This window comes from Leptospira ellinghausenii (assembly GCF_003114815.1).
Classification (GTDB): domain Bacteria; phylum Spirochaetota; class Leptospiria; order Leptospirales; family Leptospiraceae; genus Leptospira_A; species Leptospira_A ellinghausenii.
In genome coordinates, this window is the sequence record NZ_BFAZ01000009.1 from 1 (window position 1) to 57671 (window position 57671).

Genomic DNA, 57671 nt, shown 5'->3' on the forward strand with positions numbered 1-57671 from the left:
TTGTAAAAATTGTCCGGGATTATGAGACATTTTGCATTTTTTTTATGAAAAAAGAAGAGGAATTTAGCAGGGAAAATTAGATAGAATTTGAATCGTTTTAGATTATGTCGCATTAACTTGCAGCGATGACTGGAACCGTACGAATTGCCCAAATTATCCTAACTTCAATTATGCGCTCTATTCAAAAAAAATGAATTAAGTTCAATCTCATTTCTTGAAATTAACCAAAACCAAACAGCTGTCTGCTTTCGCAAAACGGACGCTAAATTTTCGTTACAAACTTCAAATAAAATTGACTAAAACTACTGTTATGTTGACATTCGACTTGATATGCGGCCAATAAATTATAATCGAAAATTTTTCTTTTTAATTTCTTTCATATTCACACTTGCTTTCGTATTGAGTTGTGAAAAAAAACAGACAAACAGTGGTAACCTACTTACATCTCTTTTTTATTCTCCCCCTCCGACAAATTCTTTAGATCCAATAACAGATCCTATCCAAGAAGGTGGAGAGATCCAAGCAAATATAGTTGTAGAAAAGATTAAATCTGGGGAGTACCAAATTAATCCAGGAGGTCCGCAAGAAGGAAAACTAGGAATTCAAGGATCTTATAAAAATTTGCCAAGCGCGGATGTTCTCTATCGTGCCGGTGCACCTAAGATTGGGAAGTGATACCGAATCAAATCAAGATTCAGATTAAAAAAATTATAGTAACCTCTGAAGACGGGTTAGAATTGGAAACAAATTTCAATTCCACTCTTGTTGACATTATTTCTTTTGGAATGAATGCGCCTGGTATAGCGTCAATTTCAAATATTCCAAAAGGAAAGTATAAATCGATTAAGTTCGTTCTAGATGCTCATCACGGGAATGCTTGGATCAATGAAGAATCATTTGGATTTCATTTTACAAATTCTACTCAAATTGAAATGAAAGGTAATTTCGAAGTCATTACTGGTTTCACCACAAATCTTAAACTAAACTTCGATTTATCTCAATTACAATACAACTATTCAGAAAATTCTTTTACATTACCAAATCAAATTGCCACTATCAAAAAAGCTTCGTTTGAGTTACCTTACACGCCAGGAATTCTCATTGTAAAACTTACTAAACCAATTGAAAACATCGATTCCAATAAAGTGGGACTTCAAGAAATAGATGCTATATTAGAAAAATATTCTTTATTGTCCATCTTACCTTTTGTTGCAGATGACACAAATGTAGATCCAGAAACTGCAAAATTAATTGGACTCGATCGGACATATTTCTTATTGTTTGAAGCAAGAGTAGACCTTCTCCAAGTAAACTTTGCACTTACGAACAAGCCAGGTATTGAATGGGCGACAACTAATTCTAAGTCAGAACCAGACATGGTTCCAGATGATCCTGAGGCAAATACAGGTTGTTTCTTTTGTTCAAAATTTCAAAGTGCATATTTAACAGCTATTAATGCATATAATGGATGGAACATTACAACTGGGTCTTCAGGTGTAAAAATTGCCGTAATCGACACAGAGATTGATGATACCCATCCAGACTTAATGGGGAAAATCATCCAAAACAGATCATTTTTACCTGCGACCTGCTACCATTGGGGAATTTTTCCTTATGAATGTGTCACCCATTTGGAAGTCTCTAGCCCCTTCTATAATGGCGCACAAGGTTGGGATCATGTAACACATGTTGCAGGTAATAAACCTAGTTCTAGTGATCGACTAGTCGCCTACGGCATCCTTGAAGCAGTCAATGTAGGTGCCAAAGTCATCAATATGAGTCTTGGGGGCGAAGCGTACGTATATTGTCAATGGGCTTGTCTAGTTAGAGTATTTACTTATTCTTTAACAAGAGATGCTGTCCGTTATGCAGAAGCAAAACGAGTAACCATGGTAGCATCTTCTGGAAATGATAATAGAAGGATCGCATCTTTCCCAGGAACTGCAGAATTTTCAGGATCTTACCCTGCATCATATAATGAAGTTATTTCCGTAGGAAATCTCGACTCTGCATTTTCATATACTAGGAAAAATATTTCTTCAAATTATGGGAAAGTAGATATCTCTGCTCCAGGCACAAGTATATTCTCTACATCTACAAATGGAAATTATGTATTCAAAACTGGAACTTCTATGGCTGCTCCAATGGTTTCAGGACTAGCTGCATTAATTTTATCGATCGATTCTAATTACCATTCGAAAGACATTTTAAAATCAATGTGTAATCAAGCAACTCCACTCACCCAAACCGGAAACACTTCGATTGACCGTGAATACTTTGGTTGTGGAAGAATCAACATTGGTGCAACACTGACTGCGTTAGTCCCTTCACCGCAAAGACCCAATATCGTTGCCGATTGTGGTGCAGTCGATCAAATCGCTTGTCCAGCTGGTCGTTGGTTTTTACCCTGGGACTTTCAATTTGTTGCTTCTGGAGGAACGCCACCATATAGTTGGTCATATGAAGGCGGGGGATTGCCAACCAATTCATGGTTAGATCCTAATACAGGACGTCTGGTTGGAGGAGCCACTTGGTGGTTTGGGCCTGGTTGGACGTTCATGCTAAGAGTCACTGATTCTGCAGGCCAATCTGATATTCGAAGTTTTTATTTTGCATCGGGATTATAGAGGAGAAAAAGTAAAATGAAAGTAATTAAAGATTTCAAAAATAGAGCATTATCATTCTTTCTAAACTTAATTCTTCTATTTTGTTTAGTTAGTTCCTGTAAAGAGGAATCAAATAATTCAAGTGTCATTCCACTTTCGTTAATCACAATTGCGAAAGAAGCAGAAAATTTAGAAAAACTAAACCAATGTATGGGAAGAGTTCCTGGCCAAGTTTGTATTACCGTAGTAGAACACCACCCAGTAAACATTCGACAGATCGAAGTCGTCCAAGGCGGAACTCAAATCGCTATGGTTGATGCCACCAATGTTCCGATTACAGACGCAATGTGTTATGTATACTACAATATTGAATTGGGAAATGGCACTCCTTACCGACGTGCAAAGATTTATCTCAAAAACAAGGACGGAGAAATTTGTGGGATAGGATGGGAAAAAAATGAAGGTGGGACCGTTGACCAATTATTAAATTTAATTGGTGAGGAGAAAAATCTAAATACGATTACAAAAATTGATTCAATAGGTATGACTTTAAAATTCACTCATTAAAACCAAAAGCAAAAAGAGAATCATAAAATACCTTTCAAAAGCTTACCCAATAGATTGATCGATCCGGTGAGTTTTTGAAATTTTTGTCTTAGATCCGATATTCTATTTTACTGTATCTCAATCTTTTGCCTGGATATAGGATTTTAGTTTCAATGCAATTAATATCCCATCCGCATTCAAAACCGAAACCTAGAAACAATCTTTTCCATGGAGTCAGAAACCAATTGCAAACGATTTGCTTCCTCGGATATTTCACCAAAGGTTGTTGAAATCTGAGAGTGATTTTCCCATAACTCTTGTAAGTTGGAATTGGAAGTTTCCGTGTATATAGTTTGTAATTCCATTTCACTTGTGATTTTTTCGGCATCCATTTGGAATTCCCCCACCAGTTCTTTCAATGACTTCACATTTTCTGAACTGGTTTCACTTGTGTGACCAAAAAGTTGTGCTACTTGGGAGATTTCTTCAAATTTGGATTTTACATCATTATTTGTGGAGATAATTTCTTTCATAGATTCCAAACTTTCTTTAGATGCAACCTGCGATAATTTGACAACACGTTTGATCTCTTCTATGTTCTTTGCTGTTTCATCTGCAAGACGAGATACTTCACTTGCAACCACGGCAAAACCACGTCCCATGGATCCTGCTCTTGCTGCTTCAATCGATGCATTGAGAGAGAGTAAGTTCACTCGATCGGAAATATCTTCGACTATGGAGATGGCAGATTTAATATTTTCACTCATTTGGTTCATGAGTTCCACTTTTTCATAGGCAGACTGGATAGCGTCTCCTGAAATCTTTACAGTACCGATGGAGTGATTCGTATTGATTACCAATTCTTCCGCTTTTATTGAGAGATTTGTCATCTCTTGTGTTACCCGAGTTAATTCATTTGCCAAAAAATTGGTTTTGTCTTTTTGAGATAACACACGTTCGTAAGTGGCTTTCGATAGGTTTTGAATTTGTTGCACAGAAGCAAATGTTGAATCAATTTTATTTTTTTCAGATACTACTTGCGAATCTATCTCAATGCCTTTGTTGAGAATCGTTTTTGAAGTATCAGAGAGAGTGACCGCTTCTTTTTTTGCCGTTTGAAAATAGACACGTAACGAATCCATAAACAAATTGAGTTTCACAATCGTATGACTTAAATTTGTCGCAGAAAGTTGCGGAATCGATTCCGAAAGTTCTCCTTTTGATAAGGTTTCAATCGAATGATTAAGATTACCAATGTCTTCCTTTAAAGATTTACTACCTACATAAGCAGCATACACCATAATGACCAACATCATCACAAATACAATGGGTAATTGATAAAACCAATAAGGGGATCGAAAGTTTGTTGCTAAAATTAAAAATAAATAATAACCAAAGGTTAACATCGGTAATATTGCTACTGCTAAAACTGTACACAAATTTCTCTGGAAAACTCCAAAAACACGAAGCCTAGAATCATCTAGTGGAACATCCGCAAGGATTTTGTTCCTTAATACTCCACTTAAATATACTTCTGATTGGAAATAGAATGCTAAATAAATAATAGGAACTAACATCACACAGGCGTAAGGAAGAGCAAATATTTCATTCCAAGGTAAACCCAAAACTGTGACAGCCATAAACGAAAACCCAAAAATAGATATTGTCCAACGAATTAGGATTACCCTACCTTCCCAACGCGGGTGTTCCAATAATCCTTTTTTCAATTTGGAAATCGATTCTGCATCTGTTAAGTGGGAATAACTCAGTAAGTGTTTTAATCGACGTGTGCGTAAAGTGATTCCCACAATTAACGGAACAAGTGATAATAAAGTACCGAGTAAGGCAAGTTGGATGAGTGTATTAGTGTCAAAACCAGATGCGAATAAACAAAAATTAATAAAATAAGGGAAAATTAAAAGGTATAAAGGAGCTTCAATGGCAATAGATAATTTCCTAATCAAACGATTCTCTGTCATTCTCTACCAACCTACCTTGCGATTTGACAAAGTTTTCAGAAAAGCAAAGTGAGAGCATCTATTTTCATATTTTTTTTAACAGTGAACAGAACAGGATGACCGTTCCCTGGTAAATTTAAAATACAAAAATGGTTCGAATCAAAGGTTAGATTCTAATTCCAAGACAGAAATCTCAGAGGGAGCTCCCAAACGGAACGGAGGCCCCCAATATCCGGTACCTCGGCTTACATAGATTTGTGTATCTTTGTAACGATGAAGTCCAGCCACAAATTTTTGTGCAAAGTATATGAGTATGTTGCCAGGGAAAAATTGCCCACCATGTGTATGACCAGAAATTTGTAAATGAAATCCAACTTTGTTTGCTTCATACACACTATTCGGTTGGTGAGCCAAAAGGATTTTATAGTCACAATTTTCCCCTCCAACCATGGCTCGTTTAGGATTTGTTTGGTGGGATTTAATCATAGTTCCGGCGGTTAAATCGGTAACACCTGCCATTAATAATTTGGCATTCCCTACTGGGATCGTTTGGTTCTCATTGAGCAAAACTCGAATTCCTAAAGCTTCAATCTCAGGTAACCAAGATAAAACTCCGGAATAATATTCGTGATTTCCCGTTACATAAAAGGTTCCATATTTTGACTGGATATCAGCTAAAGGTTTTAAGTGGTGTTTGAGTGTAACTGCTGGTCCATCTACTAAATCTCCAGTGATGACAACAACATCAGGAATTTGTGCGTTGATTTTTCCAACCACTCTTCGTAGGAATTTTTCTTTGATCGTAGGACCAATGTGAACATCTGAAATTTGTACAATTTTAAATTGATGTAGGTCAGGGTGTAAATTGCCAACCGGAATCTTAACATGTTTGGTAGTTAATCGAACATGTGCATTGTAAAACCCAAGAGAACTCAGCGCAGTGGCAACAACAATGGTTGAAAATGCCAAACTGAAGTTTTTTACCTCTGTCACTCCATCAATCGGAAACCCAAAATGTAGTAAGGTCGAAAACAAAAGTCTGGAATAATCAGAAACTATCCCAATATCAAGCAGTCGTAGTAGATCCATGAGTAGAACCAAAGTGAAAAGGATCGAAAAAAATCCAAAATTGGTGAAAGTGACATAGGCAAAAAATGTCTGGGTTTTTTCCCGTTTCGAAATACGACTAAAGGCATACGTTAAGGGGACAAGGAGAACCAGGGCTCCAATTCCAACAAGAATCATGGTAACAATGGGACCATTCAGTGAAAGTCCTGAGATTAATCGAAAGGTAGAATAATAATAGATAAATCCAAGTAAGGATGTTAATACTGACAAAAATACAAAGAACGCTTTCAATGAGATTACCCTATATATTGGACAGTTTTTTGATAGAGAAAGTAACCTTTATTCATACAAGAAGGATAGGATGAAAGAAAAAGATACAATTGGAACCAAGTCAGATGTGATTCTCATCGGAGCAGGAATCATGAGTGCCACTTTGGGAGTACTATTAAAAGAATTAAACCCCCACCTAACGATAACAGTTTTAGAAAGACTCGATGCTGCGGCAAGAGAAAGTTCCAACGCCTGGAACAATGCAGGTACAGGACACTCTGCTTTTTGTGAATTAAATTATACGGTTGAGAATGAAGATGGATCCATTCAGACAAAAAAAGCCCTGCAAATCGCTGAGTCCTATGAAATTTCAAAGGAATTTTGGGCCTACCTTGCAGGTATCAAACAAATCATCGATCCAGAGGATTTTATCCATTCAGTTCCCCATTTAAGTTTTGTTTGGGGAGATGAAAATGTTCGTTTTTTAGAGAAACGATTTAACGCACTCAAACAATATGAACTGTTTAATGGACTAATCTACACAGAAGACACAAAAACGATTTCAGAATGGCTCCCTCTTGTTATGAAGGGTCGTGATCCTAATGAAAAAGTGGCAGCAACTCGAATGGATTTAGGAACTGATGTCAATTTTGGGACCTTAACACGCGCTATGTTTCGTTACTTAGAAACGTTTTCTGACGTTCATGTCCACTATTTTGAAGATGTTAAAGATTTAGAGAGAAGTGAAAATGGAAATTGGCACCTAACATCTCATAATTTACAAACTCATGAAAAAGAACACCATGAAGCAAAATTTGTTTTTATTGGCGCGGGTGGCGGAAGTTTACCTCTTTTAGAAAAATCTGATATTCCTGAGGCATCTGGTTTCGGAGGATTTCCCGTCAGTGGACAATGGTTACGATGCAAAAATAAAAACATCATCAAAGAACATTTTGCAAAAGTTTATGGCAAAGCAAATGTTGGTTCCCCTCCTATGTCTGTTCCTCATTTGGATACACGTATCATTGAAGGGAAAAAAGAATTGTTATTTGGACCTTACGCTGGTTTTACGACAAAATTTCTGAAAAAAGGTTCTTATTTGGATTTAGTAAAATCTTTGGAATTTGATAATATTTTCCCTATGTTATCAGCAGGGATGCACAACCTTCCTTTGACAAAGTATCTGATTAGCCAAGCCTTACAATCTCACGAAGATCGAATTGAAGCATTAAGAGAATATTTTCCTGAAGTGAATTCGGAAGACTGGGAACTGGTTGTCGCTGGGCAAAGGGTTCAAGTCATCAAAAAAGATGAGGAAGAAGGTGGAGTATTAGAATTTGGAACAGAGGTTGTGTCAGCAAAAGACGGATCCCTTGCGGCCCTTCTCGGTGCAAGCCCTGGAGCATCAACTTCTGTTTCCATCATGTTGGAAGTTCTTTCGGACTGTTTTCCAAATGAAATGAAATCCAAAGAATGGAGAGATAAGTTAAAAACCATGATTCCAAGTTTCGGTGAATCAATGAAAGATCAGCCAGAACTCTGCTCATTGAGTCGCAAAAGAACAGAAGAATTATTGGGATTAAAAACCTTAGTTACTTAACTTTTTTCCTAAGTTCGATCACAACTTTTTCCTTCGACTCCACAGTGTACATAGCTGATCCTTGTGTGGAGTCGATGATCCTTCTGGGACTAACACCTTTTTCTCTTAGGACGCGAGAGATAGCTTGTGCTCTTTCAAATCCTAAATCATAATTTTCGAAGTTACCTGGTAAGTCTTCTTTGTAAGGTGAAGTATAAGTAATGATGAGAATATCATATTCTTTAAATTCATTCTCTAAACTTCTTGCAATCGCATCTAACCTTGCACGTCCTTCCAAATGGATGCGACTGGATGGTAAATCAAATATCTCACTTGCAAAGAATACAAAACGTTCGAGTTTCGATTCATTCGGTATACTGGCTGTTTTCAATTGTTCATCATTGGGGATGGAATCGATCACTCGTTTTGGAGATTCTTCTTTGATTACAGGTTCTGGATTTGAGCCAAAACTGAGTCCAAGTCCAAATTTGATTGTAGTTTCCTCATAGTTTCCTTTATTTCTATAACCAGCCGATGGTGCTTCATAATTCACCATATAAACATTTGCATGTTCCACTTCCGAACTAATAAAAAAACGATGATTAAAATGATAACGAATACCCAAGGAACCAAAAACTCGATTTGTACTTCCACCATACAACCGTTCAGCGCCAGATCCACCGCCAAATCTAAAATAGGGATCAAATTGTTGGTTAGGCATAAAGTGAATGAAAAAATTTAAATCCGCAGACAATGCATTAAAAACATCTCTTTTCCTTTGCGCTCCGAAACTGTATAGATCTCCTGTTACTAAACGTGCCAACTGATTGGTCGCAGTGTCAGCAAGTAGTGAATACAATAAAACAACTCGGTTATCAACCGTTTGAAAATAGGAAGATGTGATGACTTGGTTCGAAACAGAAAGGCCTAAACCAAAATAACGGAACAATCCGTATTCAAATCCAACTTCTCCACCGCGACTTGATAGTCTTGCTCTATCTTCGGTGACATTGGAATAAAATTCATATAATAGATAACGGGATGTAGTGTCAGAGAAAGGTGAATTGATCACTAAATAATTTGGAAAGTTGCGATTAAAAACTGCCTTTTGAATGCTCCCTGAATTATTTCCAACTCCTCCCATCCCCATGCCATAAAGGATGAAATTTCCTTTATCAAAACCTTGGCTCCAAAGGAAAGCACCTGGATAGATGGAAAAAATCAAAATTGTCCAAAAAACAAGTTTTTGTTTCCATTTCTGCATGGGTGATCTTGTTCCAATATCGTTTGTTAATGCAAGTCCATTTTTTATCTAAAATTGTCACAAACCGACCCCCTTCCATCGTCATGTTAGGGAGGTTTCCTATGAAAAAAAAGGTTTTGATTTTAGGTGCGGGTTATGCGGGAATACTTTGTGCCAATCGTTTGCAAAAACAAAATAAGGATATAGAAGTAATACTCATTTCCAATTCTGAGTTCTTCCAAGAAAGGATTCGATTCCACGAACTGGCATCTCGGAGAAAGGAAAAAAAAGTAAAGGTACAAGATCTCATTAGAAATAAGATTCAGTTTACTATTGGCAAAGTCACAAAAATTTCACCCAATTCAAATGAAGTGGAAGTAAAAACGAATCAAGGCCCAATTGTATACAATTACGATTATTTAGTTGTTTCCATTGGAAGCCAAAATACCAAAACCAAAATGGAAGATGAAAATTCAATCCAATCAAAAGAGTCATTGGACGTATTTTTAAAATCAAAATGCCCAGAAGATATAGGTCACTTATGTATATTAGGTGGTGGACTAACAGGTATTGAATTTGCTTCAGAATGGAAAGAAAAATATCCAAACACAAATGTTACCATTGTGGATCAAAATCATTTTGCAAAATCCTTTTCCAAAATTGGAAAGGAATATATCAAAAATAAGTTTGAATCTTTAGGAATCAGAGTGATCGAAGCGAAGTTAATCAAAAAGATTGAGAAAAATAAAATTAGGTTCCAGGACCAAACAGAGTTACATTACGACACTTTTATGAACTGCACAGGCTTTCAGGTTAATGATTTACTCACAAAATCTGGATTTAACACAAATGAATCCAACCAAGTCTTTGTTGATCCTTTTTTACGATCCAAACAATACCAGAATGTATATGTTGCTGGAGATGCGGCCAAGTTAGAACCTTCTCATCTACGGATGGGATGTGTCACTGCCTTACCAATGGGAGCTTATGTTGCCGATACCATATCCGATGTATTCCGCAATCGAAACCTTTCTCCCTTTCGATTCCATTTTTTTGGACGTTGTGTTTCTCTGGGCAGAAACGATGGCCTCATCCAATGGACAAACTTTGATGATACTCCAAAAGAAAAAATAATCAAAGGAAAGTTAGGAGCATTGATCAAAGAATGTGTAAATCGTTTTACACTGATTGTTTTACGGATGGAAAAGTATCTACCATTTCGATTTTATTTCTGGCCGAAAGGGAATGGTATTAGATATACAATTGCATTTAAGAAAACAATGGTACAATAGGGAGAAACATAAATTGGAAAATTTACTATCCTTTTTAGAATGGAAACCATATTTGTTTTCCATTGCCTACAGAATTACAGGTAGTTATGCAGACGCAGAAGATATCCTACAAGAGAGTTACCTAAAGTGGCTCTCTGTGAATCACACGAAGGTAGAAAATCCTAAATCCTACTTAGGAAGTATCGTGGCAAGACTTGCCTTTGATTTATTGAAAAAAGCATCACGCAAAAGGGAAACCTATATTGGACCTTATTTGCCAGAACCAATTCCTGAATTCACTTCCAGTATCGATGATGAAAAAATAAATTTTGCATTTTTAGTATTACTGGAAACATTAAATCCATTTGAACGTGCAGTTTTTTTATTACGTGAATCGTTCGATTTTGATTTTGAATTAATCTCAAAAATTATTGGAAAAACCCCCGGATACACAAGGAAAATTCTAAGTAGAGCCAAACAGGCTTTAAAAGAACGAAGAAAAAAATTTGATCCAGATCCCAAACACCAAGAGAAACTACTAATGGAATTCAGTTTGGCTTGCATCAAACAAGATACAAACGCACTTTCTCAATTACTCAAAGAGGATGTGATTGCCTATTCTGATGGTGGTGGGAAAGTCCATGCAGCAAGGATTCCGATTCCTGGAATCATTCGAGTGATAACATTCTTAAAACAAACAACAAAAAAGGTGATCAATTCATCAACGGTTTACTTTGGTTATGCGAACGGGAGTCCCATCACCATTGGATATGGAAAGGATGGATTTCCCAATTTTGTACAGTTCATTATGATTGAGGGAAACAAAATCAGTGAAATTCTAACAATTGCAAACCCAGACAAATTGAAAGGGTTTCAAAACAAGGATCAGTTAAGAAAATTAGGATATATACGAAAACCAAACTATTTCCACTTGGTCTACTTATGGATTAAAAATAAAATCCTGAATTTTAGTAAATAGATTGTAGGATCGCCTTACATCATATCGTCATAATATTAGAGATGGTCCTTCGATTCATTCTGAAAGTAACGATTCCATTTTTAATCTTAACTTTAGCAGGATGTTTTTCTTCCGACAAACCAAACCCTCCCACAGCCGAAAAAGGAGTATTGGATCTAAGAAATTGGAATTTTGAACTCAATGGGAATGTCCCCTTAAATGGTGATTGGAAGATAGAGTGGAAACAATTGTTAACCAAACAAAATGATCATTCCGTTCTTACAAAAATTCCTGGCAATTGGACAAATCACATGGGTGTTCCCTACAAAGCGGGATATGCCACCCTACAGTTAAAAATCTTAGTGAATCCAAATGCAAAAACTTTTTACTTACAAAACGGTGTCACAAGAAATGCATTTAAAATCTTTGTTGGTGAAGAAAAAATTTATGAATCTGGAAAGGTAGGTCTCGATAGTGAGTCAGAGATTTCGAGTATCAACATACAAACCATAGCCCTTCCTTCACGAAATGATAGTGAAATCAATTTAAACATCCAAGTGTCTTGTTTTCATTATCATGTTTGCGGAATTGCGACACCATATCTGATTGGAACACACGAAGGTATCACTAAATCATTTTTTGAAGCCACCAGTCGTGATATTTTAGTTATGGCTTCTCTTGGCACACTTGCCTTTTTTCACTTTGTATTATTTTTATTTTGGAGAGATGAAAAAACTCACCTTTATTTTTCCTTTGTCTGTTTTCTTGCATCGGTTAGGTTACTTAGCATTGGAGAAACTCGACTTATTTACAATTATCTTCCTATGGGTGTTTATGAAATCATGGTTAGACTCAATGGATTTTCATTTACTTTATTATACCTTTCCTTTGTTAGATATGTAAAAGAAGTTTACCCTGATAAAAAATATTCATTCATCTATTTGTCGAATTATTTCTGTGCAATACTTTTGTTGTTTGGAATTCCTTTCCCAATTCCCATTTATTCACAAATACAATCATATCATTTAATCTTATCCTTACTTGGATTGTTTTCATTATTGTATCCAATTGTTCACGGTGTTTTGATCAAAAAACCTGGTGCAAAATTTTTTCTATTTTCCCTCGTTTCAACAATGTTACTTTTTTCATTAGATATCTTAACAGAATTTGCAAAAAAAGGAACTGCTTATCTCGCACAATATGGATTTTTAGTATTTGGGTTATCACAGGCTTTATTCATTGCAGATCGGATGATCCAAAATTTTAAAAATCGAGAGAAACTCAAACAAGAGAAAGAGTTAGCTCTTGCAGAAGTAAAATTTAAATCTGCTTTTTTATCCACAATGAGCCATGAAATCCGAACACCAATGAATGGGATTTTGGGTATGACTCAAATGTTTGGACAAACCAACTTAACAGAAGAACAAAAGGAATATCTAAGTTTAATTCAATTTAGCGGAGAAAACCTCTTATTATTAATAAACGATATATTAGATTTAACAAAATTAGAGTCAGGTAAATTTGAATTAAGATTAGAACCAATCGTTCTAAAAAAATTATTAAATGATATGGTTCAATTATTCAAATCGAAATTGAACACTGAATCAGTGAAAATAGAATTAGTCATTGATGGTGAAATTCCTGATACCATCATCACAGACCAAAGACGTTTCGCTCAAATCCTTTCTAATCTTTTGGGAAATGCAGTTAAGTTTACTGAGAGTGGATGGATCTCACTCATCGTATCATCTGCTACAATCAATGATAAAAAAAGTCAATTGGTCTTACAAGTGAAGGACACTGGAATTGGGATCCCAAATGAAAAAATAGGAGAACTTTTCCAACCGTTTATGCAAATCCATTCTCACTTGTCTGGAAAAACAAATGGAACTGGACTAGGACTTACGATCACTAAAAAAATCGTAGAAGAATTATCAGGAAATATCTCAGTGCAATCTGAATTAGGGAAAGGATCCATTTTTCAAGTTGAAATCCCAGTCGAACTCACTCATGATACAATCAAAACAATCAAGGATACAACAAACCAAAGTATCCTAAACGTCGTTGAGTGGGAAAAACATTTGGCAGAACAATACCCTGCAAAAATCTTGATTGCTGATGATGATTCCATCAATCTGAAAGTTTCAAAAATGTTTTTGAAAAAACTTGGTTATTCAGCCCTAGTTGCAGAAAATGGAAACGAAACACTAAAAGTAGTGGAAAATGAAAAACCAGATTTGATATTTTTAGATGTTCAAATGCCAGATCTGGACGGAATCCAAGTAACCAAACAAATTAGGCAAAATTCAATTTTAGCAAAACAACCTATTATCATTGCACTAACTGCTAATGTGATGGAAGAAGAAAAAGAAAAATGCCTTGCAGCCGGAATGAATGATTTCATGACAAAACCTCTGTTAATGCAAGAATTGGTTTTCATGATCAAAAAATGGTCAAAGGAATAATTAATGAGTATGATACATTCTTTAGTGGTTGGAGGTACTTCTGATATTGGAGTTTGGGTCGTTGAGTCTTTAGCTAAACGAAGACATTCCATTTCCATTACCGGCAGAGACAAACAAAAGTTATCTGATATACAAAAGGAAATCCTTTCAAAATACAATACTTTAATTCAAATCTATGAATTAGACATCACAAACATGGAATCTTTTGATTCCTTCTATTCTGGACTAAGTGTAGAGCCAAATCATGTTTATATCCTCGTAGGTTATTATGAGGACCAAATATTCGCCAGAGAAAATTGGAGAGAATTAGAAAAAACCATTCAAATCAATTTCACTGGAGTTGTTGCACTTGTGAATACCATTTCGATAAACATGGAAAAAAGGAAATCTGGAAACATTACAGTTGTTAGCTCTGTTGCTGGGATCAGAGGAAGAAAATTAAATTACATATACGGTAGTGCAAAAGCAGGTTTAACTACTTACGTTTCTGGATTGCGAGCACTCGTTTTCCCAAATGGTGTACACATTGGTACAATTTTACTAGGGCCAGTCTACACGAAGATGTCAATGGGACACAATTTAATTCCCTGGTTAACATTAACACCAGAAAAAGCGGGTGAAAAAATTGTCTCCGCTGGATTAAATAAAAGCAATGAAGTTTATATTCGTTGGCCTTGGCGTTTCATCATGTTTATCATCCAGATCATTCCAGAATGGATTTTTAAACGTCTTCCACCATTTTAGAAACAAAGATTCCCTTTTTTCTAAAAGATCAAGGATAACTTACATAATTCCAAACATTTTGGAATCCATTGAACATGGGACAAGAATGCATAGCCAAAGTTCCCATTCCATTACAAGACGTTGTCACCAAACGTTTGCTATTACCATAGGGACTCCCAACATTCACATTTGTCAATGCACCGACCATTCCCAATGGACTTAACCAAACATCGGTTACTTGACTCATATTTCCGCTGAGATTGGCGATAGAGTCGTTTTCATGGATCAATCCATAATAAGAACCCGCAGGTGCTTGTTGCGAAAGTCCAAACCAAGAAGGGTTGGAAGCTGTTTGCAAACTATAATCGGAAACTCCACTATAGATGGAAACTCTACCAACAGTACGAATTTTTCCTTGGTAGGCAGCATGTCCACTGCCTTGAGAATGCCCTCCGACATAAACATTCGACCATAGAATGGAACCACCAGATACAAATTGGTCCCAACCTTGCCCTGGATAGTTTTGATTTAAGTAAAGTAATAAGGATAACAGTCTGCCTTCGATTGCATTGTTAGAGTCCACCGCAACATAAGGAGAGACAGATTCACCTGTTACGATTTCACGCCGAACCAATTCAAAACAACTGGCATCATTTCGAGCAGATCCTTGGTTACAAATCGTATTGACTGCCTCACCATTTGGATAACTAAGTCCAATGACATGGTATCCTCTTGTAGCACCTTGTTGTAAAATTGCATTGATTTCACAAGGAGTCGAATCAGTACCAGGATAAAAAACTGATAATCTATTTTTTTGCGTAACACCTGTTTGAGGAGGAAACACTTGGTGAGGAGCATTATAGGTTGTGATTTGAGAATTGGTTAGGGATGGGGCAATTTGATAACGAACAAGAGAACCAACGGCTCCATTGGAAGGAAAAGCGTTTTGACCTGCACAAGAACGCGCATATAAGTTTAAGGAAAGAATTTTTAACAAATTTTCATTGGGATCCGACTCTTTTTTACAAAAAAGAAACAACTGAGAAAAAGAGAATATGGTAATGAAATAAAGTAACTCACGTAAGGTTTTTTGGACTGATAGAATTTTCATATTGGTATTTCTTTTACCGATACGGATCAAATTAAAAACGATTGTTAGATTGGCAATTCAATTCTCAATCACGCAACCCAATTGAAAATTAAGATTGATGAAACCGAAATCCTCACTTCAGTTCTTTAAAGTCAAGAATCATCGTGTCGACATTGGATCCAATTCCTTCGATTCTTATTACATTCAAACCTACCCTGTCAAATAAACTGATCACTGCGGAATGATTGAATCAATTTCATATGATCTATGATTTCCTATGTTTCCAAGTGTAAGCAGTTTTTTTGGATTCTAACATTGATGTAAGCCAAGAAGATTGATTCGATGAAACCAAAAAACACAAAGAAGGTGATTTTTGAGAAGTTTCCCTTTTCCCTCATGCAAAAAGAAAACGCATAAAATTCTAAATCGACGGATCGGAATCGATTAGAAAAATTGGTATGTTGCCTCTATGACAGACCCACAAACTAGCCTGAGCAAATTCAGAAGTCTTCTTCATATTTCTTCCATTCTCAATGCAAACCTGGATTTGCACCAATTACTTCCTCTCATCATGTTATACTCCAAGGATTTATTGGAAGCAGAAGCAAGTTCCCTTTTCCTCTTGGAAAACGATGAATTTTTATACTGTGAGGTTGCACTGGGTGAAAAAGGAGAGATCATCCAAGAATATGCGCGTTTGGAACTCGGAGAAGGCATTGTGGGGATGGTGGCAAAAGAAAAAAAACCCATCGCACTGGTAGATGCCTACAAAGATCCAAGATTCAATCCTAGTATGGACAAACGTACTGGTTTTAAAACAAAATCCCTTATTTGTGTCCCACTCTTTGTGGAAGAAAGGTTGATTGGAACTCTGGAAGTGATCAATAAAACAAATGATCGTATTTTTAATGATTCTGATTTAGAATATTTAATTTCGCTATCAGAAGTTGCTGCCACTGCCATTCAAAATGCCAATGTCAAAGATAGTTTAGACAAACGTATCTTAGAACTTTCTCTTTTGTATGAATTTGAAAAACTTTCTGTTTCGGAAAAAAGCTTAAACGAACTTGGGAAATGGATGTTAAACCGAGTTTTAGAATACTTAGGTGCAAGTTCTGGAACCATTTACATAGCAAATAACACCAAACAAGAATTAGGAGTCCTAGCTGCCAAAGGAATTCCTGAAGACGCTTATGACCAAATCAAAGTTCCGTATGGGAAAGGTGTTTCAGGTTGGGTCGCAGAAAAAAAAGAAAGCTTACTCATTCATAATTTGGACATGGATCCTCGTTATAATAAACTTTCACCTTACAGGTTTGAATCCAAATCTTTGATTTCGGCACCACTCATTTACCAAAACGAACTATTGGGTGTAATTAGCATCAATAACAAACTTTCGGGTTATGCTTTTCAACATTCCGATTTAGACCTACTTACAAACATTGCGGCAAGACTCAGTAATACGATTAAAAATGCGCAACTCTTCCACCAAATCGTAGATACAGGAAAAGAACTCAGTCGTGCGAAAAACATCATGCAAAAAATCATGCCATCTGTTTTACCAGAGACAAAAGAATTGAGCTATGGTGTTTCGCACATCCCACTCGAACAAGTTGGTGGTGATTTTTATGATGTAACACAAATTGATGAGAACCATTATTCCATTTTGATTGCTGATATTTCTGGGCATGGACTTTCCGCAGCAGTTTTAGCGGCCATGTCCCATATGGTTTTAAAAAACTTTGAACCAGAAATCAAACAAAGCCCCTCTCTATTTTTAACAACACTCAACCATATGTTGTTTGGCAAATTGGCTGGAAATTTTCTCACAGCATTTTATGGAATCATCAACATCAAAGAAAATTCCATTCTCTGCGCTAATGCAGGCCATCATGCACCTTTCCTTCTCAAAACGGGAGAATCAAAAGCAAAACCATTGGATGTAAAAGGAAAAATCCTTGGGCTCATTCCCGATCTATATTATGAAGAAAAAACATTTTCTTTTGGTAAAGGGGATAGGCTTGTACTCTATACAGATGGAATTACGGAACATATGTCAAAAGACCATAACAAACGTTATGATGACGAATTATTCCAAATGGCTATCACAAAATGGAATTCAATCGTCGCTCAAGAATGTGCGAACCTACTCATCCAAGAAGCAAAGGATTATGTAGGTTCGGTTGAATTTGCAGATGACGTGACAATTCTCATTGTCGATCGAAAGTAAATCTTAAACGATCAAAATCTACAGTGATGTTAGTCTTATTGGTTGTAGACACATTCAGTTAAACTACTACATTCAGAATTTGACGTACAAGAAGCAGATGCATCACAAGTATAAGGGAATAAAGAGGTGCAACCTGCACCTATAGCTGATTTACACTTCAATCGCGCAAGGTTTCCATCCGTATCATATTTGATCACAAGCGGATAAAAAACTTGAGGATTACTTACGATCCCTCCACTTAAGGAAGTAGTATAGATCACTCTACTATTTACGGTAGATGCACCCGCAGGCGCAGTCCCAGAGATCGTTCCTTTTTCGAAATCTTTAGCATAGGATACACCCGTTAAGGAAAGAGGGGAAATACTCGATTCGACAGACATTCTTCCTGTTCCTACAAAATTGTGAGTGAATCCAGTGGGAGTGATCGTAATGTTTGCTGCAGAACTATTTGGCACTCCTAAATAAATTGTAGCACCTTTGAATCCAAGATATGCTGTGTTTCCAAAATTCTTCGTAAATTGTATAGAAGTTGGACCAGAAGTTCTTGGAGTCGCAAGTGCTGTTAACAAAACTAAAGATTCAGTGTCGATTTCTTCTTTTTCTTTTGTTTCAAAACACGAAGTCAAAAAGGAAGATAACAAAATGCAAAAAAATACCCATTGAAAAGATTTCAATTGTTCAATACCTCAAATATGAATTTGAAAACCCAATCGCCTCTCTCAAAACAAAACCATCTAATGAAAGCGTTTGAAATAGATTAGATCTCTAAATATCAATTGGTTGGTATTTCATATATATTGCATATAAACCAAAAAAAGAATCAAAAATTTGTTTCGTTAGGTGGATGGCGAAACAAAAGAGCGGAATAAAGAATGAATGCCGAATTTGTTCACCGCTAGATTCCTTCACTCTGAACCAATAAGCAACAAATTTAAAGATCGATGGATTCGTTTCCTTTGTTTCGCAAGATTTCGAGTAAATCTGGATTTTCCAAACAGTCTTTCGCCAAATCAGATTCAAATGCTTCCACTAACATCCGTAAGGAAACATTGGAAGTTTCAAAATTCGAACCCCCGTCCACTGAATCAGAAAAAATAGGAAGTACAATATAAAACGGAATCGTTAACCAAGAAACAATCCTACGACCTTGGATTGGGTATGTATAATCACGTATGATTTTTTTGTCTTCGCGGTCCATCAGAGTGAAGGTTACATTGGAATGGGTCTCCACAAACGAGGGAAAAATCCCAAGTGTGAGTAAAAACATAACCGCAGAAATCCCTGCTGTCTCAGTTCCAGTTTTGCTTGTATACGTTAGGTTTAATTTGGAAGTCCGACTGAGTTTGAAAAGTTTTGATTTTGCCAGTTCGAATTCAAGGGCTGGCGAATTGTATAAATTGGCTTTTGGAGATTCTTCCACACGGATGAGATGGAATCTGATTTTATCCCCAGTGATTTTATCTGGGTCAACTGGCGTTTGATTCGATTCATTTGCTAATGCAAAATAATGGAAATTACAAGAAATTAAAGTAAGGAAAACAAATGCGAAAAAACACCGAATCACGAATTTCATACGTCCCGTTATTCTGCCATACAACCATCCCAACTGCAAGCGGATTTCCGCACAAGGGGGAGTAGCGGAAATCCTTTCGCATAAGCGAAAGATTGCAGCGGATCACCCGGTCCCTTTCCCTTAGGAAAGGGATGTGCCCCCAATCCCTTCCTTACGATAGTTTTCTTTGTACTTAGTATAATTGTTTGCCGTGCGGGTGATGATCTCGCGGTCTTTGTCTGTGATGTCGCGGATGATTTTGGCGGGACTACCCATCACAAGGACACCGGGAGGGATTTTTTTCCCTGGAGGGACAAGGGATCCAGCGCCCACAAAGGACCACTCCCCAATCTCCACATCGTCCATGAGCATGGCTCCCATCCCCACAAAACTATGATCTTTCAAAACACATCCGTGGATGGTCGCATGGTGGCCAATGGATACATAATCCCCAATCGTGACAGGAAACAAATCTCTTGCCACATGTACGAGTGTCATGTCTTGGATGTTCACATGTTTGCCAATGGTGATGGAATTCACGTCACCTCGTAACACACATTGGAACCAAATCGAGGACTCTTCCCCAATGCTGACTTTCCCAAGTACATCAGCGGAAGGTGCCACCCAGGCAGTGGGGTGGATGGAAGGTGTATGGCCTTGGAAAGAACGGATCATACTTGCTACAGATCGGTGCCCAAACTGAAACTCAAGGTCTTTTCGTTTTTTCCGCTTGCGTTTTTACCTTTAAGTAAGTTACGGTAGTCTTAGATTCAAATGGGATCTCACTCCTCAACAACGCTATTTTTCTCTAAAAACCTGCTAAGGAATATTTCATGGCAATAGACATCAAAGTCCCCGAGATGGGGGAATCCGTAACCGAAGCGACCATTAGTGCTTGGACCAAAAAAGAAGGCGATGCCGTTAAAGTAGACGAAGTGCTCGCAATTTTAGAAACAGACAAAGTCTCATTAGAAATTCCTGCTCCTACCTCTGGGGTATTAAAATCCATCTCCAAAAAGGTGGGGGATGTGGTGCACGTGAGAGACATCATCGGTGCCATCGAAGAAGGTGCCGTGGCATCAGCTCCAGCGAGTTCCAGTGCCCCTACTCCGAAGGCAGAAACACCAAGCACTCAACCTAACACAGGAAAAGTGAACGAAGAACTTCCTCCTGCGGCTCGTAAACTCATTGAAGAAAATAAATTAGATGCCTCAAAAATCACGGGCACCGGTCGTAATGGACAAATCACAAAAGAAGATGTGATCCTTTATATGGAAAAAGGTGGTTCCAGTTCCGCTGGTCCTTCTAAGGCCGTATCACCAAGTCCAGAGATTCCAAAAGCAGTTGTGGTATCGGCAAACGCTGGCCCAAGAGAAACTGTTGTGCCAATGACAAAACTCCGCCAAACGATTGCTAGCCGACTCGTGAGTGCACAACACACGGCAGCGATTCTCACTACGTTTAACGAAGTGGATATGGCACCAATCATGGAACTTCGCAATAAATACAAAGACAAGTTCAAAGAAACCCACGGTGTGGGTCTTGGTTTCATGTCACTCTTTACCAAAGCGGCTGTGGCAGCATTAAAAGCTTATCCTGCGATCAACGCAGAGATCCGTGGAACAGACATTGTCTACAAAAACTACTATGATATCGGAGTTGCTGTGGGTGGACCAAAAGGACTTGTTGTTCCGATTGTTCGTAACGCCGACTTACTTAGTTTTGCACAAATCGAACAAGAGATCGCAAGGCTTGCCGGTAAAGTTAAAGACGGCAAAATCTCTTTAGAGGACATGGAAGGGGGAACTTTTTCCATTTCCAATGGTGGTGTGTATGGATCAATGATGTCCACACCAATCCTCAACCCTCCACAATCGGGAATTCTGGGAATGCATAACATCGTCAAACGTGCGGTAGTTGTGAATGACCAAATTGTCATTCGTCCGATGATGTATCTTGCTCTTTCTTATGACCATAGAATTGTAGATGGAAAGGAAGCAGTGCAGTTCCTCGTGAAGATCAAAGAAATGGTAGAGGATCCAACAAGACTCCTCTTTGAGGTGTAGTTACGGATATGGAACAATATGATATCGTTGTCATTGGTGCAGGTCCTGGTGGGTATGTGGCTGCGGTTCGCGCAGCCCAACTTGGGAAAAAAGTAGCCATTATCGAAAAAAGAAAAACTCTCGGGGGGACTTGTCTCAACGTAGGTTGTATTCCTTCCAAAGCCCTTCTTGATTCTTCGGAAGAGTATCATAAAACCAAACACAAATTAAGCGACCATGGAATCTCGGTGAAAGATGTCAAAATCGACATCGCTAAGATGATGGCTCGGAAAGACAAAGTAGTGAGTGAAGTGACATCTGGTGTCGACTACCTGATGAAAAAAAATAAAATCACTCGTTATTTAGGTCATGCTAGTTTCATTTCCAAAAACGAAATTTCGATCACTGCAGAAGATGGAAAAAAAGAATCCATTTCTGGAACAAACATCATCATTGCTTCTGGTTCCTCTCCGATTGAAATCCCTCCACTCCCTGTGGATGGAAAAAACATTGTCACTTCTGACCATGCAATTGGTTTTGATGCAGTACCCGAACACCTGATCATTGTAGGTGCGGGTGTGATTGGTCTTGAACTTGGATCTGTATGGTTACGTCTTGGTGCGAAAGTCACTGTAGTGGAACTTATGCCACGCCTCTTTGGAACAGCTGACCAAGCGATGGCAAGTCTTGCGGAAAGACTTCTCACTGGACAAGGGATCAATTTTCTCTTTGAAACCAAAGTGCATGGAGCTAAGGTAAAAGGGAAAAAAGTAGAGGTGGAAATCGAAGGCAAAGATGGGAAAAAAACCATCCTCGAAGGTGACAAGGTGCTTGTTTCCATTGGCCGTCGTCCGAACACCGATGGACTTGGTGCCAAAGAAATTGGAATTGAGATGACAGACCGAGGTCGCATCAAAGTAGAACCTAACAAATTCCAAACGAACATTCCTAATATTTATGCCATTGGGGACGTGATTGATGGACCTATGCTTGCACACAAAGCAGAAGACGAAGGGATTGCCGTTGCGGAACTCATTTGTGGAAAGTATGGCCATGTGAATTACAAAGCTATCCCATGGATCGTTTACACTTGGCCAGAAGTGGCTTGGGTAGGTCTTGGGGAAGAAGAACTAAAAGCCAAAGGCATCGAATATAAAGTGGGTAAGTACATGTTCAAACCCAATGCTCGTGCCAAAGCCATGAACGAAACCGATGGACAAGTAAAAGTCCTCGCTGACAAAAAAACGGACAAACTCCTTGGAGTTTACATCGTAGGGCCGAGAGCTTCTGACATGATTGCGGAAGCCGCAATTGCTTTTGAGTTTGGTGCTAGTGCAGAAGACATTGCTCGTTCTACACATGCTCACCCTACTCTTTCCGAAGTCCTCAGAGAAGCGGCGATGGATGCTGATGCGAAATGGTCCATCCATTCGTAATGAAACAGTTGTTTTGTTGTTTTAGGGAGATTATATGACAACCGATCAGATGATGAGTTTATACGGCGATAACGTTGTATTATTGGAAGAATATTACAAACAATTTAAAGAAGATCCATCTTCTTTATCCAAGGATTGGATTGATTTTTTTGGGGAATTAGAAAGGTCCTCTGTTTCGAACAATGGTTCGAATGGAGGTGGGTTCAATGGAAATGGATATGTAAACTACACATCCACCGAACACAGAAAAGACTCATCACTTAGTGATTTTGGTATCATCAACCTTCTCAATGCTTACAGGAGACAAGGTCACTTAGCTGCAAACCTAGATCCACTCGGAATCAACAAACCTAACCGCGAATTCATTGATCTCAAAATTAAAGCTCTCAAACAATCTGACTTAGATACAGAAGTTGATTCTGGGATTCACAATCTTGGAAAAACAAAACTGAAAAACGTCATTGATTGGTTTGAAAAAACCTACTGTGGTTCAATTGGTTGTGAACACTACTACCTTGTAAACGATGAGGAACGTGAGTGGTTACAAAACCGAATGGAACCACTTGCCAACAACGAACCGATCAGCAAAAAGACCGCCTTACGTTTGTTTGAAAAACTTTACCAAGCGGATAGTTTTGAAAACTTCCTCGCTAAAAAATTCGTAGGAAAAAAACGTTTTTCACTCGAAGGTGGGGAAACCATGATCCCGATGCTTGATACCCTTGTGGAAGAAGCGGGTGGTCATAAAATGGATGCCCTAGTCATTGGAATGGCCCATAGAGGACGACTCAACGTTCTTGTGAACATCATCCGTAAACCTGCTGGCCTTATTTTTGCTGAGTTTGAAGAAAAACTAAACCCAGGCCAACTTGGTTATGCGGACGTAAAATACCACCTGGGTTATTCCAATCATGTGATGACTCATTATGGGAAAGAAGTCAAACTTTCCCTTGCCTTTAACCCTTCTCACTTAGAAGCCGTAGACCCAGTGATTTTTGGATCGGTCCGAGCAAGACAAGAAATGGCGAAGGATATGGATCGTTCTAAATTCATGCCAGTTGCCATCCACGGAGATGCCGCATTCGCGGGCCAAGGGGTGGTTGCAGAAACACTCAACATGATGAACCTGGAAGGTTACACCGTGGGTGGAACTTTCCACATTGTGATCAATAACCAAATTGGATTCACCACTCTTCCAAGTGAATCTAGATCCACACTGTATGCAACAGACCTTGCCAAAGGGTTCCAAGTTCCTATTTTCCACGTGAATGGAGACGACCCAGAAGCAGCATACCGAGTCACCAAACTTGCGTTAGAATACCGTCAAAAATTCAAAAAAGATGTGATCATCGATTTGATTTGTTATAGAAGGCTTGGTCACAATGAAACGGACGAACCAACTTTCACACAACCTCAGATGTATGACATCATCAAAAAACACCCGAAAACAATTTCTCTTTACGAAGAAAAATTATTACAACGTGGGGACATTACAAAAGAAGAAATCCAATTCATCAAAGACGGAATCCAACAAGGACTCGAAACTTCCTTCCAACAGGCAAAGGAAAAAGACACTCGCATTACAGTGGATACACTAGGCGGGGTTTGGTCAAGATACACCAAAGAACCGCTCGATTCGGATGTCCATACGGAACTCCTCCAACAACAATTAGGTGGAATTGTAAAAGCAGTGACTACCTTACCAGAAGGATTTACAGCCAATCCAAAACACATCAAAGTGTTAGAAGATCGAAAAAAAATGGGGGCTGGTGAACTTCCGATTGATTGGGGATTTGCGGAATCACTTTCCTTTGGATCCATTTTGGAGAATGGATTCCCAATTCGACTTGGTGGACAAGATGCCCAAAGGGGAACTTTCTCTCATAGGCATGCAACACTCTCTGATATTGTGAATGGTAAAAAACTTACACTTCTCAATCATATCAGCGACAAACAAGCAAAGATCGAAATTGTAAACTCGTCACTTTCGGAATATTCATGTCTTGGTTTTGAGTATGGTTATTCCCTTGCCGATCCAAGTAGCCTTGTGATGTGGGAAGCACAGTTTGGTGATTTTGCTAACAATGCACAGGTGATCTTTGACCAGTTCATTTCGAGTTCCGAAATCAAGTGGCAAAGGATGTCTGGTCTTGTTTGTTTATTACCACATGGTTACGAAGGCCAAGGTCCAGAACACTCATCCGCAAGGCTTGAGAGGTTCTTACAACTCTGTGCACTCGACAACATCCAAGTGGCAAACCTCACCACTCCAGCACAGTACTTCCATATCCTTCGCCGCCAAATCCTACAAAGTTTCAGAAAACCACTTATCATCATGACACCGAAGTCTCTTCTTCGTCTGAAAGATGCAGCTTCTAGTTTAGAAGACATTACAACGGGTGCGTTTAAAAAGATCCTTCCAGATCCAGTGGCAAAACCAGAAAAAGTAGAGAAGTTACTCTTCTGCTCTGGTAAGGTTTACTATGACTTACGTAAGGCGATTGATACCCAAAAATTAGAAAATGTAGCAGTCGTTCGTATCGAACAACTCTATCCCTTCCCTGAAAACCATATCAAACAAATGATCACCAGTTACGGAAAACTGAAAAAATTTGTATGGGTTCAGGAAGAACCAAAAAACCAAGGTGCTTGGTTCTTTGTGAGAGATCGTATCGAAGCAGTTATGCCGGAAAACAAACGTCTGCATTACGCAGGTCGTTCAGAATTCCCGAGCCCTGCATGTGGACACGTTGTCACACACTTAAAGGAACAAGATGATTTGGTAAAGGATGCTTTGTCTTAAACAAACACCAAACGATTAGGGAACTTTAGTTATAACTCTGTAAAAGTTTAACCACTGCCCCTGATTTGTTTCGAATCGAAAAAATAAAAAACCCCAATGTAAATTGGGGTTTTTTATTTCTCCTTAGGAAATTCTTTTCCAAATCCAACTTCTTTTCCATTGACATACCAACAAGCACCCGTTAGAATTTGCGAATGAATCAAAACTTTCTCTCTAAATGGTTGTTTTTATCTATTTTACTGATTTTGAATGGATTTTTACCCATTTTTTCGCAAACACCTACTCCACGAGCAGAGTATCCCATTGGTTTTTACCAAGGTGGATTTTACCTAAATTTACAAGGTGGAGAGACAGTTTATACGGGAGGTAGTCTGCAAAAACGAGAAACATCTTTACAAAATGCAATGAAAACCCAAACCCAATTTGGTTTATTACCCGTTCGTTTGTTAGGTACCCAAGCCGTTCCATCTGTCATCCCAATCCCCGAAGGAAAGGTCGAGCCAGGAAAAACTGGGCGCGTGTTTTTTGAATATGGACTCACTGACCATCTGGGAATTTTTCTTTCCTATGCAACAAATTCCGTAAAAGGAGAAAGATCTGATCAATTTATTTTTGCTGATCGAAATAACCCAACAGGATTTTCTCCCTTTTTAGAATACACTCAAAATAAATATACACTCTATAAAGATCGTGTGTATGGTCTTGGACTCAATTATCACTTCTTAACCAAAAATAAATTTGATCCTTATATTGGATTAGAATTAGGACTTGTTAACTTCAATGCTTCCTATCGGTCAATGGGTTACACAAACCTATATTTACAAAGTTTAATGGCAAGTGGAATGGGTGTTAGTGGAAGAGCTGCTTTAGGGATCAATTATTATCTCACTCCCGAATTTGGATTTTCCTTCGAATTACATGGTATGAAACGAATGTTAAAATCAAATTCCTTTTCCAGCGAATCGTTTGACCAAGTGGGTTTTCAATTTGGAGTGATCTTTAATTTAGACAATGTGAGTAAAGACCAAAGATGATAGAACCTAAATTTGTAAAATGGATTCTCTTTCTAGTATTCTTGGTTATCACTACACAAAACTGCCGTTTGGGTTCCCTTTATAGAGAGGACAATTACCCAGGAAAATTAGGGAAAGCTGAAGGATCGGTTGAAGGCAAAGCATGCGCATTTTCTTATCTTTATTTGATCTCAACTGGAGATGCAAGCATTGAAGAAGCCAAACGAATATCCAATATCACAAAAATCCGATCCGTTGATATCCAAGTGCATTCTATCTTAACCTTTGTGATCGTCAGACATTGTCTTATTTTGACAGGAGAAATTGAAAGATGAAACTTTATATTGGTTTTCTTCTGCTTAGTTTTTTAACTGTTTCTTGTTTTTACGGTGAAGTTTACAAACCTTTACCTGGCCTACTTTATACCAACATCCATTTTGATGGAGACTTTGATCCTGAAAATAATGTAAAAGAAGATACGATCGCAACCGGTTGTGTCCAACATTTCCTTCGGTTGTATTCCTGGGGTAATGCTGGGGCAGGAAGTATCGCAAAAGAAAATGGGATCATCAAAATTTCATATATCGATCATCACTTGGTGGAATTTTTATTTATCTATGGGAAGTATTGTACCTATGTGCATGGCCAAAAAAATTTATAAGTTCAGCATCTTTAGTTTGTTCTGCCTCACATACCAATGTATCCCTGAGTACCGAGTGCCCTTTGTTTCCCTTGTGATCAATGAAACTCATAGTTCTCGGGATGGTTCACAAAGTGGTAATCCAGGTATTGCGGCAAGTCTCGCAGAAGGTAAAATTCTAAAGGTGGGCCGTTCCTGTACAAACTCATACTTATATGTGAATATGTATTATTTCAAACGTGGTGGAAATATTCGAGATGCTGCTGAAAAAGCAGGGATTAAAAAAATCTCAGCGGTAGAATTTGCAAACAAAACCATCATGGGAATCTTTAATGAAGATTGTGTCCAAGTTTGGGGAGAGTGATTCGATTACTGATTTTGTTCTGAAGTTGTCAGCGACTCTAATGAACCACTTAAGATTCCTTTTGTCGTGATTACATCATAATCATATACATGTAGTTTGATGTTTGGTTCGGGGAGTTTTTTCCTAACATTTTTTTGTTGAGGTTCAGGATTTTTTCCCAAAATCAAAGTTAGGTGATTTTTCAAAGAATTAAATAAAAGTTTTCTGAAATGATACCCTTGCGGTAAAACGGAATCTAATTTATTTGTTTCTGGATCAAAGAGATACACAAATTTGTGGTCTTTGTAGTTGAGGACTCCATCCAAATTGCTATCTTCTGTCACAGCAAAGATCAAAAGTTTTTTCTCAATTTGTAAGACATCTTCTTTTGGATCATCAATGGTGTTGGCCACTGATTTTTTAGAAAACTCTCCCACAAAAAAATCCCAAATGTAAACATCATGAGGGAATAGTTTTTGGATTTTCCCATCTCTCAAACTAATCGAATACAAATTACGTGCATGTGTTAAAATGCCATCGGGACCAAATCCACCTGATTCGGTTACAAGCCCATGTGGGTAAATAAAGTATTGTTTCCAATAAATTTTACCATTCCCATCTTCTAAATCTAAACTGTCAGTAGGTTCAGGTGAGGAGTCTTTTTCCTTCGACTCTGGGTTTTCCACAGTCACTTCATACCCACCATCGTAGAGGCGCCAACTTTTAGACAAACTAAAGGTTAACACCGCAAGGATGAGTAAAAAGAATAAAAAGACTCCTACCCGAAGTTTTTCCATTATTTACTAGCGTTATATGCCTTAATTGCACTCAACACTTCATCCATTTCCGAACTTGTCATATAAGCAAAGAGTGGAAAATTAAGAACTGATTTTGAAATCCGGCGAGCATTTCCCTCGTTTCCAAATCGTTCCATGAGATATGGTTTAGCACCTGGTTGGTCTGACATCGCACCTGGATAGATGTTTCCAAAACCAATTCCTTTTTCTTTTAAGACTGCTTCAATTTTGGGACGAACTTCTGGATCCACCAATGTCACGTTACAATATCCATTTTCATCATACCCTTTTGGTGGTTGGATCACTCCAATCCCAAGTCCTGGTAATTCCTTATAATAGATGTTTTGTGAAGACTTTCGTGATTCAATTCTCTTTTGTAAGTGTTTGAGTGATAGATTGAGAAATGCTGCTTGTAAGGAATCAAGTCTTGAGTTCCAACCAACAAGTCCGTGTTCGTAATGGGATGTTCTTCCGTGGTTCACAAGACGTCTTGTGACGACTGACAATTCTTCATCATTTGTGAATACAGCACCACCATCACCAGCGGCACCTAACACCTTTGCAGGGTAAAAGGAAGTTGTTGAGATCAGCGCCTCTTTGTAGAGAGATTTTCCATTGTGTTTAACACCAAAACACTGTGCTCCGTCTTCTATGAGGGCCACATTTTTTTCTTTGCAGAACTTACGGAGTTCTTCAATCTTTGCAGTTCCCCAACCATATAAATGAACAACAAGAGCTGCCTTTGGTTTTACTTTTTCCACAGCTTCTTGGAACACTTGGAAATCCATTTGTAAATCCACTGGGTTTGTATCCACTGTGTAAGGATCTCCTCCCACATTCACAACAGCTTCGAAAGTCGCCCAAAAAGTAGAGTCAGGTAATAATACTTTATCACCACGACCCACTCCAACAGCGCGTAACGCGAGTTGTAAGGCATCGGTTCCATTTGCACAACCAATCGCATATTTGGTTTCAGCCCAAGTGGCAAGGTTTGTTTCTAAATCAGTAACTTCATTTCCGCCAATGAACTGTGCGTTTTCTGACATGGACTTTACTTTTTCATTCCAGGTGTCCAAAAATCCTGGTTCAAATCGTTTGATATCTATAAATGGAACTGCCATTTTTCGCCCTTTTCTTTATTTATTTGCAAATATTTGATGAAGCCATTCATTGAACTCTTTTGAATACAAGGTCCAAAGAAAAAATAATGCCCAATACAGAACCGTCCCATACGCGAGTGCAGGAATCAAGGTTTTACTTAAATGATTGGATGCGGAATAATAAATTCGGATGAGAACAAGGGGCCATAAAAAAAACAAAAACACATAAATGGAATTCCCCATGGCAGAAATCCATTGGAGCACTTCCCCTTTGGGGTTTTCCTTCCATCTCGTGACCCCAAGCCAAAATTCAGGGAAAAATTGAACGAGGTAAAAACAGAACACAAGGAAGAAAAAGAATTTCCAATGTGGTTCTAGATCCTTTCGAAAAAAAGTGAGAAGCAGTCCCACAAACCAAATGAATAAAACGGGAAATGCTAAGGTTTCCAAAAGAGTCATATTGGTTTTATTTTGTCTCCACAAGTCGTTCTAAACAGGAGATGAGTCCCGTGGGATCAGCACATCCTTTTCCGGCAATACCAAATGCGGTTCCATGGTCAGGGGACACACGTGTGAAATCCAGTCCTAAGGTTATATTCACACCCTTCTTTCCTTCAAGCAATTTAAATGGGATGAGGCCTTGGTCATGGTAACCTGCCAAATACAAATCGTACAGTTTCGTTCCTGGTAAAAATGCAGAATCGGCAGAAAGTGGACCTTCCACAGTCAATTTTGCCTTTCGGAGAACTCCCACTCCCGTTTTTAAAATTGTGATTTCTTCTGTTCCAATTTTTCCACCTTCCCCTGCATGCGGGTTTAGGCCTAGGTAACCGATGGTTGGGTGATTCAGGTAAGGAGAACGAAGGATCGCATTTTTCAGTTCTTTCCAATCGAATGTTTTTAGTTCTTTCACAACATCCTTCAAGGGGACATGGGTGGTTAACGGAATCACATTCAGCTTTTCCCCAGACATCATCATAAAGGTAGGTCGTTTATAAGTCTCTGCCAAAGTTTCCGTATGGCCACGAAATCCTTTCACCCCAGCTTTTTGTACCCACTCTTTGGAGAGCGGGAGAGTGATGAGGTCCCCTCCATATTGTTTTTGGAAGTCGATGGCCGCAAGGAGTGAATCGTATGCCATTTTCCCTGAGGATTTGGATGGTTTCCCAAGGACAAAGGATTTTGGTTTTCCGCTCCCCCAAGAAATCGAATAGAATCCAGGTTCACCTACGGGTTTTGTGAGCTGTTTGGCCTTGGAAAGGGTTTGGTTGTGAGGCCCTCGGATGAGATAAATACGGTGGTGTTTTCCTAAGGATTCTAAGATCGGGAAGGAAGAACCCAAAAGTTCATAATTGATACTCGTCGGGTCCCCTTCCGAAATGAAGATGGTTTTCAATTATTCTTTGGCGTTTGGTTGTTTCCCAAAAATCTTTTCAACGCTGAGCGAATCTTTGGAGTATTCCAATTCGATGAGGTCTTTTGCACTGTGTTTGAGGTCATTGGAAATCATACAACGACCTTCTAAGATCACCCCGTTTTGGATGATGAGTTCGGGAGTTTTGATGTCCCCAAGAATTTTGGAAGTAGGAAGGAGCATCACACGGTTTCTTGCCGTCACGTTTCCCACCACAATCCCTTCTACGATCACACTCGCAGCTGTAATATTGGTTTTGACCTTTCCTGTTACCCCGATGTAGAGGTGTTCGGCTTGGAGGGATTTTCCCTCGAATTTACCGTCAATTTTGAGAGATCCATTGATGAAGAATTTTCCGTTGAAGTAAGAATTCTCTCCAATAGTTGAATTGGTAACTTCGGTCTGATTTTTGACTAATGCCATGCGTTTGCGAGTCCGTGTATGTGATTTTTCACAGTGTCCTCTTTCCCCCTAGGAATGAAAAGGTTTTTTTACTTTCGAAACGACGGGAGACGAATCAAATCACATGCCTCTTCGGCAAATTCCTCAAATTCGCGGAGTCCTTCCATAATGGAACGGCCTTCCAGAACCGTTGCCTTTTCAAAACGTGGATTGAATTTGATAGGTTCTTCCATGTTCATGATGACATTGTTTCCATCTTTTATGTCATTGTTTACGGCAACAAGGAAGTCACGGAACTTACCCAAGGTCTCAAAAGACTCAGCAATGAAAATCCTGGATTGTTTGTTTTTCATCCGAGAGAGCTGTTCGCGAAACTCTTGTTTGTCTGCTGCCGCATACTCTTCAATTGTTTCCACAAGGATCTTCATATTCCGACGTAGGTTCTCCATATATTTTAATACAGAGTCACGTTCTGTTGCATGGGAATAATCAAATTTGATATGAGCATCCCCAAGGATTGGAATGTATTCCAAATCCATAATATTAATGAGGGTTCCAATTTGGTTGATTTCACTATCATTGGAATTGGGAGTGATTTTCATCACAGGGTATTGTGAAATGATTTTGTGTTTGAGGTTTTCTGGATTTTCTTCTCTTGTCTTCGCATTTCGCATCGTTTGTTCCAAGTTATCTGGAATTCCATCCGGTGAAACTTCTTGCATACGACGTCTGTAACGTTCGATGTCAAAGGCTACACGTTCTTTTTGAAGATCGTTTTTTGCGTTACGTTCAATTTTCTCCAAATTCCTTAGCATTTTCTGCAATTTGGAGAGTTCCATGATCTGTTCTTGCGTAAGAGGCATTTATTCCCAACCTTCCGGTAATGTAATGGATTCATGACCGTTCTCGAGCGATCGTTTGATGGCAGAACTTAAATTGTTATCCCCTTTTTCTAATAAAACTCTCCAATACAAATTGAGAGCCAGTGGTAAGTGTTTGAGCCTACCAGATTTTTGATAGAGCTTTAAAAACTGATCATATTCTTTTTTCACAAACTGAATACAAGCAAGTTGTAACGGGATCAGATACGAATAAGGTTTTAAATTATATTCAGCTGTTAGTTCCCTTTCAAACTGTTCCCCTTCATTCTTAAACCTCACCACGGTATCAATACATGGGTTCATTGTATGTGAGAGTTCATACCCAAACTCATTACCACTCATCCAATCCCCACGAAGTTCAGTTTCTAAGTTTGTTTGGTATTTCAAAAAATCAGGATGAGGCAAATAACGTTTTGCATACCGAAGTGCAGAAAAAGGTGGAATTTTACCATAGGAAACCAACTGGAACTTTTCCTTTTCCCAAGATTCCCATTCATCATAAAATCCAATCATAAACTTCCAAACACGAAAGGATTCCTTTTCAGGCAACAAACCAAGTTCAATGGCATGGAACAAAACACCTACAAGTTGCCAATGGGATTCTAGTAAGGCCGCATCCACTAATGTTGGAAAATGGATTCTTTCAAATTTGCCCTTTGCATATTCAACTAACATATGCAAGATGGAGCTCTCAAAAGGAACCTCCGAATATTCCCAACCTAGTAGTGTTAAAAAACGACGGTTGTCATCGGATTGCCCAAAAAACTCTTTTGTAGTGAGAACCCATTTCCGAAATTCAGGAACATTTCCTTCATACAAAAGCCCATAACCAATGAGTTCCCAATCCTCTCGTTCCATTTCCTCAAATTCACGGTTTTGGCAGAGTTTCCAAATCCGTTCAAAACTTGTTTTTGGGAAAGCCGTAGGTGATTGTAAAACAGGATCGTGGAAACGAAGGCTCGCATCATTTTCGGAAAGGACCGAACAAAGGCTGAACCCCCCAGAGAAATCGGTCGATAAATAAAAGAGATAGTTTGCAAAACGAGACTGGTTGCCTGAAAAAAAGGCACGAAGGTCTGGCCATAACTCCTGAAGAGAACCTTTTTTAGGGATTTCTTCTGTTGGATGGAATTCGATTCTGTATTCTGGCCAGCGCAGTTTGTATTCTGTTTGTAAGCTCATAAGGAGGGGAACCTTCCCTCTCTAAATTCGTAATCATAGGAAGTATGCATGAGGCATTTTTGGTTAGCAAGTAGAATTCTTCTCTTTTTCACAACATCATTACTTGCCGAAACAGACCTTCAGTATTTAATCAAGTCCCACCAATGGGGAGAAATCGAATCTCATTTCAGAAATACAACCCCATCCAGAGAAAGTGAAGTATACACTCTCATTGAATTCCATGAAAAATCACCTAACGGAGACAAGGAGAAACGGTTTCGGTATTTGTTATCTCTCATCCGAGGTGTTTTTGTCACCGATGCAAATGAAGAAGAAGTAAGGAAGATCCTCACTCAAACTATGCCTTTCCAAACCACTCTTTTCAAATTGAGTTATTGGAAATTGTACAATGAGATCACAGCAAAAAACTTTTTAACTCCTATGGAACGGATTCAATTTTTGAATCGGCTCAATATGGAAGAAGATCCTATTTGTCGAAAAGTATTAGATGAACAAATCCGATTACTTGCATCGAACAACCAGTGGAAGGAAATTATTGAAAAAGTCCAATCCATCCAAGATTCTCACAAACGTTACCTATTAACAGGTGATAGTTTGTATCGATATGGGAAAGCAAAACTCATTTTAGGAGATGAAAAAGGTGCTACAGAAGAATGGCTTGGTTGTTTACAAAAAGAAGGACTTCTTGACCAAACAGTTCAAATGATCGCTTCCGATTGGAGCAAATACAAAGGTAGTGGCAGTATTTTACAATTAAGTCCATCTGAACTCACCTTATTTTTACCTGCTATCAATTCAAATGACAAAGAAGCTTTGTTTCGTTCCAGGCCTGAACTTTTTTCAAGTCGTCTAAATTATTACGAAGGGTTTAAACACCTAACATCTGTCCTGACTAAAGTAGGAAAAACAAATGAACTCTTTCGAGTATTACGTGCCAATAAATCCTTTGTAGATATGGATTCGTCTTGGATTGTATCACTTGCCGACACTTTATACCAACAAAACAAATTCCAACAAGCCATCGAACTTTTAAAAACCTTTCCAGGCAAAGATGCTGGGTATTACCGTGTGCTCGCTGCTTCCTACGACAGATTAGGAGACAAGGAACTGTATTTTGAAAATCTAATTTTATACTTAGGCAAATACCCTTTTAATTTATTTTACCAAGACCGACTGATCGAATACTTAGTCGATCGTAATGGTGAAAAATCCCATTATGCACCTCTCGCCAAATTTGAAAGGGCTCTCGCTGAGATCCCAAACTTACCCGTCAAAGGAAGGCTTGTGTATTGGTATTTACGTTCCTTAAAGGAAAATGGGGAAACGGAACGATTCAAAAAAGAATTAAAACGATACTATGCGCTTTGCCCAGGTTCCTATTACACTCGTGTGATCAGAGAAGAGTTTTTATCTACAATCAAAGAATCCAACAAACCGGAAAACCCAACTTATAATAAAGAATATTTGTTTGAATATCTATCTTACACAGCTGGTATTCCAGAAGAATCGGGTGCCCTCATTGGACGTAACTTAGGATTTGTCTATCCGAAAGATTCTTATGAACTCGGAAATAAATTGGGAGGTATGAGTTCAAGGATCCAAGGCCACAAACTTTTGAACCTAGCCAAAGAATACTTTCGTGTAGGGGAAGATAGCCTGGGTCTCCATCTAGTCAACTTCCATGTGAAAAGAGAAAATTTATCGGAAGACGAAAAAGATGAAATTTTAGTGGGGATTGGAGACCTTACACGTAACACCTATTATTCGGCATTTCATACACGGTCTTTACTCAAACGTTACCTCATCCCCGACGATCCGATTTTACTTCCCACTTCCCTTTCCGTTCGGATGTATCCAAGGCCTCACCAAAATTTAGTATCCAAGTATGCGAGTGAAAATGGAATCTCGGAAGACAATGTTTACGCTCTTATGCGCCAAGAATCATTTTTCAAAGAGACTGCAACATCTAGGTCAAATGCTCGTGGTCTTATGCAAATCATGCCAGCCACAGGACGAGAATTGGCACATAGGATGGGAATTGTTTCCTATTCTCTCTATGAACCCGAAACTTCCATCCGCCTAGGAACAAAATTTTTAGCCTATTTGCTCAAATCGAATGGGAATGAATTGAAATGGGCATCCATTGCTTACAACGGTGGTCCAGGGAATTTACGAAAATGGAAAAAATCTGTCTACTCTGGCGATTTTAATCATTTTCTGGAAGACTTACCGTACAAAGAATCAAGGGACTATTGTCGCATTGTGGTTTCGAATTACTACGCATACGATATCATGAAAAAATACCACAAGTTGTAAAAAATGGCTTTTCCCCTCCCTTTCCCCTGTCTATTCTTTGAAATAGACAGAGATATACAGGAGAAGATATGTCCGAAAAGGCTATTCTGAAAGTGGATGGAAAAGAGTATGAACTTCCGATTGTAGCGGGAAGTGAAGACGAGAAGGCAATTGATATTACAAAACTCCGCCAATTGTCCGGTTATGTTACGATTGATTCCGGTTATTTAAATACAGGTGCATGTACAAGTGAAATCACCTTTTTGGATGGGGAAAAAGGAATTTTAAGATACCGTGGAATTCCCATCGAAGATTTAGCAGCAAAGTCAACCTTTACAGAAGTTGCTCACTTACTCATATATGGAAAACTTCCAAATGATACGAGACTCAAAGAATGGAATAGTTCGATTACCAAACACACAATGATCCATGAAGACCTCAAACGTCTCTTCAATGGGTTTCCAAAAGATGGACACCCGATGGCGATCATGTCTTGTATGATGGGTTGTTTGTCCACTTACTACCAAGATAGTTACGATCCAATGAATGAGGAACATAGAGAAATTTCCATCATTCGCCTACTTGCAAAATTTCCAACCATCGCAGCGTATGCGTATAAAAAGTCGATTGGCCAACCTATCATCCATCCATTAAACGAATTGGATTATGCGTCTAACTTTCTCAATATGATGTTTGCTGTTCCTGCAGAAGACTATCACATCGATCCAGAGATTGTTTCCGCACTCAACTTACTCCTCATCTTACACGCAGACCACGAACAAAACTGTTCTACATCTACGGTGCGTCTCGTGGGATCATCACTTGCTAACTTGTATGGTGCCATTTCTGCAGGGATCCTTGCTCTTTGGGGGCCTCGCCATGGTGGAGCCAACCAAGAAGTTTTGGAGATGTTAGAAGGAATCAAAAAAAGTGGTTTGTCTGTGAAAAAAATCGTAGAACAAGCCAAAGACAAAAACTCAAGTTTCCGACTGAATGGATTTGGACACCGTGTTTACAAAAACTTTGACCCACGTGCCAAAATCATCAAAGTTGCTTGTGACAAAGTGTTAAACAAACTTGGAATCAAAGACCCACTCCTTGACATCGCAAAAGAATTAGAAGAAGCAGCTCTCAATGATCCATACTTTGTAGAAAGAAAACTCTATCCAAACGTAGACTTCTACTCTGGTATCATTTACCGAGCACTCGGAATTCCTACTAACATGTTCACTGTGATGTTTGCTATGGGAAGATTACCTGGTTGGATTGCACAATGGAAAGAGATGATTGAAGACCCGAACCTAAAAATTGGTCGTCCAAGACAAATTTACACTGGTCCAAAAGAAATTTCTTACGAAACAGCAAAAAAACAAGCGTAAGACGATACAAACAAAAATGGACAAGGGAATTTTCCCTTGTCCCTACCTACCATTGAAGCCATTCTTTTTCAAAATCACTTTCCTCTTCCAAGTTTTTTTCATTCTCAGTTTTCCTATTTATTCCATGGATAAGGAAGATATTGGAGAAAGATTCATTGCAACAAAGGAATTTAGTTATTGGATCGATACAAAATCGAATACTGGGGTCGACTCCGTATTAAAAGAGGGAAAATTTAAACCAATCCAGGATGAATTTGTCAATTTTGGATTTTTAAAAGGGACTTTATGGTTACGACTTGATCCAGAAAAATTCCCCAATCCAACAAAATTTCCACTTCTCTTAATCCAGGCACATAATATTGATTTGGTGGAATTATACCATAAACATGACGGAGACAGTTTCATTGTTTCTAAATCAGGCCACATCCAACCGATGTTCCAAAGAGAATTTCCTCATAGGAATTTTGTCTTTCGAATGGGCCACCAAAAAGAAACCATACTGATCGCTATCAAGTCTGATATCTCCTTACAATTTTCGATTGTTTTCACAAACCAAAGGAATCTCCAAAGAGAAGATTATGTAACCCAATGGGTGTATGGTTTATTTTTTGGAAGTTTAGGAATTATCATTCTTTATAACCTTGCGATTGCTTTTTTTGTTCGAGATAAAAGTTATTTTTACTATATCGGATATGTTTTATTTTTTGGACTAGGTCAGTTATCCCTACTTGGTTTCTTTGGATATTTTTTTGTTCCTAATTCGTATTATTGGAAACGTGTAGGGATTCCTGTTTTTTTTAGTCTTTGTCTTTTTTTCTTCGTATTATTCACTGCTAATTTTTTAAAGATCAAAGTCAGACTTCCAAGAACAACGAGATTCTACCATCTACTTGGCGCTTTTTCTTTATTCAATGTATGTATTGCCTTGTTTGGTGGGATCGCAGAGTCGTCCATTGGAGTGAGTTGGCTTTCTGTGATTATATGTTTAACTTTATTTGGAATTTTGATTTGGGGATTAAAAAAGAGAATCAGATCTTTTTATTATATCTCCATCGCTTTCTTCCTTCTGCTGTTTACATGTATGATTTATGGACTTCTCAAATTTGGAATTTTACCTAGTAATCCCTTTTTTGAAGAGATGTTATTCCCTATTGCATCGTTAGCAGATATCACCTTATTTGCGTTTGCTTTAGCGGATCGAATCCAACTTCTCAGGCAAGAAAAAGATCTTGCCCTTGCCCAAGTCACTAGCCTAAGAAGAGAGCGAAAAATTTCTCGTGACATTCTTATGCAATCACTTCCAAAAACAAATCCAGATGTAAAAAACTTACAGATCCAAATTTATATCCAACCAATGAAAGATGTTGGTGGGGATTTTTACGAATACCATTCTCCGAATCCTTATGAGTTAGGTATCGTATTATGTGATGTCTCTGGTCATGGAATTCCTGCTTCACTGATATCAGCTATGGGAAAAGTCGCATTCACCACCCAAAAGGATTCTATCTCTTCCCCCAAACAAGTGTTAGAAGGTATGAACCGAGTTTTGTATGGAAACTGTTCCCCTCAATATGTGACTGCATCTTATTTATATTTAAATAGTTCTACCAATGTCTGGAGGTTTGGACGAGCAGGCCACCCAAGTGCTTTTTTACAAAGGGCAAGTGGTGAAATCATAAAAGTCCATCCCAAAGGAAAAATTATCGGTGTGTTCCCTGAAATCCAAATTGATGAAATCACGTATCCCGTTTTCCCCAAAGACCGCATTTTACTCTTGAGTGATGGGGTTCTGGAATGTTTTGATCCCAAAGGGAATATGTTCGGTGATGCTGGTCTTCTCGATTTTTTAAAAACCAACCGTGAACTTCCAAACCATTTGTTTAAGGGAAAACTAATCCAAGAGTTGGAGTCATTTTCAAATCGAGAAATAAAAGACTGGGAGGACGACCTAACCTTTATTTTTCTGGAATTGGTATGACAAAAAGTTACGAATTATTGGATTCTGGAGACCTATCGAAATTGGAAATTGTAGGTGGTTACAAACTACAACGTTCTTCCCCAACTTCCGCTTATGGCAAAGAAACTCCTGGGATCTGGAATGACTTACATGCTTTGTACATCAAAAATGATTCAGGCTCTGGCCATTGGAATTTCCAAAAAAAAGTTCCTGAAAGTTTCACCATTGAATTTTCGAATCTAACCTTCAAAATCAAACTCACTCCCTTCGGTCATATTGGCCTTTTCCCAGAACAAGAAACCAACTGGAATCGAATCCGTGAGATTGGCAAAAAAAAACAAGGTCTAGAAGTTTTGAATTTATTCGCCTATTCTGGTGGATCCACACTGGCTTGCCTAGATGCAGGTATGAGTGTTTGCCATGTGGATGCATCCAAAGGTATGGTGGACTGGGCAAGGGAAAATGCAAAACTTTCTGGGCTTGATTCGAAACCAGTCCGTTGGATCGTAGATGATGTGATGAAGTTCATCCGTCGTGAAATCAAACGTGGGAAAAAATACCAAGGCCTCATCCTTGACCCACCAAGTTTTGGTCGTGGTTCGAAAGGCGAAGTTTGGAAAATTGAAGAAAATTTATCGGAGCTTATGGATGCGCTGATGGAACTCTCTGACTCCAAACCAGAATTTGTCATCCTGAGTTGCCATAGCCAAGGTTTTAGTCCGCTTACCTTGGAACGAATTCTTTCTTCTCGGATCAAAACCAAAGGGAATTACGAAACTACTGAACTTTATATCCCAGAGACTTCAGGGAAAAAATACCCTGCAGGTTTTTGCACATTTTTTAAAAAATCATAACTGCCACATTGCCTTCTATGAAACAACAACGATTCAGCATCACAAGTTTCTCAAATCCAAAGGTCAAATGGGTCAGTGGTCTCAAAGAAAAAAGAAACCGAGATGAAGAGAAAAAATTTTTCATCGAAGGTTACAGAGAAATCAAAAAAGCCATCGCAGGGAATAAAAAATCACCTGTCCCTTGTTTAACGGCAAACATCACAAGTGTATTCATTTCTCCCGAATGTTTTTTAGGAGAAAATGAGGAAGAACTCATTTCTTCCCTTCGTTGTCCAATTTACGAATTACCAAGAAAAATTTTTGAAAAAATATCCTATCGGGATAGGCCTGATGGTCTCATTGCCGTTGCAGACACACCCAATGCAGATGTTCCATGGGAACAAATCAAAACCATCCAAACCAATCCCATCCTCATCATCGAAGGTGTTGAAAAACCAGGGAATCTTGGCACCATCCTTCGGACTGCAGAAGGTGCTGGTGTAGGGCTTGTGATTGTCACAGACCCAAGGATTGATCTTTTTAATCCCAATGTAGTCCGAGCAAGCACTGGAACTATTTTCACACTCCCCGTATACATTGGAGACTTACAGGAAGTTTTGTCTGAATTTCATAACAAAGGATACAAACGGTATGCGGTCACACCAGAAGGTAAAACCTTATACAGTTCTGTGGACATGAAAGAGAAATCTGTTTTTTTGTTTGGGAGTGAACAATATGGACTGAGTCCGATTGCCAAAGAACTCGCAGATAAAACATTATATCTTCCAATGCTCGGTGAAGCGGATTCTCTCAATCTAGCTATGTCTTGTGGAATCGTTTTGTACGAATCCATCCGCCAAAGATCCAAATGAAATTGTATTATTATATTTCAGGCCACGGGTTCGGGCATATCAGTCGTTCGGGAAACATCATTAAACGTTTATTAAGCGAAGATTTCATTGAAGAAATCCATTTGGTAAGTACTCGTATCAGTTTTATCGACTATGAACATCCCAAATTAAAACTGCGATCCCTCAAATTAGATGTTGGTATTTCACAAAAAGATTCACTTTCCATAGACATAGAATCCACAAAAGCGGAACTGATCCAATTTGAAAAATCCAAATCGATTTTGTTAAAGGAAGAGGCCAAATACTGCAAAGATCACAAAATCTCTCTTATCCTTACCGATAGTTCATCCTTACCGATTACAATCGCATTGGAAACAGGAATTCCCAGTATCTTCATTGGAAATTTTACATGGGATTTTATTTACCGTAATTATGCTAAATCTGATTCTTACTTCGGAAATTTAAGCGACCATTTAGAAGTTGAATACGGGTTTGTGACAGAAGCTCTTGTTTTACCTTTCCAATGCCCTATGCCCAATTTTTTAGAACAAACGAGTATCGGTCTTGTGGGGAGAAAACCAACTCTATCTAAGGAGATGGCTCGTAAACAATTTGGGTTCCGAGATGAAATTACTTATATCCTCCTTTCCTTTGGAGCTTACGGTTTAGAAGGTCATAGGTTAAATACCGATTTTTTGCCAAAACATATCCAACTTGTTGCATTTGGAGTTCCTGGCATTCAATCTGAAGGAATTTTGATTCCAGAAGTCTCACATTACCCAGATTTGGTGGCGGCTTCTGATTTTGTTTGTACAAAACCTGGGTATGGAATTTTAGCAGAATGTTATTATGCAAAAACCCCTATTCTTTATACAGATCGTGGAGACTTTAGCGAATATCTTTATCTCGTTGGTGCACTTGATATGTATTTTCAATCTGCCTATTTAACTTTAGAAAAAATAATTTCTTGTGAATTTGAAGAAACCCTGGCATACATGAGAACAGTGGATGGAATGACTCCTAAATCGGAACTAAAAACAGATGGCGAAGAAGATGTGGTTCGTCATTTGTTAGAATATACATAAATGCCAGGCCCTGACTCTTATACCGATCGAATCTTACAAGATTTGGAAGCATCTGAAAATGGTTATTTCCAAATCGAAAATTCCAATGGAAAAGCCATTTTAAAAATCACCAAACCTGGTGCAAAAGGCAAAAAAGTAGAATACAAAGATGTACTTGCGCGTGTGCAACTCTTCGGAGTTGAAGGTTACCAAACCGAACAATTAAAAAAAATCGTCGTACTGGCCGACGGAAAACCTGTAGAAATTGGAACATGGTCCAAAGGAGATCCAGTTCCCTCGTATGCAGACATCAGTGTTTCTGATGATGGAATGGAAGCAAAAATGGTCCTACACCCTCCGAAACATGGTGGGCCACTCCTCACCGAATACCAATTAAGGGAACAAATCGCAGCTGTAGGAATTTCAGTAGGGATCATCGATTCTGTCATCCAAAACCAAATCAAAAATCCTGAATTTTTTGTACCGTATGTCATTGCAAAGGGTGTACAACCTATCCCTGGAAAAGATGGTGAGATTAAAATTTACTTCCGATCTGACAACAAACCACAGTTAGAAGAAGATGAACATGGAAGAATCAATTATAAAAATATTGGTGTCATCCAATCAGTAAAACCAGGTGACCTAATTGCGGAAAAAATCCCACCTAAAAAAGGTGAGTTTGGTAAAACGGTTACAGGCACTATCCTCCCTTACCAAGAAGAAAAAATTGTCGAATGGATCCTTGGACCAAATGTAGAACTAAGAGAGGACAAACTGTACGCTAAAATTGCAGGGCGCCCTGTTCTTTCAGCGGCATGGGAAATCAAAGTAGATGAAGTGATCCAATTAGAAGCCGTGGACTACTCAACGGGCAATATTGATTTTCCTGGTACCATCATTGTGGAAGAAAAAATTGGGGATGGGTTTAGTCTCACAACTAGTGGTAGTATCATCATTCGAAACTCCGTTGGAAAAGCTTTTCTCAAAGCCAAAGGTGACATTGTTCTTTCCGGTGGTTTTATGGGCCGAGGGGAAGGGTACATCGAATCGGAAGGGAATATTTACGCCAAATTTGTGGAACAAGGAAAACTCACAGCCCAAGGTTCAATCTTTGTCGAAGAAGCAGTGATGCATTCGGAAATTTCAGCAAAAGATTTTATCCGTGTGATGGGTGGTCGCGGGGAAGTAATTGGAGGAACCATCATTGCAGGAAATTCACTCACTTGTGCGAAACTCGGTGCCGTAGTAGAAACGAAAACCAAAGTTGCCATCGGAACACCACCAGAACTCTTAGATGAGCTCAACCGAATGAAAAAAGAAATTTCAGAAAAAGAAATCACCCTTCATAAAGTCCAACTCACACTCACAAAACTCGTGGAAAAAAGCCAAAAAAAAGAACTGAGCCAAGAAGAAAAAGACACCATCACCAAACTGAAAGATGCCAATGATAAATTTACAAAAGTTTTAGAAACCCAAATCAAACAGTTTGAAACTGCACTTGGATCCTACGAACCAAATCCAGATGCTTTTGTAGAAGTCGAAAGGGAAGTATATCCAGGTGTAGATTTAAGTTTTGGAGCTGGGAAAAATTACCGAATGGGAATGAGTTCTCTTGTCGGAAAAACGAAATTTTATTTAGGAACCGATGGTTCCATACAAACAGAACGAAATGTGATCAGAAAAGAAGACGACCTACTCCTCTAATAATACTCCGTCTTCTTCATCTCGAGATATTTTTTTCTCTGCTTTCATATCAGCATCCACTGAGTTTGAAATTTCATTTGAATTTTTTTTTCGTTTTTCAAATTTCAATTTTGCTAAGTCAGCTTTATCAAACACAAGCCAGTGGCGGTTACGAAATCCACCTACCTTTTTGAAACTAAAACCCTGTCCTTGTAAAACATAAGTGGACTGTGGGAAATGTTCAAAAGGGATATCAGGGATGTTTGACCAATCAAAATAATTCCCTTGTTCATCATAAGAGATTTCTTTTTGTAATTCGCCAAATAAAATCTCAATGGATGAATCAGTGGACCAAATATAAAAAGCAGTTCGAGAATAATGAGAGACCACAGATTTCACTGGATTGTATTTTGAAATCACAAGTAATAGTTGGTCTGGTTTTAATTTTTGTAAACCATCCACCAAATCTAGAGCAAACTCTCTGATTTCTTTTTCTTCAAAGATGTATTGGTTCACATCTCCATACGAACTTTCTTCTCGGAATCGAATATTACCAAGTAGGTCTAAAATTTTATCTTCCGTAAGTTCAACTGGGTGAGCGAATGTTTTGGCTACGGAGGTTTCTTGTTTTAAATTGATTTTGTCCCTGGCGACTGAATAAATCGCAAACTCATTACTTCGGAAGAGTAAAGACCTCGATTTAACACCAGAGGCGCATGACTGTAAAAAACCGATCAAAAAGATAAACGAAAGAAGGAGTCGAAAGAATTTCATATAGGTTTAAGCCTCTAGAGTTTGTTGGAACTCTGGGAATTTGGAAAGGTATTCATCCAAAGTCAAAATCGAAAGGATATGGTTGAGCCCTGACAAACGAAAAACAGAATTTAGATTTTTGTTGAGGTTGGTCACAAAGATTTCCACACCACGGTTGTGGAGGGCAGATGATGCTTTGATCACCGCTCCGATCCCACTCGAATCCAAAAACTTTACCAAATGAAAGTCCATCGTCAGTTTCCCGAAATTGGAACCTTCAATTGCTTTCTCAAACTCTTGGTAAAACTCGCGTGAATTTTCCATCAGGACATCCCTTTGGATGGAGAGTAACAGGTGGTTTTCCTGACGGTGGCTTTGAATCAACATACTTGGATTAACAATACGTTACGATTCTCTTCTTTTGTGTCAAGAAAATCGGGTTTAGGAAACTGGCGCCAAATCAGCGAGATTCATCTCTAAATCGTGAGGGTATCCTTCTTTGTCGTTATAAACGACAATCGCCTTCTCATTTTGGATCTCTTTGATTTCGACAGTGGAACCAGTAAAAATAAAAATCCCTTTATGGAGAAAGGTTTGTTTGGTGAGTTTCGCCTTATCGCCAGGTTTCATTCCCCTTCCCCAATTTTTAAATAGAGATCTTTCCCTGCTTTTTTCATCACATCAAAGATGTACATTTGGCTATGGTCCACACGGGTTCCAATATCATAAATGGCATCAGTAAAATCAGCCCCGTCAATTTTGGCCGAGGCTAATTTTGCAAACCGTAGGTCTGCACCACGAAAATTGGCGTTACGCAAATCGGCTCCGTTAAAAAAAGAAGCTTTGAGATTCGCACCTTGGAAGTTCGCTCCCACGAAACTAGAGTTTTGTAAAAAGGCATTATGAAGGTCTGCACCTGAAAAATCCACACCGTCTAATTTTTCTTTCTCTAACATCACACTGGACAACTTAGCTTCCCTTAGGTGGCCTTGTTTGTGAAGGAGTTCCATGGTTTGTGCTTTGGTGATTCGATTTTCTTTCGGAACACCTTGCCCTGATTCATAATCTTCTACCGCTTTTTTGAGAGCAGCAACAGCAGATTCTGGATAGTTTTTCCTACGTTCAGGGAATTCAAATAATGTTTCGAGTGTTTCTGGGGTAAGGGCTTTTAAATCAGAAATGGATTTCCCTTTGGCATATTCTGTTGCCATGGCAAGTGCCACAATCCCGAACCCACAACCTGTTGTGGTATAACTTGCGTCTTCCACAACTTGGTTTTCATTTAACTTAAGATAGATGCGGTAACCGTCTCCGCAACCTGTGTTGCGGTAATAGGAGACAACAGTTGCGTCTTCCATCTCACGGTAATTCATCCTTTGGTCGTTGATTTCTTTGTAGCGAGCAAAGTCCATTACTGCCATGAGTTGTTCCCCCGTTATGCTTTAGACGGTAGTGAGGCAGAAGCCTCTTACTTCATTTTGTATTTTTTCTTGAATTTGTCTACGCGGCCTGTTGTATCCACAAGTTTTGATTTTCCTGTGAAGAACGGGTGGCAGTTGGAACAAATTTCCACACTGATGTCCCCTGCAGTGGAACGTGTTTCAATCACAGTACCACAAGCACATTTAATTTTGGCAGCAACGTATTTTGGATGGATGTCAGTTTTCATGGTGGCCCTTTTAGTTCGTATTCATGCTGGCGAGGAATTGGTCGTTTGTCTTCGCACCACGCATTTTTTCAATCAATAGTTCCATACTTTCGGTGATACTCATAGGAGAAAGTACTTTTCGAAGGATAAAGACACGAGTCAGAGTGTCTTGCGGTAGAAGTAGTTCTTCCTTTCTCGTTCCGGAACGGTTGATGTCGATGGCTGGGAAAATTCGTTTGTCAGCGAGTTTTCGGTCCAAATGGATTTCCATATTTCCCGTTCCCTTAAATTCCTCAAAAATCACTTCGTCCATTCGAGAACCCGTGTCGATGAGCGCAGTGGCGATGATGGTGAGTGACCCACCCTCTTCAATATTCCTTGCCGCACCAAAAAAACGTTTTGGTTTGTGAAGGGCATTAGAGTCCACACCACCAGAAAGGATTTTTCCTGATGTAGGAACCACTTGGTTGTACGCACGAGCAAGCCTTGTGATCGAGTCAAGGAGGATGACCACATCCTTTCCATGTTCCACAAGTCGTTTCGCTTTTTCAATGACCATCTCGGCAACTTGGACGTGGCGTTGTGCTGGTTCATCAAACGTGGAACTCACAACTTCACCCTTAACATGGCGAGCCATGTCAGTTACTTCTTCCGGGCGTTCATCAATGAGTAAAACGATGAGAAAAATTTCAGGATGGTTACGAGTGATCGCATTGGCAATGGATTGCATGAGAACTGTTTTACCAGTTCTTGGAGGTGCTACGATGAGTGCTCTTTGTCCTTTTCCAATTGGACACATAAGATCAATCACCCGAGTATCCAAATGGCTTGGATCAAATTCCATATTGATCCTTTCGCTCGGATAAAGAGGTGTTAAGTTATCAAACAAATTTCTTTTTTGTGCGACTTCAACTGGGAAACCATTGATGGATTCCACTCGTAACATAGCAAAAAATCGTTCTGCTTCTTTTGGTGGCCGGATAAGACCTGTTACGGTATCTCCTGTACGTAGACCAAATAACTTAATTTGAGAAGGAGACACATAAATATCGTCTGGACCTGGCACATAATTGTAGTCAGGTGAACGTAAGAAACCATACCCATCAGGTAATCTTTCCATGACTCCTGCTGCATGCACTTGTCCGTCTTTTTCGGTTTGTGCTTGGAGGAGAGCAAACATCAAGTTTTGTTTTTTTAAACCATGAGTGTTTTCAACTCCCAAACCTTTTGCAAGGTCAGCAAGTTCATTGATGTTTTTTTTCTTGAGTTCAACTAAATCAAGAGGAGGAGGGATAGGTCCTTCATACCGGCTCTTTTTTTTCTTAAATTGTTTCGGTGGTTCAGAAGCATCGTCTTGGTCCATGATGCCATTCGTATATTCAGTTGGTTCTTCGGGGGGATTAACTTGGATTTCTTCTTGTTTGCGTGATGCCATAGATTGTTCTACATTGATTTGTTAGAGTATTTGATAAAATTCGGGAAACCATTTGTGCAAGTTATGTATGCAAGTGAAACAGCGAAGTGCGGAGGTGTTTTCTCAAACGGTAATGAAAAAATGGTTTTTCCTCCATTTTCGTCAACGTCTTTTTTTTGCCTTTTGTGTTGCTTTTGCCTTCGTTTTGGTCCCCTGTTTCCCATTTCCTTGTTTTTTCGGAAGAGATGTGGTTCTTTTCTCTGATTTTCCCTTTTTGGTTGTCTTCAGGTTTTGTTTTTTCTTAGGGAGACTTTGTTTTTTTTGCGATGTTTTGGGTTGGGAAGAGGATTGTTTTTCAGAATCCAGTTGTTTTTCCGATCGTTTTCTAGGGATGACAACTCGTTCTTTTTTATTGTTTTGGAAACGTTCCGATAAATTTAAAAATCGAATTCTGTTTTGTAAGGTTGTACGCGGAATACCGAGTTCACTTGCAGCATGTGAAATATTTTGTGAATTCCTTTGTAAGGTTTTGTGGATATAGTGGGCTTCCATTTCCGCAAGGACAGTTTCCAGAGGGAGTTTGGAAAAAAAGGCCATGTCCAAATCAGGGAATTCTGATTTGGTTTTCCCAGCTCCAAAACCTACACTACTTGAAACAAAATGGTATAAAAATCCCACTACCTTTTTCTCTTTTTTTAAAGTGATGATCCTTACTTGTGATTGTAAGTCTGGTAACATGGTTGTTAGGACATTTGTATCTGCTTCTTTTCCCAAACTCAAATCATGTTCTTTTAGGTAAGATGCGAGGACTTCCCTATTTAAATTATGTAAATACTTCTCAGCAGTTTCTATCGAGTCGTCAAACAATGGTTTTGTGAGAATATCCCTTTCGAAACTTTCATTATAAAAAATAGTTCCACCAGTTACATCAGTGGCAAAAAGACCATCTGGAAAATGGGAAAGGATGAGTTCCATAAACCACTGAACAGAATCGACGTTTTCTTTTTTTTTCTCGAGTTTGGATTCAATGCCTTCCAGTTTTGGATCTCGGATTTGTTTGGATTCTAGTTTGGTGAAAGCGGCAAGGAACCTTGGTTTGTCCCAATTGTCTTTTTTTTCTCCATCGATTCCAATCACGGGAATGAGAGAAGTTTCTTTGAAATATAATAGAATGGATTCGTTCAGTTCTGTTTCCAAAATCTCTAAAGGAATTTGGTCCAGATCTTCTCTTTCTTTCCCAAGGTCAGACAACTCACGATGGACTCTTTCTTTGGAAAGTAAGCCAACAAGTTCCCCCTTCTCGTTTACAACGGGAATGTGAGTGGCTCTTGTGAGCAAAAAATGACGATAGAGTGATTCAAACTTCACTAAGCAGTCATTCTTTGAAATTTAGTGTGAATGAAAATGAAAATTTTTTAGTTTTCTTGGATGGAGTTTTGCTTTTGTTTGTGGAGGTTCATCCAAATGGGTTGCACCCATGCTGCATCTGCACTTTGGTAGTTTTCTGGAATTTCTGATTTTTGGGAACGTAATGTAAGTAAACTATACACTAGCGATCGTTTGTAGGTATGAAGGGAAAGTTGGTAATTGCCAGACAAATAGTATTCTTTTGCGTGGTCTTTTTCACTTTTTGCCATCACTAAATATCGTTGGATTTTATCTTTTGTATCCCACTCCAAACGAGTAGACCCAGACTTTTCGTCATTTTCCATTTGGATCCAATGCCCCATGGCTTTTTGGTAGAGCCCAGTTGCGACTTCTTCCATGGGTACACATAGTTTTCGTTGTGTTAAAAGGATCTCACCTTCCGCAAGGGTTAAAACCTTTTCGATTTCCGCACGTTTTCCCACGCGGTAGGTTTCTTCCACTTGGTCACGAATGGATTCAACAGAAGATTTTCCAACCTCAGGTTCTAGTTTTAGGTGTTCTTTGAGTTCTAATACAAGTGCAATTTTACCATCCAATTGTTTTTTCCTTTCCCGGTAAGACATCGTACTTTTGGCAACAAGTCCTAACGAAAAAGAAAGTAAAATCACACTTGTAAAAAACTTCATTTTATTTCTTCTTTTCTTCCGGATAAATCGCTTTGCCGTTTTCATCAAATTTTGGAGTCGGAGGAACTGATTCACGTCTAGCCCCTTCCGTCTCTTTGATTTGTGCATTGGCTTCTAGTAATAAATCCAATTTTTTAGAAGTGATGAAACCGTAGTTATCATCATGTTGTTCTAGTAAATCCAATGGTTTTGCATCTGGGTTTCCTGGAGGGACAACCGTTCTTTCCATACGTTTGTTTTCAATGAAGTTGATGAGGGTATCTCTCACCTTTTCGTAGTTACGTTGTTTTTCTTCGTTACGAGCTTCTTTTAGATCTTCATTGGAACGGTATTGGTATTCTGGTTTATCCTCATCTGGAGTTTTGCTATAAATCATCGCAAGGATGGCAAAACGTTTTGCACGACGAAGTGTCAATATCCCTTCTTTGTAGAGCGTAAGTTTATAACGGTATTGGTGAGGGCTTGAATTGAGACCTGTTGTGTAAAGATCTTCCGAGGAACGAAGGTCGCGAAAACCTAAACGTAACAAAGCTTTGGCGTTGCTATCATTTGACCTGATGATGGCAGGAGCTGCTGCTTCTAGAAGGGCTCTTGCATCTTCAATGTATTTTTGTAATACGATTTCAAAGATGTTTTTGAGTTCGCCTTGGGCTTGTCTGAGTTGGCGGAATCCATACACATAATTACTTTGTAAGTACCACATGTTTCCACTGAAGTCAGATTGGTTTGCTGCTTTTAGGAGTTTGAAATAATCAAAATCCAAATTCTTTTTGGAAGGATCTGGGGTTTGGGTTGTTCCTGGTTGGCTTGAGTTTTGTGCTTCTTCTTGTGAAGGTGCCAAATTACTGAGTGCCACATTGATAAAATTTAAGTTTTCTTTGTTTTCAAAGATCAAAATCCCCAAATTCGTTTGTTCTGGAGATACTGCATTGATGTGGGAGATATGTCCCACTACCATTGCAAAAAAGAGGATGAATTTCCATTTTCCCATAGCTCTACCTTGTTTTATATATCGGAGCTATGGAAAAAACCAGGACTAAATTTTACATTTTTTGGATGCGTTCGATGGCAGAAATGACATCTTCTCGTTTTCCAAAGGCGGAAAGTCGAAAATACCCTTCTCCTGCCGGTCCGAACCCAGACCCAGGAGTTCCTACCACTTGTGCGTTTCCAAGGAGTTCGTCAAAAAATTCCCAAGATTTGAGTCCACGTGGGGTTTTCAGCCAGATATAAGGGGCATTGGTTCCACCAAACACTTTGTAACCTGCTTTTGTTAGCCCTTCGCGGATGAGTTTTGCATTTTCCATGTAGTAGGAAATTTGTTCTTTGATCTCGACTTGGCCTTGCGGAGAAAAAACGGCCTCTGCTCCTTTTTGTGTGACATACGACACACCATTGAATTTGGTTGTGTGGCGTCTGTTCCAGAGCGAATTAAAACTCACCTCTTCTCCTGATTTTGTTTTTCCCTTCAGGTCTTTAGGGATCACAAGATAGGCACAACGTGTTCCTGTAAACCCGGCAGTTTTCGAGAAGGAACGAAATTCCATTGCCACTTCTTTGGCACCTGGGATTTCATAAATGGATTTCGGGATCTCTTTGTCTTGGATAAAGGACTCATAAGCAGAATCATAGAGAATGATACTTCCCATTTTTTTTGCATAGTTCACCCATTCTGTGAGGCGAGCTTTTGTTGCCACCATTCCAGTTGGGTTGTTCGGATAACAAAGATAAATGATATCTGGTTTTTCTTTAGGAAAATCAGGTTCAAAATTGTTTTCTTCAGTTGCAGGCATGTAAATGATGTTCGCATAACGTCCATCAGGTCCCACTTCGCCAGTTCTTCCTGCCATTACATTTGTATCTACATATACAGGATACACAGGGTCAACGACGGCAATTTTACTATCGAGGGAAAAAATCTCTTGGATGTTTCCACAATCACATTTAGATCCATCAGAAACAAACACTTCGTCTTCTGCGATTTGGACTCCGCGTGCTGTATAATCGTGGGCGATAATTTTTTGGATGAGGAAAGAATACCCTTGTTCTGGTCCATACCCATGGAATCCACCTGCACTTCCCATCTCTTTTGCTGCATCTACCATGGCATTTACAATTGTTGGTGCGAGTGGTAGAGTTACGTCACCAATTCCAAGTCGTATGATTTTTGCATTTTGGTTGGCTTCGGAATAAGTCTTTACACGTCTTCCAATCTCAGGGAACAAATATCCCGCTTTTAATTTTAAATAGTTTTCATTTATCTGAGTCATTTTCTTCTTTATTTTCCTCTATGAGTTTTCTCGATCTAAATCCTTCATGATAACCATGCTCGTATAACACATCTTCTTCGCCCCATGTCCAACAGTAAAAACCATTGCCATGATCAAAGTCTACGAGCCACAATCCCTTAACATCAATTTTCAAATTTAAGATTTCGTTTGTCCAATGTTTGATGATCTCTCCAATTTCTTCTTCTTTGGATTCCAAAACATTTTCTGGTAACATTTTGTTACGCACATCATCTGCAAGAACACTTGCCTTAACATAGTATTCTTTTGTGATATCACGGACAAGGGGTAATATCTCCCTTGCTTCTTCCAAGGTCCAAATTTTTTTAGTCAAAATTGACTCCAAGACTTAAGCAGAGTAAAACCATTCTAACGACAACTCCATACTTCGCCTGACGAAAGTATGCTGCATTCGGTAAATCATCTACATCCGTGGATAGTTCATTCACACGAGGGAGTGGATGGAGGATGGTTGTATCTTTTTTGGAAGCAAGAACAAGTTCCTTATTCACTTTATAGATATCTTTTAGTTTTTCATACTCTCTATGATCAGGGAATCTTTCTTCCTGGATCCTTGTCACATACGCAACATCAGCATCCCAAATGGCTTTGATGTCGGTAGTTTCTTCCCAAGTCATAGGGAACCCCTCTAAGTTCTTTTTGTACTTTTCGGGAAGTTTTAATTCTTCGGGACTGATGAGATACAAATGCACTGGATAATGCCGTAAGAGGTTGATGAGAGAATGGATGGTTCGTCCATACTTTAGGTCTCCGATGAAAGCAATGTTTAACCCATCTATTTTCTTTTTTTCTGAAAAGATGGTATATAAATCGAGAAGTGCCTGTGTGGGGTGTTGCCCTGCCCCATCACCTGCATTGATTACAGGGATGTTCACAGCACCAGCTGCAATCCTTGAGGAACCTTCTACGGGGTGGCGGATGACTGCGATATCACAGTATGCTTCAATCATCTTCATGGTATCATACAAAGTTTCCCCTTTCGAGATGGACGAAAACTGAAACCCCACCGTGGAGATAAGCCTTCCACCTAATCGTTCCATGGCAGCTTCAAAACTCATCCTGGTGCGGGTACTTGCCTCAAAAAACAAGGACGCCAGGAGTTTCCCGTGAAGGATCCCAAACGCCTTTCCCGATTCATGTAGGGCACTCATTCGATTTGTTTTTTCAATTAGGAAATTGAGGTCGTCTTTGGAAAATTGTAAGGTGTCTAAAATGTTTTTGTGGGAGTATTCATACATAGGGCGGAAATCTTTTCTCTAGGGTTTTTGGTATCGAATAAATCGAAAACATATTTTTTGGTATTTATGGTCGAGACAATTCAGAACAAACTGCGGGATATGGAACTAGTCACCCAACACTTGGTCCAACCAGACGATTTAAACTACCACAACAATCTTTTTGGTGGGAAAATGCTCTCCTGGATTGATGAGGGAATGGCAATGTATGTCATGAATAAAATTCGGTACACCAATATCGTCACAATGAGTATGGACAATGTGGTGTTTCGTTCCCCAGCACGGGCAGGAGATATCATCCAAATTTATGGAAAGATTGTGAAATATGGAAAATCCTCCATCACCTCAAGAACGCTTGCCATCACAAACCACCCCCAAACAGGGAAAATGGCCGCCGTAATCGAAAGTGACATCACCTATGTATGCTTAGGTGAAAATGGAAAACCAACTGCGTATTTTAGAAACTTTACCCCTCCCACTTAGGGAAAAGAGTTTGGGGGAGACCGATTAGATTAAAAATCCTCCCCGTGATAAAATCACCAAGGTCATCCAAAGTTTTTGGCATTTGGTAAAAACCAGGGGAAGCAGGTAAGAGGATAGCCCCTGCTTCATCTAAAGCTAACATATTCCGAAGGTGGATGCGGTTGTAGGGAGTTTCTCTTGGGACCACAATGAGACGCCTTCTTTCTTTTAAGGTCACATCGGCAGCTCGTTCAATTAAGTTTTCCGTGAGACCTGCGGACATAGAAGCCACGGTTTTCATACTACAAGGGATCACAACCATCGCATCCCAAACATTGGAACCACTGGCTATATCCGATCCAATATCAAAAAAATTACGAACATGAAATTTGTGTTTGGGCTTTACCTTCCACTTCTCTTCTACAAAAGATAAAATATCTTCAGTGGTTTTCACCGTTGTTTCATATTCTTCTGAAAAGATACGTAAGGAAGCGGGACTTGCTGTGATATAACTTTCCCCTTCTACCTCATACAATGCTTTTAAAAATCTTGCAGCATAAATGCTACCACTGGCTCCTGCAAGGCCCACAACGAGTTTCATCGAAAACTAATTCCAGAGGAAATCTTCAGTAAAAACTCATTCCATTTATCGAATAGGATGGCCAAAAACAAAACCACACTGATCCAAGAATTGATTTGGTAAAATATGAGAGGGAGATCCTTTTGTTTGTATTGGTAGGAGATTTTGTGTTCATACAACACTAAAATCCCAATTACAGAGAGGATTAAAAAATACATAAACCCAAGTTCAGCACTTAACCCTGCGAGGATAAAAAACACAAACGAAAGAGTATGCAAGATAACAGCGATGATACGGGATTTAGTTTCCCCTAATTTGGAAGGGATACTATGGAGTTTTTCTTTGGCATCAAAATCCATATCCTGAATGGCATATAACACATCAAATGCGGAAATATGAAATAAGAGTCCTAGTGAAAATAAAATGGGAACTAAATTCACCGTTTCAGTGATGGCAATCCAAGCACCTAGTGGTGCCAGAGAGATCGCAAAACCGAGAACCAAATGGCAAAACAAGGTAAACCGTTTGGTGAGAGAATACAGAAACAAAATAAAAAGTGCGGGGAAGGAAAGTAAGAAAGCCAGTTTGTTCACAAAAAAACTAGCAAAGATAAAAATGAAGGCAGAAAGCCCGATGAAGAGTAACGCCGACACCTTGGAAATTTTTCCAGCAGGGATTTCTCGATTTTGTGTACGGGGATTTTTTTCATCAATTTCTGAATCCACATACCGATTGAATCCCATAGCTGCACTTCGAGCACTGACCATACAAACAAGGATCAGGGCACCGATTCGAAGTAAATCGCCCGTATCGAGACTCGACTCGAGGTAGGCTAGGACGAAGCTAATCCCTGCAAAAGGCAAAGCAAAAAGTGTATGGGAAAATTTAACCATTTTAGCGTAGAGAAATAGATTTTTGAAGAAGTTCATGGCATCCTTTCTGCCCTATGTTTAGACAGTCGGTAGGTTTTTTGGTTCATTCTGTTTCGAATTCTTCCGTTCTTAGAACCAAGGTCACAAAATATGAATATCCGTCTTTCCTTTCTTGGAAGAAACCTTGGGTCAATTTTGACAATTGGGTACTTTCTTTCTGTTTCTGCTAATTTCGCCCATGAAAGTTTAGAAGACCGACCTTTACGTATGTTTTTCCATTGCGGAAAGGAACTTTTCACCAAAATGGATGAGGAAGGACGTGGAGGTCTCAGTGCTCTCCTTGGTTTTGTGGAACGGGAAAAAATGGATTTGGACCTGAAACGGGGAAAAGGGTACATGTTGTACCCTTTTTCACCCAAAGACAAACCATTAGAATTCCCCTTTGATGGATTTAACCTGACTAAGACCATCGAAATGGACCATGGTCCCGTCAAACTTGGCTTAGGTTCCATAGACGGGCTCTTAAATGCGAAAAATACTGATGACTTTGACGGTTGGATCGTATATGTCAGTCCAGAAGAAGAAATCAAAATCCCTCTCATTCCAGGGCAAAACAATCCTGAACTCCCAATCTTTTTACTCGTCGAAGGGAAACCACAAGCAAGGTTTCGTTACCTTTCTAATGTCCACCAAGTGGAATGCCCAAAAGATTATGGGAGGCTAGGTACTTTGAATTTGTTTTTTCGCAAACGAAACCTGATTCGTTTGGATTACAAAGTAGAATCCATCAATTTAACGGACCGCAATCGTTCTTGGAAACAGAGAAAGGAATCGGAAACGGAAGAAGGTCTTATGAAACCGACTCCGTATAAGAAGGACAAAGAGAAGAAAGAGGACAATCCGAACAAAACGTCCGGCGCGCCTGGCAGTACTTACGACCGAGAAATATTAGGTAAAGAGATAGGTTTCGGCAAATTTCCTTAGGCGTGATTTTCATCATCTCCCGTTCAATTTGTACGGGATCTGTTTTTTTTGTAAATCCAAGTCGTTTGGTTAATCGTTTTACGTGGGTATCTACCACAAACCCTTCCACCACTCCATAAATTTCTGCAAGAACCACATTGGCGGTTTTCCTTCCAAACCCGGGGAGTTTGATTGCCTCCTCCATTGTTTTGGGAATCTCACCTCCAAATTCTTCTAATACCATTTTCGCAAAACCTTGTATACTTTTGGCTTTGTTTTTATAAAACCCAGTGGAAAAGATTTTTTTCTCAATGGCAGATAAAGGTGCTTTCGCAAATGACTCAAGAGTCGGAAAGGTGCGAAAGAGTTCGGGTGTGACTTGGTTTACACGTTCGTCCGTACACTGTGCACTTAAAATGACAGCAATCGCCAACTCATAAGGTTTTGTAAATGTAAGAGGAGTTTCTACGACACCGAATTCCGCCTCTAGGAGACGGTACACTTCGGTGATATTGGGAGTTTTTTTGGATCGTTTCAATCCAGAACAACTAAATCTGAGATTTAAGTTGCTGGTTGTGCTTTAGGAGTGATTCCTACGTATTTTTTTGGAGTGATTGCGGAGATATCACCGCCGTGGTCTTTGATTGCCACTTTCAAACCTTTTTTACGAAGGGTTCTCAAAGCACGTGTAGAAATCTTAACGCGAACCCAACGGTTCTCGTCTTCCAAGAAGATTTTTTTTGTGATCACATTCACCTTCCAGATACGGCGATTCTTTTTATGAGAATGGGATACGTTGTTCCCTGCCGTTGTTCCTTTTCCGGTTACTACACATGTTCTAGCCATAATTATTACCTTGTTTCGCTATGTTTTTGTACCCTCAGAATGGGTCAATTCGAAACGAATCTTTTCCTGAAAGAATCGAAGTGCTTCAACTGGACTGTCAGCAAATCCAAATAAATGGAGGTCTTCTTCCGAAATCAGCTTCATCTCCGCTAATTTTTTGAAATTGATCACTTCCGTCCAAAATTTTGTTCCATAGAGAAGGATGGGAATTCTACTTTTTTTACCTGTTTGGACAAGGGTAAGGGTTTCAAATAATTCATCGAAAGTCCCAAATCCACCAGGAAATGCAATCATCCCTCGGCATGTTTTCATAAACCAAAGTTTACGCATAAAAAAGTAATGAAACTCAAACGTAAGTTCTTTGTTCACATATGGATTCGGGTGTTGTTCGTGAGGAAGGACAATGTTTAACGCAACAGACTTTGCCCCTGCTTCTTTGGCACCACGATTCCCTGCTTCCATGATCCCAGGTCCCCCTCCGGTGCAGATGAGCAAATTTCGATTCGGGGCATCTAATTTTAAAACGTCTGCCCATTCTGAAATCAATCGGGAAAACTCTCTGGCTTCTTCGTAGTAGGGGCTAAGGCCGTCTAAGGGAGAAGGATTTTCGGTTTGGATTTTTTCCTGAGATGGGATCCTCGCAGAACCAAAAACAACAATGGTATCGGTAATACCATGTTCATTGAACTCCGCCTTGGGATGTAGGTATTCCGAAAGGATTCGTATGGGCCCTGCTTCATTCCCCCATAAAAAACTTTGATTCTCAAAGGCTAAATCATTCATCTTGTTATCATAGATCGACCGATTGGTATAAAAGATGTGGAAATTCCCAAAAACATTTGAACTCTCGGTTTCCTT

General features: G+C 39.0%; 56 protein-coding genes (1 of these 56 running past the window's edge). 25 read left to right on the forward strand and 31 right to left on the reverse strand.

Features of this window, described 5'->3' with window-relative positions:
- Positions 1 to 330 precede the first annotated feature (330 nt).
- Genes DI076_RS08545 through DI076_RS08555 form a run of 3 tightly spaced genes read left to right on the forward strand, consistent with a single transcriptional unit; the run spans position 331 to position 3173 of the window.
- Positions 331 to 675, forward strand: a complete 345-nt coding sequence (locus DI076_RS08545) for a hypothetical protein (protein WP_108959531.1) — start codon at positions 331 to 333, stop codon at positions 673 to 675.
- The gene (locus DI076_RS08550; protein ID WP_108959532.1) at positions 672 to 2627 is read left to right on the forward strand and encodes a S8 family serine peptidase; all 1956 of its coding nucleotides are present in this window, start codon (positions 672 to 674) and stop codon (positions 2625 to 2627) included. The genes DI076_RS08545 and DI076_RS08550 overlap by 4 nt, the downstream gene beginning before the upstream one ends.
- A gap of 15 nt (positions 2628 to 2642) precedes the next feature.
- The gene (locus DI076_RS08555) at positions 2643 to 3173 is read left to right on the forward strand and encodes a hypothetical protein (RefSeq protein WP_108959533.1); all 531 of its coding nucleotides are present in this window, start codon (positions 2643 to 2645) and stop codon (positions 3171 to 3173) included.
- Positions 3174 to 3349: 176 nt separating this feature from the next.
- On the opposite strand, the gene DI076_RS08560 is transcribed toward DI076_RS08555, so the two are convergent.
- Positions 3350 to 5131, reverse strand: coding sequence for a methyl-accepting chemotaxis protein (locus DI076_RS08560; RefSeq protein ID WP_108959534.1), 1782 nt, complete (start codon positions 5129 to 5131; stop codon positions 3350 to 3352).
- Between the two features lie 138 nt (positions 5132 to 5269).
- Complete coding sequence (locus DI076_RS08565) at positions 5270 to 6469, reverse strand: metallophosphoesterase (protein WP_108959535.1); 1200 nt, start codon at positions 6467 to 6469, stop codon at positions 5270 to 5272.
- A 70-nt stretch (positions 6470 to 6539) separates the two neighbouring features.
- Here DI076_RS08565 and DI076_RS08570 point away from each other — a divergent pair, with 70 nt between their 5' ends.
- A complete protein-coding gene (locus DI076_RS08570) occupies positions 6540 to 8048 on the forward strand; it encodes a malate:quinone oxidoreductase (RefSeq protein ID WP_108959536.1) in 1509 nt (502 codons plus the stop codon).
- On the opposite strand, the gene DI076_RS08575 is transcribed toward DI076_RS08570, so the two are convergent.
- The gene (locus DI076_RS08575) at positions 8041 to 9291 is read right to left on the reverse strand and encodes an OmpA family protein (protein ID WP_108959537.1); all 1251 of its coding nucleotides are present in this window, start codon (positions 9289 to 9291) and stop codon (positions 8041 to 8043) included. The two genes, DI076_RS08570 and DI076_RS08575, sit on opposite strands and share 8 nt — an antisense overlap.
- On the opposite strand from DI076_RS08575, the gene DI076_RS08580 reads away from it, so the two are divergent.
- The 4 genes from DI076_RS08580 to DI076_RS08595 are packed head-to-tail and all read left to right on the forward strand — an operon-like array spanning position 9255 to position 14708.
- Entirely contained in the window at positions 9255 to 10562 is a 1308-nt protein-coding gene (locus DI076_RS08580; RefSeq protein ID WP_245918352.1) for an NAD(P)/FAD-dependent oxidoreductase, read from the forward strand. The genes DI076_RS08575 and DI076_RS08580 overlap by 37 nt on opposite strands.
- Positions 10563 to 10575: 13 nt before the next feature.
- On the forward strand, positions 10576 to 11520 hold the full coding sequence (locus tag DI076_RS08585) for a sigma-70 family RNA polymerase sigma factor (RefSeq protein ID WP_108960873.1): 945 nt from the start codon (positions 10576 to 10578) through the stop codon (positions 11518 to 11520).
- 41 nt (positions 11521 to 11561) lie between these two features.
- Positions 11562 to 13964 carry a response regulator gene (locus DI076_RS08590; protein WP_108959538.1) on the forward strand — a complete coding sequence of 801 codons (2403 nt, stop codon included), beginning with the start codon at positions 11562 to 11564 and terminating at the stop codon, positions 13962 to 13964.
- A gap of 9 nt (positions 13965 to 13973) precedes the next feature.
- Positions 13974 to 14708 (forward strand): SDR family NAD(P)-dependent oxidoreductase, encoded by a 735-nt coding sequence (locus DI076_RS08595; RefSeq protein WP_108959539.1) that lies wholly within the window; start codon positions 13974 to 13976, stop codon positions 14706 to 14708.
- A 28-nt stretch (positions 14709 to 14736) separates the two neighbouring features.
- Here DI076_RS08595 and DI076_RS08600 read toward each other — a convergent pair whose 3' ends face one another.
- The gene (locus tag DI076_RS08600; RefSeq protein WP_108959540.1) at positions 14737 to 15798 is read right to left on the reverse strand and encodes a BPSS1187 family protein; all 1062 of its coding nucleotides are present in this window, start codon (positions 15796 to 15798) and stop codon (positions 14737 to 14739) included.
- A 448-nt stretch (positions 15799 to 16246) separates the two neighbouring features.
- On the opposite strand from DI076_RS08600, the gene DI076_RS08605 reads away from it, so the two are divergent.
- Positions 16247 to 18007 carry a GAF domain-containing SpoIIE family protein phosphatase gene (locus DI076_RS08605; RefSeq protein ID WP_108959541.1) on the forward strand — a complete coding sequence of 587 codons (1761 nt, stop codon included), beginning with the start codon at positions 16247 to 16249 and terminating at the stop codon, positions 18005 to 18007.
- 35 nt (positions 18008 to 18042) lie between these two features.
- On the opposite strand, the gene DI076_RS08610 is transcribed toward DI076_RS08605, so the two are convergent.
- The 3 genes from DI076_RS08610 to DI076_RS08620 all read right to left on the reverse strand — a co-directional run bounded on the left by DI076_RS08610 (position 18043) and on the right by DI076_RS08620 (position 20234).
- Complete coding sequence (locus DI076_RS08610; RefSeq protein ID WP_135358384.1) at positions 18043 to 18681, reverse strand: hypothetical protein; 639 nt, start codon at positions 18679 to 18681, stop codon at positions 18043 to 18045.
- A 257-nt stretch (positions 18682 to 18938) separates the two neighbouring features.
- Positions 18939 to 19580 (reverse strand): hypothetical protein, encoded by a 642-nt coding sequence (locus DI076_RS08615; RefSeq protein WP_108959543.1) that lies wholly within the window; start codon positions 19578 to 19580, stop codon positions 18939 to 18941.
- Between the two features lie 120 nt (positions 19581 to 19700).
- Positions 19701 to 20234: a gamma carbonic anhydrase family protein gene (locus tag DI076_RS08620; protein WP_108959544.1), complete on the reverse strand. Its 534-nt coding sequence runs from the start codon at positions 20232 to 20234 to the stop codon at positions 19701 to 19703.
- A 158-nt stretch (positions 20235 to 20392) separates the two neighbouring features.
- Between DI076_RS08620 and odhB the strand changes: the two genes are divergently transcribed.
- The 7 genes from odhB to DI076_RS08655 all read left to right on the forward strand — a co-directional run bounded on the left by odhB (position 20393) and on the right by DI076_RS08655 (position 27860).
- A complete protein-coding gene (gene odhB, locus DI076_RS08625; RefSeq protein WP_108959545.1) occupies positions 20393 to 21625 on the forward strand; it encodes a 2-oxoglutarate dehydrogenase complex dihydrolipoyllysine-residue succinyltransferase in 1233 nt (410 codons plus the stop codon).
- Positions 21626 to 21633: 8 nt separating this feature from the next.
- Complete coding sequence (gene lpdA, locus DI076_RS08630; RefSeq protein WP_108959546.1) at positions 21634 to 23040, forward strand: dihydrolipoyl dehydrogenase; 1407 nt, start codon at positions 21634 to 21636, stop codon at positions 23038 to 23040.
- 34 nt (positions 23041 to 23074) lie between these two features.
- Positions 23075 to 25843: a 2-oxoglutarate dehydrogenase E1 component gene (locus tag DI076_RS08635; protein ID WP_108959547.1), complete on the forward strand. Its 2769-nt coding sequence runs from the start codon at positions 23075 to 23077 to the stop codon at positions 25841 to 25843.
- 194 nt (positions 25844 to 26037) lie between these two features.
- On the forward strand, positions 26038 to 26877 hold the full coding sequence (locus DI076_RS08640; protein ID WP_108959548.1) for a hypothetical protein: 840 nt from the start codon (positions 26038 to 26040) through the stop codon (positions 26875 to 26877).
- Entirely contained in the window at positions 26874 to 27191 is a 318-nt protein-coding gene (locus DI076_RS08645; RefSeq protein WP_108959549.1) for a TRL-like family protein, read from the forward strand. The genes DI076_RS08640 and DI076_RS08645 overlap by 4 nt, the downstream gene beginning before the upstream one ends.
- Complete coding sequence (locus tag DI076_RS08650; RefSeq protein WP_108959550.1) at positions 27188 to 27517, forward strand: TRL-like family protein; 330 nt, start codon at positions 27188 to 27190, stop codon at positions 27515 to 27517. The genes DI076_RS08645 and DI076_RS08650 overlap by 4 nt, the downstream gene beginning before the upstream one ends.
- Entirely contained in the window at positions 27492 to 27860 is a 369-nt protein-coding gene (locus DI076_RS08655) for a TRL-like family protein (RefSeq protein WP_108959551.1), read from the forward strand. The genes DI076_RS08650 and DI076_RS08655 overlap by 26 nt, the downstream gene beginning before the upstream one ends.
- 5 nt (positions 27861 to 27865) lie before the next feature.
- Here DI076_RS08655 and DI076_RS08660 read toward each other — a convergent pair whose 3' ends face one another.
- The 7 genes from DI076_RS08660 to DI076_RS08690 all read right to left on the reverse strand — a co-directional run bounded on the left by DI076_RS08660 (position 27866) and on the right by DI076_RS08690 (position 33615).
- Positions 27866 to 28636, reverse strand: coding sequence for a hypothetical protein (locus DI076_RS08660; RefSeq protein ID WP_174705043.1), 771 nt, complete (start codon positions 28634 to 28636; stop codon positions 27866 to 27868).
- A complete protein-coding gene (locus tag DI076_RS08665; protein ID WP_108959553.1) occupies positions 28636 to 29757 on the reverse strand; it encodes a DegT/DnrJ/EryC1/StrS family aminotransferase in 1122 nt (373 codons plus the stop codon). The genes DI076_RS08660 and DI076_RS08665 overlap by 1 nt, the downstream gene beginning before the upstream one ends.
- Positions 29758 to 29772: 15 nt before the next feature.
- Positions 29773 to 30195, reverse strand: coding sequence for a hypothetical protein (locus tag DI076_RS08670; RefSeq protein WP_100726399.1), 423 nt, complete (start codon positions 30193 to 30195; stop codon positions 29773 to 29775).
- A gap of 7 nt (positions 30196 to 30202) precedes the next feature.
- Positions 30203 to 31132 (reverse strand): PdxA family dehydrogenase, encoded by a 930-nt coding sequence (locus DI076_RS08675; RefSeq protein ID WP_108959554.1) that lies wholly within the window; start codon positions 31130 to 31132, stop codon positions 30203 to 30205.
- On the reverse strand, positions 31133 to 31573 hold the full coding sequence (locus tag DI076_RS08680; protein WP_002973191.1) for a bactofilin family protein: 441 nt from the start codon (positions 31571 to 31573) through the stop codon (positions 31133 to 31135).
- 68 nt (positions 31574 to 31641) lie between these two features.
- Positions 31642 to 32415, reverse strand: a complete 774-nt coding sequence (locus DI076_RS08685) for a hypothetical protein (protein WP_108959555.1) — start codon at positions 32413 to 32415, stop codon at positions 31642 to 31644.
- Positions 32416 to 33615, reverse strand: a complete 1200-nt coding sequence (locus tag DI076_RS08690) for an LBF_1011 family protein (protein WP_108959556.1) — start codon at positions 33613 to 33615, stop codon at positions 32416 to 32418.
- Positions 33616 to 33663: 48 nt separating this feature from the next.
- On the opposite strand from DI076_RS08690, the gene DI076_RS08695 reads away from it, so the two are divergent.
- From DI076_RS08695 to DI076_RS08725, 7 genes are all read left to right on the forward strand, one after another.
- Positions 33664 to 35931, forward strand: a complete 2268-nt coding sequence (locus tag DI076_RS08695) for a lytic transglycosylase domain-containing protein (RefSeq protein ID WP_108959557.1) — start codon at positions 33664 to 33666, stop codon at positions 35929 to 35931.
- 68 nt (positions 35932 to 35999) lie between these two features.
- Positions 36000 to 37289, forward strand: coding sequence for a citrate synthase (locus DI076_RS08700; RefSeq protein ID WP_108959558.1), 1290 nt, complete (start codon positions 36000 to 36002; stop codon positions 37287 to 37289).
- A gap of 16 nt (positions 37290 to 37305) precedes the next feature.
- Positions 37306 to 39267, forward strand: a complete 1962-nt coding sequence (locus DI076_RS08705) for a SpoIIE family protein phosphatase (protein ID WP_167396519.1) — start codon at positions 37306 to 37308, stop codon at positions 39265 to 39267.
- Positions 39264 to 40100 (forward strand): class I SAM-dependent methyltransferase, encoded by an 837-nt coding sequence (locus DI076_RS08710; RefSeq protein WP_108959559.1) that lies wholly within the window; start codon positions 39264 to 39266, stop codon positions 40098 to 40100. The genes DI076_RS08705 and DI076_RS08710 overlap by 4 nt, the downstream gene beginning before the upstream one ends.
- 17 nt (positions 40101 to 40117) lie before the next feature.
- Positions 40118 to 40951, forward strand: a complete 834-nt coding sequence (locus DI076_RS08715; protein WP_108959560.1) for a TrmH family RNA methyltransferase — start codon at positions 40118 to 40120, stop codon at positions 40949 to 40951.
- Entirely contained in the window at positions 40948 to 42015 is a 1068-nt protein-coding gene (locus DI076_RS08720; RefSeq protein WP_108959561.1) for a glycosyl transferase, read from the forward strand. Before DI076_RS08715 ends, DI076_RS08720 begins: the two co-directional genes overlap by 4 nt.
- Positions 42016 to 43698 (forward strand): flagellar assembly protein A, encoded by a 1683-nt coding sequence (locus DI076_RS08725; protein WP_108959562.1) that lies wholly within the window; start codon positions 42016 to 42018, stop codon positions 43696 to 43698.
- Here the strand turns inward: DI076_RS08725 and DI076_RS08730 are convergent.
- The 12 genes from DI076_RS08730 to pyrB form a co-directional block, all read right to left on the reverse strand.
- The gene (locus DI076_RS08730; protein WP_108959563.1) at positions 43687 to 44451 is read right to left on the reverse strand and encodes an LA_1326/LA_4305 family lipoprotein; all 765 of its coding nucleotides are present in this window, start codon (positions 44449 to 44451) and stop codon (positions 43687 to 43689) included. The genes DI076_RS08725 and DI076_RS08730 overlap by 12 nt on opposite strands.
- 6 nt (positions 44452 to 44457) lie before the next feature.
- Entirely contained in the window at positions 44458 to 44817 is a 360-nt protein-coding gene (locus DI076_RS08735; protein WP_100718918.1) for an STAS domain-containing protein, read from the reverse strand.
- Between the two features lie 54 nt (positions 44818 to 44871).
- Positions 44872 to 45060 carry a hypothetical protein gene (locus tag DI076_RS08740; protein ID WP_108959564.1) on the reverse strand — a complete coding sequence of 63 codons (189 nt, stop codon included), beginning with the start codon at positions 45058 to 45060 and terminating at the stop codon, positions 44872 to 44874.
- Positions 45057 to 45851 (reverse strand): iron-sulfur cluster assembly scaffold protein, encoded by a 795-nt coding sequence (locus tag DI076_RS08745; RefSeq protein ID WP_108959565.1) that lies wholly within the window; start codon positions 45849 to 45851, stop codon positions 45057 to 45059. Before DI076_RS08745 ends, DI076_RS08740 begins: the two co-directional genes overlap by 4 nt.
- 47 nt (positions 45852 to 45898) lie before the next feature.
- Positions 45899 to 46099 carry a 50S ribosomal protein L31 gene (rpmE, locus tag DI076_RS08750; RefSeq protein WP_002973045.1) on the reverse strand — a complete coding sequence of 67 codons (201 nt, stop codon included), beginning with the start codon at positions 46097 to 46099 and terminating at the stop codon, positions 45899 to 45901.
- Between the two features lie 10 nt (positions 46100 to 46109).
- Entirely contained in the window at positions 46110 to 47513 is a 1404-nt protein-coding gene (gene rho / locus DI076_RS08755) for a transcription termination factor Rho (RefSeq protein WP_108959566.1), read from the reverse strand.
- Between the two features lie 141 nt (positions 47514 to 47654).
- Entirely contained in the window at positions 47655 to 48860 is a 1206-nt protein-coding gene (locus DI076_RS08760; RefSeq protein WP_108959567.1) for a helix-turn-helix domain-containing protein, read from the reverse strand.
- 47 nt (positions 48861 to 48907) lie between these two features.
- Positions 48908 to 49546 carry a hypothetical protein gene (locus tag DI076_RS08765; RefSeq protein ID WP_108959568.1) on the reverse strand — a complete coding sequence of 213 codons (639 nt, stop codon included), beginning with the start codon at positions 49544 to 49546 and terminating at the stop codon, positions 48908 to 48910.
- A gap of 1 nt (position 49547) precedes the next feature.
- Positions 49548 to 50537 carry an adhesin OmpL37 family surface protein gene (locus DI076_RS08770; RefSeq protein WP_108959569.1) on the reverse strand — a complete coding sequence of 330 codons (990 nt, stop codon included), beginning with the start codon at positions 50535 to 50537 and terminating at the stop codon, positions 49548 to 49550.
- A 52-nt stretch (positions 50538 to 50589) separates the two neighbouring features.
- A complete protein-coding gene (locus DI076_RS08775) occupies positions 50590 to 51816 on the reverse strand; it encodes an LL-diaminopimelate aminotransferase (protein ID WP_108959570.1) in 1227 nt (408 codons plus the stop codon).
- Positions 51800 to 52168: a DUF2203 domain-containing protein gene (locus DI076_RS08780; protein ID WP_108959571.1), complete on the reverse strand. Its 369-nt coding sequence runs from the start codon at positions 52166 to 52168 to the stop codon at positions 51800 to 51802. The genes DI076_RS08775 and DI076_RS08780 overlap by 17 nt, the downstream gene beginning before the upstream one ends.
- Positions 52161 to 53093: an aspartate carbamoyltransferase gene (gene pyrB, locus DI076_RS08785; protein WP_108959572.1), complete on the reverse strand. Its 933-nt coding sequence runs from the start codon at positions 53091 to 53093 to the stop codon at positions 52161 to 52163. The genes DI076_RS08780 and pyrB overlap by 8 nt, the downstream gene beginning before the upstream one ends.
- Positions 53094 to 53159: 66 nt before the next feature.
- On the opposite strand from pyrB, the gene DI076_RS08790 reads away from it, so the two are divergent.
- Positions 53160 to 53573, forward strand: a complete 414-nt coding sequence (locus tag DI076_RS08790) for an acyl-CoA thioesterase (RefSeq protein WP_100718725.1) — start codon at positions 53160 to 53162, stop codon at positions 53571 to 53573.
- Here the strand turns inward: DI076_RS08790 and DI076_RS08795 are convergent.
- From DI076_RS08795 to DI076_RS08815, 5 genes are all read right to left on the reverse strand, one after another.
- Complete coding sequence (locus DI076_RS08795; RefSeq protein ID WP_108959573.1) at positions 53557 to 54153, reverse strand: UbiX family flavin prenyltransferase; 597 nt, start codon at positions 54151 to 54153, stop codon at positions 53557 to 53559. The two genes, DI076_RS08790 and DI076_RS08795, sit on opposite strands and share 17 nt — an antisense overlap.
- Entirely contained in the window at positions 54150 to 55061 is a 912-nt protein-coding gene (locus DI076_RS08800; protein ID WP_108959574.1) for a UbiA-like polyprenyltransferase, read from the reverse strand. The genes DI076_RS08795 and DI076_RS08800 overlap by 4 nt, the downstream gene beginning before the upstream one ends.
- Positions 55062 to 55854: 793 nt before the next feature.
- Complete coding sequence (nth, locus tag DI076_RS08805) at positions 55855 to 56505, reverse strand: endonuclease III (protein WP_108959575.1); 651 nt, start codon at positions 56503 to 56505, stop codon at positions 55855 to 55857.
- 23 nt (positions 56506 to 56528) lie between these two features.
- On the reverse strand, positions 56529 to 56813 hold the full coding sequence (gene rpmB, locus DI076_RS08810; protein ID WP_100718729.1) for a 50S ribosomal protein L28: 285 nt from the start codon (positions 56811 to 56813) through the stop codon (positions 56529 to 56531).
- A gap of 18 nt (positions 56814 to 56831) precedes the next feature.
- Positions 56832 to 57596: an LOG family protein gene (locus tag DI076_RS08815; protein WP_108959576.1), complete on the reverse strand. Its 765-nt coding sequence runs from the start codon at positions 57594 to 57596 to the stop codon at positions 56832 to 56834.
- A 34-nt stretch (positions 57597 to 57630) separates the two neighbouring features.
- On the opposite strand from DI076_RS08815, the gene DI076_RS08820 reads away from it, so the two are divergent.
- Positions 57631 to 57671, forward strand: partial view of a hypothetical protein gene (locus DI076_RS08820; protein ID WP_108959577.1) — the beginning only. 808 nt of this gene lie beyond the right edge of the window; only the first 41 of its 849 coding nucleotides appear in the window; the start codon lies at positions 57631 to 57633; the stop codon falls past the right edge of the window.

Bases quoted from the DNA above. Each gene is read 5' to 3' on its own strand.
- DI076_RS08545 (WP_108959531.1), top strand. From the start codon at position 331: ATGCGGCCAATAAATTATAATCGAAAATTTTTCTTTTTAATTTCTTTC.
- DI076_RS08555 (WP_108959533.1), top strand. From the start codon at position 2,643: ATGAAAGTAATTAAAGATTTCAAAAATAGAGCATTATCATTCTTTCTA.
- DI076_RS08655 (WP_108959551.1), top strand. From the start codon at position 27,492: ATGTGCATGGCCAAAAAAATTTATAAGTTCAGCATCTTTAGTTTGTTC.
- DI076_RS08795 (WP_108959573.1), bottom strand. From the start codon at position 54,153: ATGAAACTCGTTGTGGGCCTTGCAGGAGCCAGTGGTAGCATTTATGCT.
- DI076_RS08685 (WP_108959555.1), bottom strand. From the start codon at position 32,415: ATGCCTCTTACGCAAGAACAGATCATGGAACTCTCCAAATTGCAGAAA.
- DI076_RS08790 (WP_100718725.1), top strand. From the start codon at position 53,160: ATGGTCGAGACAATTCAGAACAAACTGCGGGATATGGAACTAGTCACC.
- DI076_RS08690 (WP_108959556.1), bottom strand. From the start codon at position 33,615: ATGAGCTTACAAACAGAATACAAACTGCGCTGGCCAGAATACAGAATC.
- DI076_RS08720 (WP_108959561.1), top strand. From the start codon at position 40,948: ATGAAATTGTATTATTATATTTCAGGCCACGGGTTCGGGCATATCAGT.
- pyrB (WP_108959572.1), bottom strand. From the start codon at position 53,093: ATGTATGAATACTCCCACAAAAACATTTTAGACACCTTACAATTTTCC.
- DI076_RS08600 (WP_108959540.1), bottom strand. From the start codon at position 15,798: ATGAAAATTCTATCAGTCCAAAAAACCTTACGTGAGTTACTTTATTTC.
- DI076_RS08680 (WP_002973191.1), bottom strand. From the start codon at position 31,573: ATGGCATTAGTCAAAAATCAGACCGAAGTTACCAATTCAACTATTGGA.
- DI076_RS08700 (WP_108959558.1), top strand. From the start codon at position 36,000: ATGTCCGAAAAGGCTATTCTGAAAGTGGATGGAAAAGAGTATGAACTT.
- DI076_RS08775 (WP_108959570.1), bottom strand. From the start codon at position 51,816: ATGACTCAGATAAATGAAAACTATTTAAAATTAAAAGCGGGATATTTG.
- DI076_RS08745 (WP_108959565.1), bottom strand. From the start codon at position 45,851: ATGGCAGTAATGGACTTTGCTCGCTACAAAGAAATCAACGACCAAAGG.
- DI076_RS08815 (WP_108959576.1), bottom strand. From the start codon at position 57,596: ATGAATGATTTAGCCTTTGAGAATCAAAGTTTTTTATGGGGGAATGAA.
- DI076_RS08590 (WP_108959538.1), top strand. From the start codon at position 11,562: ATGGTCCTTCGATTCATTCTGAAAGTAACGATTCCATTTTTAATCTTA.
- rpmE (WP_002973045.1), bottom strand. From the start codon at position 46,099: ATGAAAACTGACATCCATCCAAAATACGTTGCTGCCAAAATTAAATGT.
- DI076_RS08570 (WP_108959536.1), top strand. From the start codon at position 6,540: ATGAAAGAAAAAGATACAATTGGAACCAAGTCAGATGTGATTCTCATC.
- DI076_RS08645 (WP_108959549.1), top strand. From the start codon at position 26,874: ATGATAGAACCTAAATTTGTAAAATGGATTCTCTTTCTAGTATTCTTG.
- DI076_RS08575 (WP_108959537.1), bottom strand. From the start codon at position 9,291: ATGCAGAAATGGAAACAAAAACTTGTTTTTTGGACAATTTTGATTTTT.
- DI076_RS08615 (WP_108959543.1), bottom strand. From the start codon at position 19,580: ATGAAATTCGTGATTCGGTGTTTTTTCGCATTTGTTTTCCTTACTTTA.
- DI076_RS08605 (WP_108959541.1), top strand. From the start codon at position 16,247: ATGACAGACCCACAAACTAGCCTGAGCAAATTCAGAAGTCTTCTTCAT.
- rho (WP_108959566.1), bottom strand. From the start codon at position 47,513: ATGGCATCACGCAAACAAGAAGAAATCCAAGTTAATCCCCCCGAAGAA.
- DI076_RS08800 (WP_108959574.1), bottom strand. From the start codon at position 55,061: ATGAACTTCTTCAAAAATCTATTTCTCTACGCTAAAATGGTTAAATTT.
- lpdA (WP_108959546.1), top strand. From the start codon at position 21,634: ATGGAACAATATGATATCGTTGTCATTGGTGCAGGTCCTGGTGGGTAT.
- DI076_RS08765 (WP_108959568.1), bottom strand. From the start codon at position 49,546: ATGAAGTTTTTTACAAGTGTGATTTTACTTTCTTTTTCGTTAGGACTT.
- DI076_RS08640 (WP_108959548.1), top strand. From the start codon at position 26,038: ATGAATCAAAACTTTCTCTCTAAATGGTTGTTTTTATCTATTTTACTG.
- DI076_RS08730 (WP_108959563.1), bottom strand. From the start codon at position 44,451: ATGAAATTCTTTCGACTCCTTCTTTCGTTTATCTTTTTGATCGGTTTT.
- DI076_RS08770 (WP_108959569.1), bottom strand. From the start codon at position 50,537: ATGGGAAAATGGAAATTCATCCTCTTTTTTGCAATGGTAGTGGGACAT.
- DI076_RS08735 (WP_100718918.1), bottom strand. From the start codon at position 44,817: ATGTTGATTCAAAGCCACCGTCAGGAAAACCACCTGTTACTCTCCATC.
- DI076_RS08705 (WP_167396519.1), top strand. From the start codon at position 37,306: ATGGACAAGGGAATTTTCCCTTGTCCCTACCTACCATTGAAGCCATTC.
- DI076_RS08665 (WP_108959553.1), bottom strand. From the start codon at position 29,757: ATGGCAGTTCCATTTATAGATATCAAACGATTTGAACCAGGATTTTTG.
- DI076_RS08620 (WP_108959544.1), bottom strand. From the start codon at position 20,234: ATGATCCGTTCTTTCCAAGGCCATACACCTTCCATCCACCCCACTGCC.
- DI076_RS08635 (WP_108959547.1), top strand. From the start codon at position 23,075: ATGACAACCGATCAGATGATGAGTTTATACGGCGATAACGTTGTATTA.
- DI076_RS08650 (WP_108959550.1), top strand. From the start codon at position 27,188: ATGAAACTTTATATTGGTTTTCTTCTGCTTAGTTTTTTAACTGTTTCT.
- DI076_RS08710 (WP_108959559.1), top strand. From the start codon at position 39,264: ATGACAAAAAGTTACGAATTATTGGATTCTGGAGACCTATCGAAATTG.
- DI076_RS08560 (WP_108959534.1), bottom strand. From the start codon at position 5,131: ATGACAGAGAATCGTTTGATTAGGAAATTATCTATTGCCATTGAAGCT.
- DI076_RS08695 (WP_108959557.1), top strand. From the start codon at position 33,664: ATGAGGCATTTTTGGTTAGCAAGTAGAATTCTTCTCTTTTTCACAACA.
- odhB (WP_108959545.1), top strand. From the start codon at position 20,393: ATGGCAATAGACATCAAAGTCCCCGAGATGGGGGAATCCGTAACCGAA.
- DI076_RS08715 (WP_108959560.1), top strand. From the start codon at position 40,118: ATGAAACAACAACGATTCAGCATCACAAGTTTCTCAAATCCAAAGGTC.
- DI076_RS08740 (WP_108959564.1), bottom strand. From the start codon at position 45,060: ATGAAACCTGGCGATAAGGCGAAACTCACCAAACAAACCTTTCTCCAT.
- DI076_RS08595 (WP_108959539.1), top strand. From the start codon at position 13,974: ATGATACATTCTTTAGTGGTTGGAGGTACTTCTGATATTGGAGTTTGG.
- DI076_RS08725 (WP_108959562.1), top strand. From the start codon at position 42,016: ATGCCAGGCCCTGACTCTTATACCGATCGAATCTTACAAGATTTGGAA.
- rpmB (WP_100718729.1), bottom strand. From the start codon at position 56,813: ATGGCTAGAACATGTGTAGTAACCGGAAAAGGAACAACGGCAGGGAAC.
- DI076_RS08660 (WP_174705043.1), bottom strand. From the start codon at position 28,636: ATGGAAAAACTTCGGGTAGGAGTCTTTTTATTCTTTTTACTCATCCTT.
- DI076_RS08670 (WP_100726399.1), bottom strand. From the start codon at position 30,195: ATGACTCTTTTGGAAACCTTAGCATTTCCCGTTTTATTCATTTGGTTT.